This window comes from Pseudomonas sp. PAMC 25886, from assembly GCF_000242655.1.
GTDB lineage: Bacteria > Pseudomonadota > Gammaproteobacteria > Pseudomonadales > Pseudomonadaceae > Aquipseudomonas.
This window is the reverse complement of record NZ_AHHC01000022.1, coordinates 115,344-168,701: the sequence shown is the minus strand read 5'-3', so window position 1 is coordinate 168,701 and position 53,358 is coordinate 115,344. Positions and strand designations below refer to the sequence as shown.

Below are 53,358 nucleotides of genomic sequence, written 5' to 3'. Positions count from 1 at the left end.
CGGCAGCCTGCACGATCGCCTCGCCGAAATGGGCCCGCCAGCTGTAGTCCAGGCCATCGCCGGCCTGGCCGCCGGTACCCTGGAAGGCGAAGTGCAGGACGACAGCCTCGCCACCTACGCCCACAAATTGAACAAGGATGAAGCCCGCATCGACTGGAGCCGCCCAGCCGTGGAGCTGGAGCGCCTGGTGCGTGCCTTCAACCCGTGGCCGATCTGCCACAGCACCCTCAATGGCGAAGCCTTGAAAGTCCTGGCCGCTACCCTGGCCGACGGCAAGGGCGCCCCCGGCGAAATCATCGGCGCCAGCAAGGACGGTCTGCTGGTAGCCTGCGGTGAACAGGCGCTGTGCCTGACCCGTCTGCAATTGCCCGGCGGCAAGGCGCTGAACTTCAGCGATTTGTTCAACAGCCGCCGTGAGAAATTTGCCGTGGGTATCGTCCTCGGCCAAGCGGTGGACGCTCAATGAACCCACGTCTGGCCGCCGCCAAGGCCCTGGCCGCCGTACTCAACGGCAAGGCTTCCCTCAACAGTTCGTTGCCGACCCAACTGGATAAAGTCGAGGACCGTGACCGCGGCTTTACCCAGGACCTGGCCTTCGGCACCGCCCGGTGGCAGCCACGATTGTCGGCGCTGGCGGCCAAGCTGCTGCAAAAACCATTCAAGGCGGCGGACGCCGATGTGGAAGCGTTGTTGCTGGTGGGCCTGTACCAACTGCTCTACACCCGCGTGCCAGCCCACGCCGCCATCGGCGAAACCGTCGGTTGCGCCGACAAGCTGAAAAAGCCCTGGGCCAAGGCCCTGCTTAACGCCGTGCTGCGCCGTGCCCAGCGCGAAAGCGAAGCGCTGCTGGCCGAGCTGGAACATGACCCGGTGGTGCGCACCGCCCACCCGCGCTGGCTGCAAAAATCCCTGAAAGCGTTCTGGCCCCAGCAATGGGAAGCCATTTGCGCCGCCAACAACGCCCACCCGCCAATGATTTTGCGGGTCAATCGCCGCCATCACACCCGCGACGCTTATCTCTCTTTGCTGAGCGAAGCCGGTGTAGCGGCCACGGCCTGTGTCTACAGTCAGGACGGTATCGTTCTTACAGAGCCAGGCGATGTGCGTAACCTGCCAGGCTTCGCCGAAGGCTGGATCAGCGTGCAGGACGAAGCGGCACAACTCGCCGCTGACCTGCTGGACCTGGCCCCGGGCCAACGGGTGCTGGACGCCTGCTGCGCCCCCGGCGGCAAGACCTGCCACATCATGGAAGTGCAGGCGGACCTGGCCGGCGTCGTCGCCGTGGACCTGGAAGCCAAGCGCCTGGTGCGTGTGCGGGAAAACCTCGCCCGCCTGGGCCTGAGCGCCGAGCTGATCGCCGCCGATGGCCGCGACACCGCTGCCTGGTGGGACGGCAAGCCGTTCCAGCGCATCCTGCTGGACGCTCCGTGCTCTGCCACCGGCGTGATCCGCCGCCACCCGGACATCAAGCTGACCCGCCAACCTGACGACATCGCAGCACTTGCCGTGCTGCAAGGTGAGTTGCTGGACGCACTGTGGCCAACCCTGGAAGTCGGCGGCATCCTGCTGTACGCCACCTGCTCGACACTGCCGACCGAAAACACCGAGGTCATTGACGCCTTCCTTGCCCGTACCAGCGGCGCACGGGAACTGGACCTCGACATCCAGGCCGGGATCAAGCAGCCTCATGGCCGCCAGTTGCTGGCCCAGGAAGGCGGCCACGACGGGTTCTATTACGCCAAGCTGATCAAGATTGCCGCCGCTCGCGGCTGAATGGTTTTAAGGGAGTGACCGGATGAAAATCATCATCCTCGGCGCAGGGCAGGTTGGCGGTACGCTGGCCGAGCATTTGGCCAGCGAAGCCAACGACATCACCGTGGTCGACACCGACGCGGAGCGTCTGCGGGATTTGGGCGACCGCCTGGACATCCGTACCGTACAAGGCCGCGCCTCGTTTCCTACGGTGCTACGCCAAGCCGGCGCCGACGATGCCGACATGCTGGTGGCAGTCACCAACAGTGACGAGACCAACATGGTCGCCTGTCAGGTCGCCCATACCCTGTTCCACACCCCGACCAAAATCGCCCGGGTGCGTGAGGCGGCTTACCTGACCCGCGCCGGACTGTTCGACAACGACGCGATCCCGGTCGACGTGCTGATCAGCCCGGAACAGGTGGTGACCCATTACATCAAGCGCCTGATCGAACACCCGGGCGCCTTGCAGGTGATCGACTTCGCCGAAGGCAAGGCGCAGCTGGTGGCAGTCAAGGCCTACTACGGCGGGCCACTTGTGGGCCAGCAACTGCGTCAGTTGCGCGAGCACATGCCCAACGTCGAGACGCGGGTGGCGGCGATCTTCCGTCGCGACCGGCCGATTTTGCCCCAGGGCGATACGGTGATCGAGGCTGACGATGAGGTATTTTTCATCGCCGCCAAAGCGAACATTCGCGCGGTGATGAGCGAAATGCGCCGTCTGGATGAAACCTACAAACGCATCGTCATCGCCGGCGGCGGGCAGATCGGTGAGCGCTTGGCCGAGGCCATCGAAAGCCGCTATCAGGTGAAGATCATCGAGATGAATCCGGCACGCTGCCGGTACTTGTCCGACACCCTCGACAGCACCGTGGTCCTACAAGGCAGCGCCTCGGACCGTGACCTGCTGCTGGAAGAAAACATCGCCGACGCCGACATCTTCCTGGCCCTGACCAACGATGACGAAGCCAACATCATGTCGTCGTTGCTGGCCAAGCGGCTGGGGGCGAAGAAGGTGATGACCATCATCAATAACCCGGCCTATGTCGACCTGATCCAGGGCGGCGATATCGACATCGCCATCAGCCCGCAACTGGCGACCATCGGCACCTTGCTGGCCCACGTGCGGCGCGGCGATATCGTCAGCGTCCACTCGTTACGCCGGGGCGCGGCAGAAGCCATCGAGGCGATCGCCCACGGTGACTCGAAGTCGAGCAAGGTAATAGGCAAGGCGATCCGCGATATCGGCCTGCCGCCGGGCACCACCATTGGTGCAATCATTCGCGATGAAGAAGTGATCATCGCCCACGACGACACGGTAATCGCCACCGGCGACCACGTGATTTTGTTCCTTGTGGATAAAAAACATATCCGCGATGTGGAGAAGCTGTTCCACGTGGGCCTGAGCTTTTTCTGATCAGACGGAGTGACCGACATGCTCGAATCCCTGGAAAAAATGCTCGCCAAGGGTGTGGATAACTCACTGCTGCGGTTTGGCTTGGGCAAGGGTTACCTCGACCTGAAGGACAACGCCAAAGCGGCGGAGCATTTGCAGAAATGTGTCGAGTTCGATCCGAAGTATTCGGCAGCGTGGAAGCTGTTGGGTAAAGCGCAGTTGGGGCAGGGTGATCAGGCTGCGGCTCGGCTGGCATGGGAGCAGGGGATTACAGCGGCCCAGGCCCATGGAGACAAACAGGCCGAAAAAGAAATGACCGTGTTCCTGAAGAAACTCGATCGCGTATAGGCACTGGCTTTTGTAGTGAGCGGGCTTGCCTCCCGCGGGGCAAGCCCGCTCACCACAAAAACATCAGAACAGCTTCAACATCAGTACCACCGCGCCTCACCCGGCGGGCGTTTCTTGAAGCGCTTCATGCTCCACATGTACTGGCTCGGGTAAGCGCCCACATACCGCTCCACCACCTTGCTCATCGCCGCGCATGACGTCGCGGTATCCGTGCTGTACATGTCTTCCGGCGCCGCTTCCAGAATCACTTTGTAGCCCGAGCCATCCGGCAGCCGCAAAGCATGCAGGAACACCCCGACCGCCTTGTGCCCCGCCAACATGTTCGGCACGAACTTGCTGGTCAGCGCCTGGGTAGCAAAGAACGGCACGAATATCCCGGCCGATTCCGCAGGCTCAGGGTCGGCAGGAATGCCCACCTGGCCGCCTTTACGCACTTCCTTGATCACACTGAGGATGCCTTCCTTGGTAGACGCCGCCACGCGGTTGCCCAGTTGCACCCGTTGCTTGCGCAGCAAGTCATCCACCGCCTTGAGCTTGGGCGGACGGTAGAAAATGATCGGTTTGCACTGGCTGCAATAGAAGTGGTTCAACACTTCCCAGTTGCCCAGGTGGCTGGTGATGCCCACTACGCCTTTGCCCGAGGCCAGGGCTTCGTGCAGCACTTCCAGGCCTTCGACTTCGCGTACCAGGTCGATGGAGCGCTGGGCCGGCCAGATCCAGGCGCAGGCACTTTCGGTCAGGGACTTGCCGATGTCCATCAGGCTGCGCCCCACCAGGCGCTCGCGCTCAGCCGGGTCCATGTCCGGGAAGCATTTGGACAGGTTGATCCGCACCGTCTCGCGGGAGCGGTTGGGGGTTTTCCACATGATCCAGCCAATTGCCGAACCGACCGCTTGCACCGCGCGCCAAGGCAGCAGGGCAAACAACCGAAGAGCGCCTACCAGCAAGGCGCCTTTAAACTTTTCCACAGGTCACTCCTGATCGTGTGTGGTGCGCAAAGCGCCCATTCTAACCGGCGTTGGCGAGGTCCGCGTAACGGTCGCAGTCCTGAGTGTGGTCCATGACCATCCCCGAGGCCTGCATGAACGCGTAACAGATGGTCGGCCCGACGAACGTGAAGCCGGCTTTTTTCAAGGCTTTGCTCATGGCTTCAGCCTCCGGCGTAATGGCCGGGACCTGGCTGCGATCCTTGAAATGATTGACCTTGGGCGCGCCGCCCACAAACGACCAGAGCAACCCCACCGGGTCCTCCAGCGCCAGCCAGGCGGCGGCATTGCGCCGGGTGGCATTGAGTTTCAGGCGGTTACGCACGATGCCCGGATCGAGCATCAGCGCTTCGATCTCGGCTTCGCTCAGTTGGGCCAGACGCTGCGCATCAAAACCGAACAAGACCTTTCGATAATGCTCGCGTTTGCGTAAAACGGTGATCCAGGACAGGCCCGCCTGGAACCCTTCGAGCAAAAGCAACTCGAACAGTCCCTGCGCATCGCGCAGCGGCGTTCCCCACTCCTGATCGTGATAAGCCATGTACAGCGGATCTTCAGAACACCAAAAGCAGCGTGGCATAAGGCTCCAGGGGATGGTGGCGCGGCCGAATCGGGTATACTCCCGCTCTTTAAATCGCAGCCCAAGTAACAGGTGAATTTCGTGAGCCAGCCTACGCCAGCCGTGCGTACCTTCCAAGACTTGATCCTCGCCCTCCAGCAATACTGGGCCGAGCAAGGTTGTGTGGTACTTCAGCCCTACGATATGGAAGTAGGCGCCGGCACTTTCCACACCGCTACCTTCCTGCGGGCCATCGGCCCGGAAACCTGGAACGCCGCTTATGTGCAGCCCAGTCGTCGCCCGACTGACGGCCGCTACGGCGAAAACCCGAACCGCCTGCAGCACTACTACCAGTTCCAGGTGGTTCTGAAGCCGAACCCGGATAACTTCCAGGAGCTGTACCTCGGCTCGCTGAAACACGTCGGCCTGGACCCGCTGGTCCACGACATCCGTTTCGTCGAAGACAACTGGGAATCGCCAACCCTCGGCGCCTGGGGCCTGGGCTGGGAAGTCTGGCTCAACGGCATGGAAGTGACGCAGTTCACTTACTTCCAGCAAGCCGGCGGCATCGAGTGCTACCCGGTAACCGGCGAGATCACCTACGGTCTCGAGCGCCTGGCCATGTACCTGCAAGGCGTGGATTCGGTCTACGACCTGGTGTGGGCTGACGGCCCGTTCGGCAAGGTCACCTATGGCGACGTGTTCCACCAGAACGAAGTGGAGCAGTCCACGTACAACTTCGAACACGCCAACGTCGAGAAGCTGTTCGAACTGTTCGACTTCTATGAAAGCGAAGCCAAGCGCCTGATCGAACTGGATCAGCCGCTGCCGTTGCCGAGCTATGAAATGGTGTTGAAGGCATCCCACACCTTCAACCTGCTGGACGCCCGCCGTGCCATTTCGGTGACTGCGCGCCAGCAATACATCCTGCGTGTACGCACCCTGGCGCGTTCCGTCGCCCAAGCCTATCTGCTGGCGCGCGCCAAGCTGGGCTTCCCGATGGCAACCCCGGACCTGCGTGATGAAGTGTTGGCTAAGCTGGAGGCTGCACAATGAGTGCTCAAGATTTCCTGGTTGAACTGGGCACCGAAGAGCTGCCACCCAAGGCACTCAACACCCTGGCCGACGCATTCCTGGCCGGTATCGAAAAAGGCCTGCAAACCGCTGGCCTGAAGTTCGCCGCAAAGAAGGTCTACGCCGCGCCACGTCGCCTGGCGGTGTTGCTCACCGCGCTGGAAACCCAGCAGCCGGACCGCAGCATCAACCTCGACGGCCCGCCACGCCAGGCCGCCTTCGACGCTGAAGGCAACCCGACTCAAGCCGCCCTTGGTTTCGCCAAGAAGTGTGGCGTCGAGCTGAGCGAGATCGACCAGAGCGGCCCGAAACTGCGTTTCAGCCAGGTCATCACCGGCAAGCCGACTGCCAGCCTGTTGCCGACCATCGTCGAAGATTCCCTGAACGACCTGCCTATTCCCAAGCGCATGCGCTGGGGTGCGCGCAAGGAAGAGTTCGTGCGTCCGACCCAATGGCTGGTGATGCTGCTCGGTGACCAGGTCATCGACTGCACCATCCTCGCCCAGAAGGCCGGCCGTGATTCCCGTGGCCACCGCTTCCACCATCCTGAAGCCGTGCGCATCACCTCGCCCGCCAACTACCTCAATGACCTGCGCGCAGCCTACGTGCTGGCAGATGCCAATGAGCGTCGCGAGCTGATCAGCAAGCGCACCGAAGAGCTGGCACGCCTGCAGGAAGGCACCGCCATCGTGCCGCCAAGCCTGCTGGACGAAGTGACTGCCTTGGTTGAGTGGCCAGTGCCGCTGGTGTGCTCGTTCGAAGAGCGTTTCCTCGACGTGCCGCAAGAAGCGCTGATTACCACCATGCAGGACAACCAGAAGTATTTCTGCCTGCTGGACGTGGACGGCAAGTTGCTGCCGCGCTTCATCACCGTGGCCAACATCGAAAGCAAGGACCCGCAGCAGATCATCGCCGGTAACGAGAAAGTCGTTCGCCCGCGCCTGACTGACGCCGAGTTCTTCTTCAAGCAAGACAAGAAGCAGAAGCTCGAAGACTTCAACCTGCGCCTGCAAAACGTGGTGTTCCAGGAAAAACTCGGCAGCGTCTACGACAAGGCTGTCCGGGTTTCCAAGCTGGCGGCCTACATTGCGCCACGCATTGGTGGCGACGCCGCCTGGGCTGCGCGTGCCGGTCTGCTGTCCAAGTGCGACCTGGCCACCGAGATGGTCGGCGAGTTCCCGGAAATGCAAGGCGTTGCCGGTTACTACTACGCCCTCAATGATGGCGAGCCGCAAGACGTTGCCCTGGCGCTGAACGAGCAGTACATGCCGCGCGGTGCTGGCGCCGAGTTGCCGACCACCCTCACCGGTGCCGCCGTGGCCATCGCGGACAAGCTGGATACCCTCGTCGGTATCTTCGGTATCGGCATGTTGCCTACCGGCAGCAAAGACCCGTATGCCCTGCGCCGTGCGGCCCTGGGCGTGCTGCGCATCCTGATCGACAAGAAGCTCGACCTCGACCTGACCCAGGCCGTGGTGTTTGCTGTCGGCCAGTTCGGTGCCAAGGTCAAGCAAGCGGGCCTGGCCGAGCAAGTTCTGGAGTTCGTGTTCGATCGCCTGCGTGCGCGTTACGAAGACGAAGGCGTGGACGTGTCGGTGTACCTGTCGGTGCGTGCCCTGCAACCGGGTTCGGCGCTGGACTTCGACCAACGCGTACAGGCCGTTCAAGCCTTCCGCAAGCTGCCGGAAGCCGATGCACTGGCCGCCGTGAACAAGCGTGTGTCGAACCTGCTGAGCAAGGCCGACAACCTCGGCAATGCCGAAGTCGACCCGGGCCTGTTCGCCGATGCCAAGGAGTTCTCGCTGAACTCGGCCATCGCCAAGGCAGAAAACGCAGTGAAGCCGCTGATCGCCGAACGCAACTACGCCGAAGCACTGGCGCGCCTGGCCACCTTGCGTGAGCCGGTGGATGCGTTCTTCGAAGCGGTGATGATCAATGCCGAAGACGCGGGCGTGCGGAAAAACCGCTACGCCATGCTGGCGCGTCTGCGTGGCCTGTTCATCAATATCGCTGACATTTCCGTACTGGGCTGATCATGTTCAAACTGCTGATTCTCGATCGGGACGGAGTGATCAATTACGACTCCGACGCTTACATCAAATCGGTGGCGGAATGGATTCCGTTACCCGGCTCGATCGAGGCCATCGCGCAGTTGAGCAAAGCGGGCTGGACGGTGGCCATCGCCACCAACCAGTCCGGCATCGCCCGCGGCTACTACGACATCGCCACCCTCGACGCCATGCACGCGCGCCTGCGCACGCTGGTGGCCGAGCAGGGCGGTGAAGTAGGGCTGGTGGTGTATTGCCCCCACGGCCCGGATGAAGGCTGCGATTGCCGCAAGCCCAAACCGGGTATGCTTAAAACTATTGCTGAACATTACAACGTGCCATTGGCTGGGCTATGGTTTGTCGGGGACAGCCTCGGTGACCTGGAAGCCGCCAAAGCCGTCGACTCTCAGCCAGTTTTGGTAAAAACCGGGAAAGGCGAAAAGACCCAGGCTAAAACCCTGCCGGTAGGCACCTTGATTTTTGACGATCTGGCGGCGGTTGCCGCAGAACTTATCAACAACTAGCAGCCCTTCTGACTTCCTGACCAAGGACTGTTCGGGAGCGCGCTTTTAACAGGCGGGCGTTGTCCCGCAACGGTAAATGCCGCCATGTCGATTTTGCAGGCCATCAGAACCTTCTTCTTTTACCTGCTGCTGGGCACCAGTTCTTTTCTCTGGTGCACCCTGAGCTTTTTTATCGCGCCTTTTCTGCCGTTCAAGGCGCGCTATCGTTTCATCAACGTCTTTTGGTGTAACTGCGCGTTGTGGTTGACCAAGGTGTTCCTGAACATTCGCTTCGAGATCAAGGGCGCCGAAAACGTCCCGGACCAGCCTTGCGTGATTCTGTCGAACCACCAGAGCACCTGGGAGACCTTCTTCCTGTCTGCGTACTTCTCGCCCCTGAGCCAGGTGCTCAAGCGCGAGCTGCTGTACGTGCCGTTCTTTGGCTGGGCCATGGCCATGTTGCGACCGATCGCCATCGACCGCGACAACCCCAAGGCTGCGCTCAAGCATGTGGCGAAGAAAGGCGACGAGCTGCTCAAGGATGGCGTCTGGGTGCTGATCTTCCCGGAAGGTACGCGGGTGCCCTACGGCACTGTGGGCAAGTTCTCACGCGGCGGTACGGCCTTGGCGGTGAACGCCGGCCTGCCGGTGCTGCCGATTGCCCACAACGCCGGCAAATTCTGGCCAAAGACGGGCTGGGCCAAGCGTGAAGGCACCATCACCGTGGTCATTGGCGAACCGATGTATGCCGAAGGCGAAGGCCCACGCGCGATTGCAGCGCTGAACGACCGTGCCCAGGCATGGAATGAAGCGCAACAACGGGCCATGGGTTCACTGCCGCCGGAGCCGGTTGTGGTCGACACGCCGGTAATTTGAGTTTCTGTGGATAACCTGTGTACGGTTTGTTGGCGAATTACGCTTTTTAGCTTATAGGCTGCTGATTTACTTACATATTTCCCAAGCTCATAAAACAACGGAAAAGGTGCATAAGTTTTTTCCGCATTAAAAAACCGGTCCTTGAGACCGGTTTTTTATGCACAGGTAAAAAGCTGCGGTTCACTCGCTCCACAACGGCAGTTGAAGGATGAAGGTCGTACCTTTATCCACCACACTTTCGCAGCTAATCCGCCCACCGTGGCGATCCACGACGGCCTTGACCATGGTCAGCCCCAATCCCAATCCCTCACTGCCCTGATCTGACGCGAAGCGCCGATATTGGCCAAAGAGTTCGGGCAGGTCCTGCGGCGCGATGCCTCGACCCTGGTCGCTGATACGGCATTCCAACCGGTCGTCACTGCGGGCCAGGCTCAATCTGACGGTGGTACCCGAGGGGCTGTATTTGACCGCGTTTTCCAACAGGTTGAACAAGGCACGGGTAAGCAGCGATTGATCCGCCCAGACCATCTCGTCGCCGTCTTCATCCAGGTCGTGGACCAACTGTATGCCTTTCAACTGGGCGTGCACCGCCACTTGATCAAAGGCATCCAGCACCAGCATGGCAAACAGGCTGGGTTGGAATTGGTAGCCATCAGATTCGGCTTTCGCCAGTTGCACGAAGGATTCGGTGAGGTTCAAGGCACGACGGACTTGTTGCTCGATCTGGGTAAATATTGGCGCGGCGCTGTCCTGGACATCCAACAAGGCGAGGATCGCCGAATGCGGCGCACGCAGGTCATGGGACAGAAAGCGCAGCAGGGTTTCCCGTTGCTGCTGTGCGTCGCGCTCGATGCTCAGGTCTGTGAGACTCAACAACCAGCCCAGGGCCACGTCACCGTCTGCCGGTAACAGTGGGGCCAGGTCGAGGCGCAGGCTGCGATTCAGGGTGTCACGAAACTCGACGATGTCCAGCGCCGACAGGGCAGGGCGAACGCCATTCTGCAGCGGTGGATAACCCAACGCCGCAAGCTGCTCCAACAGGTTTTCAGCCGCCAGTTCTCTGCCGAACACATCACGGGCGATCCGGTTGGCCAGCAGGATATTGCCCTTGGGGTCGGTAATCAGGGTCGCTACCGGCAAGCACTCCAGGCCATCCGCCATAAAGCGCCGGGTGTCCCGGGTACGGCTGACCGCCTGTTCCAGGGCAAAGATCCGTCCCTGCAATACATCGCCCTGGCTGGCGGGCGCTCTACGGCGCTCCGGGAGCACTTTGGGTTCGTTGTCCAGGCGTGCCAGCTCCCAGCCGAAGTAGGCCAGGATCACGCTCAGGCGCCGCCAGTTCCAGATCAGGTAACTGAGCAGCATGCCGATCAGGCACGCCGCCGGTGACCACCAATGGCCCAGGCGCAGCAGGCCCCATGAACCGAGAAGTGCGGCCCCCATGCAACCGAGGGTCAGCCACAGCGCATAACGCGGGCGAAACAACAGCAAGCCCAATAGCAGCGCGACCATCGCAGTGGCCAGCAGCGTCGCCCTCCATGCGGGCAGGTCAACGATGCTGCGCCCTTGCAGCAAGCCGTTGAGGATATTGGCCTGGATCTCCACACCCGGCGTGGTGCCGACGCTGGCCGACAGCGGCGTAACATAACGGTCGCCCATGCCCGGCGCCGTGGCGCCGATCAGGATCAAGCGGTTGCGCAGCAGCTCCGGCGGCACGTCACCGCGTAATACACTGATATACGGCACGCTGGGAAAACCGGCGTGGCTCGCGATGAAAGGTATTCGAATGGCATTTTCCCGCTGCCAGTGGATGCTGTCCGACGGACCAGGCGCCCCCGGCATTACGGATTGCTGGTCGCTCAATTCAAACGCCAACCAGGCCAGTTGGGGTGCCATATTGCCGGGCGGGCCTTCACGCAAATACAGGCTTCGAACGATACCGTCGCTGTCTGCCTCAACGTTGATATGGCCAACACTCCTGGCGCAATCACGCAGGGGCAGCACGGGCAGTATTTGTGCAACCGGTTGGCCGTAGCGGGGGGTGCCTTCGCGAATCAACGGCAGCAGAACGGTGCCGGCGTTGCACATGGCCTCGGCCAGCCTTAAGTCATTGGCCGGTTCCCGGGCGGGCTCACTGAAGATCACATCGAACAGAATGGCCGCAGGCTTGGCGGCACTTAGCCGATCCAGGAGGTCGGCATGGACGCGCCGGGACCACGGCCATTGGCCGAGTTGTTTCAGGCTCAGGTCATCGATCGTCACCAACAGGATGCGCGGATCCACCGGCAACGGCGCCAAGCGCCGAAGGCTGTCATACAGCAGATTATTGAGGGCCAGGCCCGGGCTCAGTGACAAAAAGGCTGTGATGGGCAGCAGCAACAGGCTGACCCAAAGCCATTCGCGTACCAGGCCATTGAACAGCCGCTGCGCCTGAGTCGGTTGGCGCTTTTCAGCCCTGCGCCACAGCCTCACCAGTGCGCTTCCGAAGCGCTACTGCACACGCGTCGCGGGCGGGTAATAGAAGATGTCATAGACGCCGGTTTCTCCCTCCAGCCCATGTTCATCATAGGCCGACAAACGTACGTGATAGAACGATGCTTTCAGCCCAGTGAAGCGCATTTGTGGCGTGTCGGAGAAGTTTTCCTGCTTGATGTTCAGGAACTCCTTATCGGTCGCGACCTGGGCCCTGTAACGTTGGGCACCGGCCAAGGGACGCAGGAACAGGGTCCATACCGGCGCATCGCCCTTCTGGCCGTCCTGGCCGACCAACCGTGGTGCATCAAGCAGTTCCACGGGTTTGAGTTCGCCCTGCTTCTTGAACGCCAGCCCCTGTCGCGCGCCGACTTTTACTTCGCCAGCAACCGGCCCGGTTATAGCCTTCTTCTTGATGGGCCGTGGGGTCGGCGGAGCGTCATCACGATTGACCGCCACTTGCCCATTGAGCACTTCCACCAGCGATTGTTCGCCATCGTTGCGCACACGGAAATGCGTGCCGCGCACACCCAGGACGCCTACCGGGGTCATGATCTGGAAACGGTCATAGTCGCTGGCACGCTTGATCACGTACGCCTCGACCTGACCTTCTTCAAGGATCACCTGGGGAATGGATTGTTCTTCGACCAGGTGCAATCGGACCTGGGAACTGGATGGCAAGACGATCCGCGAACCGTCCCCCAGCAACAGGCTGACAAACGCGCCCGGTGAGGTTTTCACGCTCTCTTGTTCATCGATGACCATACCTTCTTCCAGGTCGGTGGACACGCCCTTGGCATCCAGCTTCCAGGCTTCGCCGGTCAGGTGCTGCACCACCGCCGGCAGAGGCTGCGCGCGGCACATCTGCTTGTCATCGATATAGGGTGCGCGGGGAGGGGCGGGACGCGCCAAGGCCGGCAGACTCACTACGCCAAGCGTAACGATCAAGCCAGAACCCAACAGGGTAGAAACGGCAAAGCGGAGTCGGCAGGGGAAAAAGGTCATGGCGCTCATCAAGATTCTAGTTCTAATGGGTCATCAGAAAGCACGTTCAGGAAGCGTCTTGCAGCGAGAAGACCTTGAGTACCGTCTACGATACTCGATGAGGTATCGCCGTCGATAGCCGAAATGTCTGGGGAGTGGGATCCATACTGAAGATGACACGTCCCTGTGTCGGAGCAATTCCATCGCTCCAATCCGTGTGTCATCCAGCGAGAGCGAATTTACCTACAACGAAGGTGCATCGGATCGATTCGCAACATTTGTTCAGATTTGGCGGTACTTAAAATACCCAGCGTTGGGTCTGCTGATGTTCGCTGAGTTGCTGCATCGGCGAGCTGGCGAAGCCCATGCCATCACCGGACTCACTCAGGGTTTGACGCTCCTCGAACGGTATAGGGGCCACCGGCTTGGATGCACCGACCGTTTCCGTCCCCAGGGTTGCCGCCATGACCACCAACACCATCCGGCCCCATACATTAACCTTCTCCAGAACACTCACTCGTCTCGAAACAGCATAAAACCAGATTGCCATTGATCCTTTTCCTGAAGGTCTCGAGCCGGTATCTTCCCAGCTTGGGTATTGACGATTTCCAATGGCTTACGGCCATTTGATATCAGCGTACCGAGAGATTCATAGGGCCTGAGAATCTGACCATAATTGTTCAGATTCAAGTCCCCGTTTTTAAACAAGAAAGGACCCTGCCATGCGTGTCGCAATACTGGATGACGAACCTGCTGAACTGCGGCGGGTGGAACAGACACTGCGACAAATCCCCAGCGCTGCGGATCAGCCATGGACCCTGCACTGCTTTGAGCGTGGAGAAGACCTGCTGCGCCAACTGCGCCGGGAAACCTTTGACCTGCTGATCCTCGACTGGCAACTGCCCGACCTCAGCGGCCTGGCATTGCTGCGCTGGACCCGCGAGCACATGGAAGTACCACCTGCCGCCATCATGCTCACCAGCCGCGATGCCGAGAGCGATATCGTCCAGGCGTTGAACAGTGGCGCGGATGATTACGTCAGCAAGCCGTTTCGTCCCAACGAGTTGAAGGCACGGGTCAATGCTGTGCTGCGCCGTCACGGACTGCAAAAGTCCGCGGCCAGCGAAGTGCTGACCTTCAACGACCTGACTTTTGATGATGCTGAACTCACGGTGAGCAGGGCAGGGAAACCCATCAGCCTGACGGAACGCGAATATCGCCTGGCTCGGTGCCTGTTCGAGAACCTGGCCCGGCCGCTGTCTCGGGAATATCTGTATGAGCGGTTCTGGACCCACGAAGAAATGGTGTCGTCACGGCCGCTGGATACGCATATTTATCGGCTGCGAAACAAGCTGGGACTGACGGCGGATCGAGGTTGGCAGTTACTGACAATCTATGGGTATGGGTACCGATTGGAGAGCGTGACAGCAGCATCCGACGAGTGAGATGTTCCACGTGGAGCATTTATAAAACCCCATATTCCACCCAATAAAAAAGGCCAACGCTAAGCGTTGGCCTTTTTGTTTTGAGCTACAACCTGATCAGAAGTCCAGGTTGGACACCGCCAAGGCGTTGCTCTCGATGAAGTCACGACGAGGCTCGACCGCATCACCCATCAGGGTATTGAAGATCTGGTCCGCGCCAATGGCGTCTTCGATGGTCACACGCAGCATGCGACGCTGAGCTGGGTCCATGGTGGTTTCCCACAGCTGATCCGGGTTCATTTCGCCCAGACCTTTGTATCGCTGAATGGTGTGACGCTTGGTGCTTTCTGCCATCAACCAGTCCAGGGCTTCCTTGAACTCTTTGACGGCTTTCTTACGTTCGCCACGCTGAATGTAGGCACCGTCGTCCAGCAGGGTGCTCAGTTGCGCGCCGAGGGTCACAACCGTCTTGTAGTCGTTGCTGCCGAAGAAGTCGCGGTTGAAGGTGACGTAGTTCGACAGGCCGTGGGAGATCAGTTCGACCTCTGGCAGCCAGACGTTACGTTCACGGTCTTCACGCAGGCTGGCTTTGTAGACCAACCCGGATTTTTCGACAGTACGCAGACGGACTTCGTACTGGGCTAACCAAGCCTGCATATGGGCATGATCACCCAACTGTTCCAGGCTGACGGATGGCAGGTAGATGAAGTGCTCGGTCAGCTCCTGAGGGTACAGGCGCGACAAACGCTTGAGGGTCTTCATCACCATGCGGAAGTCGTTTACCAGGCGCTCCAAGGCTTCACCGGAGATGCCCGGGGCTTCGTCGTTCAAGTGCAGGCTTGCATCTTCCAGGGCCGACTGCGTCATGTACTCTTCCATGGCGTCGTCGTCTTTGATGTATTGCTCTTGCTTGCCCTTTTTCACTTTGTACAGCGGCGGCTGGGCGATGTAGATGTAGCCACGCTCGATCAGCTCCGGCAACTGACGGAAGAAGAACGTCAACAGCAGGGTACGGATGTGCGAACCGTCGACGTCAGCATCGGTCATGATGATGATGTTGTGGTAGCGCAGCTTGTCGATGTTGTACTCATCGCGGCCGATGCCACAGCCCAGGGCGGTGATCAAGGTGCCGACTTCCTGCGAGGAAATCATCTTGTCGAAACGGGCCTTCTCGACGTTGAGGATCTTACCCTTCAACGGCAGGATGGCCTGGGTGCGACGGTTACGACCCTGCTTGGCGGAACCGCCAGCAGAGTCACCTTCCACCAGGTACAGCTCGGAGAGGGCAGGGTCTTTCTCCTGGCAGTCAGCCAGTTTGCCCGGCAAGCCAGCGATATCCAGCGCGCCTTTACGACGGGTCATCTCACGGGCTTTACGCGCCGCTTCACGAGCCCGCGCCGCGTCGATCATCTTGCCGACGACCAGCTTGGCTTCGTTCGGGTTTTCCAACAGGAAGTCGGAGAAGTACTTGCCCATTTCCTGTTCAACTGCGGTCTTCACTTCGGAAGACACCAGCTTGTCTTTGGTCTGGGAACTGAACTTCGGATCCGGAACCTTGACCGAAATAATGGCGGTCAGGCCTTCACGTGCATCGTCACCGGTGGTGGCGACTTTGTGCTTCTTCGCCAGGCCTTCCGCTTCGATGTAGGTGTTCAGGTTACGCGTCAGTGCAGAACGGAAGCCCACCAGGTGAGTACCGCCATCGCGCTGAGGAATGTTGTTGGTGAAGCACAACAGGTTCTCGTTGAAGCTGTCGTTCCACTGCAAGGCGATTTCCACGCCGATGCCATCTTCACGCTGGATGTTGAAGTGGAACACCTGGTTGACCGCAGTCTTGTTGGTGTTCAGGTATTCAACGAACGCACGCAGGCCACCTTCGTACTTGAACAGCTCTTCCTTGCCGCTGCGCTCGTCCTTGAGGACGATACCCACACCGGAGTTGAGGAAAGACAGCTCACGAATCCGCTTGGCCAGAATGTCCCAGCTGAAGTGGATGTTCTTGAAGGTTTCAGCCGAAGGCTTGAAGTGAATCTGAGTACCGGTGCTTTCGCTGTCACCGACGATTTTCATCGGCTCCTGTGGAACACCGTGGACGTACGTCTGTTCCCAGATTTTGCCGCTACGGCGTACCGTCAGGATCAGTTCTTCGGAGAGGGCGTTTACTACCGAAACACCTACACCGTGCAAACCGCCGGATACTTTATAAGAGTTGTCGTCGAACTTACCGCCGGCGTGGAGCACGGTCATGATGACCTCTGCCGCCGAAACGCCTTCTTCTTTATGCACATCGACCGGAATGCCGCGACCGTTGTCGCGTACGGTGATGGATTCGTCCGGGTGGATGATGATGCTGATGTCGTCGCAGTGACCGGCCAAAGCTTCGTCGATCGAGTTATCGACCACCTCGAACACCATGTGGTGCAGACCGCTGCCATCATCGGTATCACCGATGTACATACCGGGACGTTTGCGTACGGCATCCAAACCTTTAAGCACTTTAATGCTGGTCGAGTCGTACGTATTCGTATTTTCTTCGCTCATGCCTTCACTCCCGATGGTCGTGGGTCTGGGTGATACGGCCTTGTTCCACGTGGAACAAAGCGACTGGCGTTTCCGTCTGCCAGCCTTCCCTCAATAATTCGTGGTCTACACAGGTGATAAACACCTGGCAGCGTAAGTCTTCCAACAAGCGGCATAGCGCGCGGCGGTGCTGCTCGTCCAGTTCGGACGGCAAGTCATCCACCAGATAAATACATTGCCCACGCCGGGCCTGGCTAACCAGATGCCCCTGGGCGATACGCAGGGCGCAGACCACCAACTTCTGCTGACCGCGGGACAAGATGTCCGCGGCATTATGTGCGCCCAATCTAAGGCGCAAATCAGCCCGTTGTGGTCCGGCCTGGGTGTGACCAATTTGCTGATCCCGTTGCAAGGACGTCGCGAGCACTGCACTCAGTTCCCGGTCTTTGTCCCAACCACGGTAGTAGCTCAACGTCAGCCCCTCGAGTTCAAGCAACTCGCTCAAGGTCTGCTCAAAGACTGGTTTCAAGGCTTTGATATAGGCGCGGCGGTATTCATCTATTTCAGCGCTGGCCAGGCACAGTTCCCGGTCCCAAGCAGCTTGCGAAGCGGCGTCAAGTGTACCATGCCGCAGCCATGAGTTCCGCTGCCGCAGGGCCTTCTGCAGGCGCTGCCAAGTGGCCATGAAACGCGGTTCCACGTGGAACACTCCCCAATCGAGGAACTGCCTGCGGATTTTTGGTGCGCCTTCCAGCAGCCGGAAGCTGTCTGGGTTGATCAGTTGCAGTGGCAGGATTTCCGCCAGTTGGGCAGCACTGCGAGCATTTTGCCCGTCGATGCGAATTTGAAACTCTCCCTGCCGGTCTCGAGATATCCCCAGGCTGCTATGACCACCTTCCGCCAATTCGACTTGGCCAAATACCGTGCACGCCAGTTGTTCGTACTGAATCACCGGTAACAGGCGAGCACTGCGAAAGGAACGGGCGAGCCCCAGCAAGTGAATGGCTTCCAGCACGCTGGTTTTGCCACTGCCGTTGGCGCCGTGGAGGATGTTGATGCGGGGGGAGGGGGAGAAGGTCACCGGGTGCAAATTGCGCACCGCGGTGACCGAGACGCGACTGAGGGACATCTAGCTTCTGCTGAACATGGTTACAGGCGCATCGGCATGACAACGTAAGCCGAGTCATCGTTGTCGGATTCTTGTACCAGGGCGCTGCTGTTGGAGTCGGACAGGATCAGACGAACCTGTTCGGTGGTCATCACGCCCAGCACGTCCAGCAAGTAGCTGACGTTGAAGCCGATTTCCAGGTTGCCGCCGTTGTAGTCGACGCCCACTTCTTCTTCCGCTTCTTCCTGCTCCGGGTTGTTCGCCTGGATTTTCAGTTGGCCGTTGGCCAATTGCAGACGAATACCGCGGTATTTCTCGTTGGAAAGAATGGCGGTACGGCTGAACGCTTCGCGCAGAGCCTGACGATCACCGATCACCAGCTTGTCGCCGCCTTTAGGCAGTACGCGCTCGTAATCCGGGAATTTGCCGTCAACCAGCTTGGACGTGAAAGTGAACTCGCCAGTGGTCGCGCGGATGTGATGCTGGCCCAATACGATACTGACATTGCCGTCCGGCTCGGTCAGCAGACGCGCCAGTTCCAGAATACCTTTACGCGGCACGATGACCTGGTGGCGATCCGGTTGTCCGATATCGGCCTTCATCGAGCACATGGCCAGACGGTGACCGTCGGTGGCTACAGCACGGATGATGCCTTCGGAGACTTCCAGCAGCATGCCGTTCAAGTAGTAACGCACGTCCTGCTGGGCCATGGCGAAGCTGGTGCGCTCGATCAAGCGGCGCAGCCGGCTTTGTTCCAGGCTGCAGGTGAGCGAGCCAGGACCTTCTTCCACGGTCGGGAAGTCGTTGGCGGGCAAGGTCGACAGGGTGAAACGGCTGCGACCAGCCTTGACCACCAGCTTCTGCTCATCAACCTTGATATCGATCAGCGCGTCGTTGGGCAGGCTTTTGCAGATGTCCATCAGCTTGCGCGCCGGCACGGTGATCTCGCCGGGCTCGGCGGGTTCTTCCAGCTGGACACGACCGACCAGCTCGACTTCAAGGTCGGTACCGGTCAAGGACAGTTGCTGGCCTTCTACAACCAGCAATACGTTGGAAAGCACCGGCAAGGTCTGTCGGCGCTCGACGACGCCTGCGACCAGTTGCAGGGGTTTCAACAGGGCTTCGCGTTGAATGGTGAAATGCATGGTCTAGTCCCTTGCCTTAATAAGCTGCGCTGGTGTTCATCAAGTAGTCAGTGTACGCAGCAGGTTCTTGTAGTCCTCGCGAATATCCGCGTCGGATTCCTTAAGTTCGTTGATCTTGCGGCACGCGTGCAAGACCGTGGTGTGGTCGCGACCGCCAAACACATCACCAATTTCCGGCAGGCTATGGTTGGTCAGCTCTTTGGAGAGCGCCATCGCGACCTGACGAGGCCGTGCTACCGAACGCGAACGGCGCTTGGACAGCAGGTCGGAAATCTTGATCTTGTAGTACTCGGCCACGGTGCGCTGGATGTTATCCACACTCACCAGCTTGTCTTGCAACGCCAGCAGGTCTTTCAGGGATTCGCGAATCAGCTCGATGGTGATGTCGCGGCCCATGAAGTGCGAGTGAGCGATGACCCGCTTGAGCGCGCCTTCCAGCTCACGCACGTTGGAACGAATGCGCTGTGCGATAAAGAATGCCGCGTCGTGAGGCAAATCGACTTTAGCCTGGTCAGCCTTTTTCATCAGGATCGCGACGCGGGTTTCCAGTTCCGGCGGCTCGACCGCTACGGTCAGGCCCCAGCCGAAGCGCGACTTCAGACGCTCTTCCAGGCCTTCGATTTCCTTCGGGTAACGGTCACTGGTCAAGATGACCTGTTGGCCACCTTCGAGCAACGCGTTGAACGTGTGGAAAAACTCTTCCTGGGAACGTTCCTTGCGGGCGAAGAATTGAATGTCATCGATCAGCAAGGCATCAACAGAACGGTAGAACCGTTTGAACTCGTTGATCGCGTTGAGCTGCAGTGCCTTGACCATGTCGGCCACGAAGCGCTCCGAATGCAGGTACACGACCTTGGCATTCGGGTTCTTCTTTAATAGGTGGTTACCCACAGCGTGCATCAAGTGAGTTTTACCCAAGCCAACGCCGCCATAAAGGAAGAGCGGGTTGTAACCGTGCTTGGGGTTGTCGGCGACCTGCCAGGCAGCCGCGCGGGCCAGCTGGTTGGATTTACCTTCGACAAAGTTCTCAAAGGTGAACGTACGGTTCAGGTAACTGGTGTGCTTGAGCGCGCCCTCTACCTGGACGGTGCGCTGTTCAGCACGAACCGGGGCCTGTTGGGAGCTGGCGCCGGCCATTGGGTCAAAGCTGTCGCGGGACGGCTCTTCATTTATAGGCGCGTTTTTCTGCGACGAGGATTTCGAAGGCGTCTGGGCAACCGGTGCTGGCGAGTTATTAACAGGTGCCGCCGCGGCCTGAGCCTGCGAAGCACTCGCTGCCAACGGCGCATTCGGCGCAGCACGGGGTGCCGAGCTGCGTTTGCTGCCTATTAATAAGGAGAGCACCGGAGCAAGCCCGTTGCCATGTTCGTCGAGCAATTCGAGAACGCGGCTCAGGTATTTCTCGTTGACCCAGTCGAGAACAAAACGATTGGGTGCGTAGACACGCAACTCGTCGCCTTCGGCTTCGACCTGTAGCGGACGGATCCAGGTGTTGAATTGCTGGGCAGGCAGCTCATCGCGCAAAAGCTCCACGCACTGCTGCCAAAGTTCCACTGACACGGATATCCCCTAAGTTGAAAGCCGGTGAGGCAAAAACAGCCGCCATTGTAGCGGCCAGCCGTCCACTTATCCACATGTAGGTTGCTCACAGGGCGCCAAGAATCAATGCCTTAACTGTAAAAAAGGCGACAAATGGTCTGTGCATAAGCTCTGTGGATAAGCGACCCTAAGCCCGTTGTACAAGTGGGGTCGAAAGTCTGTGGGTAACTGACCTGTGGATAAGTAGCCATTCCACACACAGCTTATCCGATAGCGCAGCACAGGCAGAGCACCGTTTCTCCCCCGTGTTGTCATTCTCTGTACACCACGTGGAATATGGCCTCAAGGCAGTTATCCACAGAAGATCGCCTCACTAGCTTTTATAAGCTTTACAGAAAAGCTTTAAATAACTTCCTTCTTTATTTTTATATCTATGGCATTGCTCGTGAAAGCCGAATCGCCCGGATTCGTTCCAAATGCCTCCAGAGATCTAATTAAAGGAAAAGCTGGTTGGAAATTGACCTAGAGGCTTGCTTTCTCTAGAATCGCCGGTCTCTTAAAACGGGGGCCATTCCGGCCCGTTGTGGACGAACCAGGTAACACGCCATGAAACGTACTTTCCAACCAAGCACCATCAAACGCGCCCGTACTCACGGCTTCCGTGCTCGCATGGCCACCAAGAACGGCCGTGCTGTCCTGTCGCGTCGCCGCGCCAAAGGTCGTGCGCGTCTGGCAGTTTGATAATCCGGTACTGGTGGTGAGTCAGGACTTCAGTCGGGAAAAGCGTCTGCTAACCCCCCGGCATTTCAAGGCAGTCTTTGACTCCCCCACCGGCAAGGTTCCGGGGAAAAATCTCCTGCTCCTTGCGCGTAACAACGATCTGGATCACCCCCGTCTCGGGTTGGTGATCGGCAAGAAGAGCGTAAAGCTCTCCGTTGAGCGCAATCGCCTCAAGCGTCTGATGCGCGAATCGTTTCGCCTCCACCAGGAGACTCTGGTTGGTTGGGATATTGTTATCGTCGCGCGCAAAGGCTTGGGGGACGTAGAAAACCCCGAATTGATTCAGCATTTCGGCAAGCTCTGGAAACGTTTGGCTCGTACCAACAAGCCAGCACCAGCTGTCAGCACCGAAACTGTAGGGGTAGACAGTACTGATGCGTAAACTGGCGCTCGTTCCGATCCAGTTTTACCGCTATGCCATTAGTCCCCTGATGGCAAATCACTGTCGTTTCTACCCCAGTTGTTCCTGCTACGCGTTGGAAGCCATAGAAAATCATGGCCTTCTGCGCGGTGGCTGGCTGACCTTTCGTCGTTTAGGTCGCTGTCATCCGTGGAATCCCGGTGGTTATGACCCGGTTCCACCTATCCCTACCTCCCGTTCTTCTTCGATGGCCGAGTAATCATGGATATTAAACGCACGATCCTGATCGTCGCCCTGGCAATCGTGTCCTACTCTATGGTTCTTAAGTGGAACCAGGATTATGGCCAAGCTGCCCTGCCGACTCAGAATGTTGCTACCAATCAGTCGGCGCCGGCTATTCCGGATACGCCACTGGGTAACAATGCTGCCGCCAGTGCCGATGTACCCAGCGCGAATGCCGATACCAGCACCCCGGTAGAAACCCCGGTCGTCACCAATAAAGACCTCATCCATGTAAAAACGGATGTACTGGACCTGGCTATCGATCCACAAGGTGGTGATATCGCCCAGCTGAAGCTGCCGCTGTATCCACGTCGCCAAGACCATCCGGATGTTCCGTTCCAGCTGTTCGATAACGGCGGCGAACGTGTATATCTGGCGCAAAGTGGCCTGACCGGTACTGACGGTCCGGATGCTCGTGCTACCGGTCGTCCGGTTTATTCGACCGAACAGAAGACTTATCAACTGGCTGATGGCCAGAATCAGTTGAACGTCGACCTGAAATTCAGTCACGACGGCGTCAACTACATCAAGCGTTTCAGCTTCACCCGCGGTTTGTACGATCTGAAAGTCACCTACCTGATCGACAACGAAAGCGCGAAGCCGTGGACTGGCAACCTGTTTGCCCAGCTCAAGCGTGACAACAGCGCCGATCCTTCTTCCAGCACCGCCACCGGCACCGCGACTTACCTGGGCGCCGCCCTGTGGACAAGTAACGAGCCGTACAAAAAAGTGTCGATGAAAGATATCGACAAGGGCGCGCTGAAAGAGACCGTTCAAGGTGGCTGGGTTGCCTGGTTGCAACACTACTTCGTGACCGCATGGATCCCGAACAAAGGTGATGCCAACCTCGTTCAAACCCGCAAAGACAGCCAGGGCAACTACATCATTGGCTTCACTGGCCCGACGTTGACCGTCGCTCCGGGTGCCAAGGCTGAAGCCAGCGCTACGTTGTATGCCGGTCCGAAGAGCCAGGCCGTCCTCAAGGAGTTATCCCCAGGTCTGGAACTGACTGTGGATTACGGCATTTTGTGGTTCATTGCCCAGCCAATCTTCTGGCTGCTGCAACATATCCACAGCATTGTGGGTAACTGGGGCTTCTCGATCATCCTGCTGACCATGCTGATCAAGGGGATCTTCTTCCCACTGTCGGCCGCCAGCTACAAGTCGATGGCGCGCATGCGTGCCGTGGCCCCGAAACTGGCCGCGCTGAAAGAACAACATGGCGATGACCGGCAGAAAATGTCGCAGGCCATGATGGAGCTGTACAAGAAAGAGAAGATCAACCCGCTGGGTGGATGCTTGCCGATTCTGGTGCAGATGCCGGTGTTCCTGTCGCTGTACTGGGTGCTCCTGGAAAGCGTGGAAATGCGCCAGGCACCGTTCATGCTGTGGATAACTGACCTGTCGATCAAAGACCCGTTCTTTATCCTGCCGATCATCATGGGCGCGACCATGTTCATCCAGCAGCGTCTGAACCCGACGCCTCCGGACCCGATGCAGGCCAAGGTCATGAAAATGATGCCAATCATCTTCACCTTCTTCTTCCTGTGGTTCCCGGCTGGTCTGGTGCTGTACTGGGTGGTCAACAACTGCCTGTCGATCTCCCAACAGTGGTACATCACACGTAAAATCGAAGCGGCTACCAAAAAAGCCGAGGCGTAATTTACTCTGTGGATAACACCACTCAAGACGCCCCCTAGTGGGGCGTTTTGCTTTCCGTCACTTTTATCCGGGTACCCGCCATGAGCGCTCCTCGTGAAACCATCGCCGCTGTCGCCACCGCTCAAGGTCGTGGTGGTGTCGGTATCGTTCGTATTTCCGGGCCGCTCGCCGGCGTGGCAGCCCAGGCCGTCATTGGGCGGGAGTTGAAGCCTCGGTATGCGCATTACGGGCCTTTTCTGGGGGCCGATGAAGAAGTGCTCGATGAGGGTATTGCCCTTTATTTCCCGGGTCCGAACTCATTTACCGGCGAGGACGTCCTGGAACTCCAGGGTCACGGTGGCCCGATCGTTCTGGATATGCTGCTGCAGCGTTGCCTGCAATTGGGTTGCCGCCTGGCACGCCCGGGCGAATTCAGTGAACGTGCGTTTCTCAACGACAAACTCGACCTGGCCCAGGCCGAGGCGATTGCCGACCTGATCGAAGCCAGTTCTGCACAAGCGGCGCGCAATGCCTTGCGTTCGCTGCAGGGCGCTTTTTCCCTGCGTGTGCATAACCTCACCGAGCAGTTGATCAGCTTGCGCATCTACGTTGAGGCCGCGATCGATTTCCCGGAGGAAGAAATCGACTTCCTCGCCGATGGCCATGTTCTGGCGATGCTGGACAGAGTTCGTGACGAGTTATCCACAGTACTGCGTGAGGCTGGGCAAGGTGCCTTGCTGCGTGACGGTATGACCGTGGTGATTGCCGGCCGTCCAAACGCAGGCAAGTCGAGCCTTCTCAACGCCCTGGCCGGGCGAGAAGCAGCCATCGTCACCGAGATCGCCGGGACTACGCGGGATATCTTGCGCGAACATATCCACATTGATGGCATGCCACTGCACGTGGTGGACACCGCCGGGCTGCGTGACACCGATGACCAGGTGGAAAAGATCGGTGTGGAACGCGCTTTGAAGGCGATCACAGAGGCCGATCGTGTGCTGCTGGTAGTGGATGCCACCGCGCCAGAAGCTGCTGATCCGTTCGCACTGTGGCCGGAATTCCTCGAACAACGGCCAGACCCGGCCAAGGTTACGCTGATTCGAAACAAGGCCGACCTGACGGGCGAGGCGATCGCCCTGGAAGTCAGTGACGATGGCCACGTCACCATCAGCCTCAGCGCCAAGTCTGCGGGAGAGGGGCTGGAACTGCTGCGCGATCATCTGAAAGCGTGCATGGGCTACGAGCAGACCTCGGAAAGCAGCTTCAGCGCTCGTCGCAGGCACCTGGAGGCGCTACGGCATGCCAGCGCCGCCCTCGAGCATGGCCGCGCGCAGCTGACGCTGGCAGGAGCCGGTGAGCTGCTGGCTGAAGATTTACGTCAAGCGCAGCAGCTGTTGGGTGAGATCACCGGCGCATTCAGCTCCGATGATTTGTTGGGGCGGATTTTTTCAAGCTTCTGTATCGGGAAATAGCCGGGTTATCCACAGCTGACACGTCACCAGTTGTACGAAACTGTTCCGAGTAGCGTCCGGCTTTCACCCCAATAGCAGCGGCCCGCATCGTTGCAGCCGGACACATACTCCTTGTCGAACAGGTTCTTCGCGTTCACGTCCACCGACCAGTGCTTGTCAATCTGGTAACCGATGGCGGCATCCACCAAGGTTACGCTTCCAGCATCCAGCTTCCCGTAAAGGGAAGGCGCGGTGTAAGCGAAAGTGCTGTCGAAGTAGCGGATGCCGCCGCCCACGGACAAGCCCTTAAGTTGGCCATCAAGAAAGCGGTACTTGCCCCAGACCGAAGCCTGATTACGTGGGACACCGGTCATTTGGTGACCTTCCACGAGCGACGTTGCCGAATCCTTGGTAATTCGAGCATCGGTGTAGGTGTAGGCCGCAGTCACGTTCAAATTAGGTGTGAGGTTGCTGTTGACCTCAACTTCCACGCCCTTGGCCCGACTTTCGCCAACTTGGCGGTAGGTATTGGTAGTGGCGTCGAGGTACGTGTCGTCCTGCTTGCGCAGGTCATATACCGACAAAGTCATCGCGGTGTCCCAGCCGATCGGCTCGTACTTGAGGCCTACTTCGTATTGACTGCTGGTGATCGGGTCCAGCGGTGTGCCGGCATTAGAGATCTGCTGTACAGGGACGAACGCAGTCGAGTAGCTGACATACGGCGTCAGGCCGTTGTCGAACTGGTACATGATCCCGCCCTGATAGGTGAATTTGCGGTCTTCAGAGCTGATATTGCCGGCCTTGGCCACCTTGTCGCGAAAATCACTGTCGACCCAGTCCTGGCGCCCGCCGAGCAAGAATAACCAGTGGTCATACTTGCTCTGGACCTGTGCATAGACGCCTTTCATCTGCTGTTCGAGCAACGTGTTTTGCACCGCGAGAGGCGTCAATGGGTCCTTCAGGTACACCGGGTTATACACATTGATCGTGCCTGCAAATCCGGCATTCCAATCCTGGCTGAACGAGGTACGGTCATAGCTGGCACCAAACAGCAGGGTATTTTCCAGGCCACCTACCTGGAATTTGCCTTCCAACTGGTTATCCAGCGAGTAGACCATCGATTTGTTGTAGCGGTCGTAGGCATTCATGTTCAGCTGGGTACCGAACCCCGCATTATTCAGGTTGCCTGGCCAGGTTTCATGGCGGGCGATTCGCGACTGCATGTAGCGCGAGTTCTGCCGAAACTGCCAGTCATCGTTGAAGCTGTGGCTGAACTCGTAGCCGGTGCTCCAGGTTTCCCGTTCGAAGGTGTTCCAGTCCGGGTCACCGAGCATGGTGTGCTTGGAGAGCTTCCCGTTGGGGTTGGTCAGTAACGTGCCGGCGGCAGGTAGGCCAAGTTCAAGATTAGTGTGGTCTTTCTGGTAGTTGCCCAGCAGGGTCAGGGTGTTGTAGTCGTCGAAATTGAGGGTCAGGGATGGTGCGATATACAGGCGGTCATCGGGAACGTGATCGGTCTGGGTGTCGGACTTCCTGCCGAGCATCACCACGCGTCCAAGAATATTGTCGTTGTCGTTCAACGGACCGGAGATATCCACACCCACCTGGCGGCGATTATTCGAACCGTAGGTCAGCTGAACTTCGCCTTGTGGCGTAGCTGTCGGGTGTTTACTCACCAGGTTGACCAGACCACCGGGTGCATTTTCGCCGTAGAGCAGGGAAGAAGGGCCACGGAATATTTCTACCCGTTCCAGCCCATAAGGTTCGCTGGTGGTGTCATACCGGTTGCCTTGTACTCGCAAGCCATCGCGCAGCAGGCCGTAGCCATAATCCGTGGCGTTGAAGCCGCGAATGAAGAACAGGTCACCGGCCAGGCCGTCGCCCGCAGCAAAGGGAGGGGCAAAGATTCCCGGCACATAGCCCAGCACTTCGGTGAGCGTCTGGGATTTTTGATCCTTGATGCGCTGGCCGGTCACCACTGACACCGAGCGCGGAGTTTCCGACAACGGTGTGCTGGTCTTGGTACCGATTCGGCTGTTTTGCGCCTTGTAACCTACGTCCCCGGCAATCTCCTGATTGAAACCGGCCTGTTGATAAGCGCTGACAGTAGTCGGGGCCAACATGAGTTGTTCCCCGCTCGTGGCCGGCTGCAGCGCATAGCTGCCGGGGCCTTGAGCCGCCGCCTGCAATCCCGAGTTCTGCAGCAATAACGCAAACCCTTGTTCCACCGAGTAGTCACCCTCCAGCCCAGGACTTTGCAAGCGCGCCGTCTGCTGTGGCGAGAATGACAAAATCACATTGGCCTTCGCCGCGAACTGGCTCAAGGCATTGTCGAGTGGCCCGGGGGCGATCACGTAATGTTGCACCGAGCTGGCAGCAATCGCCTGGGTGCATGACAAGGTGCTGGCAGTCGCTGCCGTGGTCAGCAGCAAGCCATACGTGATGCCGTGATAGGAGAGACGCTGGCGAAATTTTGTAGGAAGGCGCATGTGTGAGTAAGCCCTGAAGGTAGCATCGTGATTACCTGTAGGGCCGCGCCAGGTAAAAAAAAGATAACCCCTGCTGAGAGTATTTTTTCGGTATTAACCTGTAAGCGTAACGGCGACCCAGTAGCGGGTGAAATACTTCACCTGGATCGGCAACGTGACCTGCAGGTTGGCCAGTACGGCGTCGGTGGAATCGAGGCGGAAGGTGCCGGACACCCGCAGCCGGGCTGATGCGGCGTCGCACTGCATGACGCCCGGCCGATAGCGCGCGAGTTCGTCGATGACATCCCCCAGTCGCGCGTCCAGAACGATCAGTTGCCCGTCAACCCATGCGGCTTGGTTCCTGCGATAGATATGGCTGGGGCCTACGTCTAGCGTGCCGAAATCGGCAGTCTCACCGGGGCCGAGCAGTCGGCCATGACCCGGTTGGTCGACGGGTTGCACGCTGACCCGGTCATCCAACACGCCAACCCGGGTTGACCCCTGCAATTGGCGAACAGTGAACCGCGTGCCTAAAGCTTGAATACGGCCTTCACGGGTTTCGACATAAAACGGTGTTTGCCGCCCCGACTTGCCGGTGTGGATAAGTACTTCCCCCTCACGCAAACGAACCAGTCGCTGCTGCCCATCGAAAAGTACGTCGATAGCGGTATGGGTATTGAGGTCAATTTGAGTACCGTCGGCCAGCTCGATTCGCCGTCGTTCGCCGACCTTGGTTCGATAGTCAGCCCAAAGGTTGCCCAGGGACGTGTGTTGTTGAACGTTCCACCCCAAGTACCCGGCGGCGCCGAGCATCAACATCAGCTTGAGCACTTGGCGCCGCTGTTGACTGGTCGAGAGCGCGCGACGGGTGAAATCCTTGGGTAGCGCACCGAGGCCACGTTGCAACTGTTCCATCTGGTTCCAGGCCACCTGATGGGAAGGATCGCCGTTGAGCCATTGCTGCCAGGCACTGTGTTCCGCAGGTGTCGGTGGTTGCGATTGAAATTGCACGTACCAACTGGCGGCGGCTTCGAACGTCTTGCGATCCGGGGCGGCCATTACGCGCCCGCCATGATCAGGGCGCATTCTGTCAGGGCGCGGACCATATGTTTCTTGACGGTGGTCAGCGAGACCCGCAGCTGATCGGCGATCTGTTGATAAGTCAGGCCTTCGACCTGGGATAGCATGAAAATTCGCCGAGCCCGCTCACCCAGCCCATGCAAGGCTTTATCCACAGCCACGAGGGTTTCAATGATGATCGCCTTGTCTTCTTCACTGATTGCGGTCGCTTCTGGCCGGTCTGCGAGGGTTTGCAGATAGGCTTGTTCAATGGCGCGGCGGCGATAGCGGTCAATCACCAGTCCCCTGGCGACAGTGGCCAGATAATCCCGGGGCTCAAGGATCTGCGCCGCATTGCGGCCACCCAGGATCCGCACGAACGTATCGTGTGCCACATCGGCTGCATCGCAGGCGTTATGCAACTTTCCCTTGAGCCAGCTGTGCAACCACGAATGGTGCTGCTCATAGATGTGCTGGACTGCGATGGTATGCGGGGGGAGGGCCATGAGAGGTGACGAGGCAGGTTAATGATAATAACTATTATTAACTGCCGTGACGCTTTCTCACAATAGGCCTGCCATCAACCCGTTTCACAAATGCAAACGAAGCGTTTCCTGCCTATCCGAAGATTCTTGGAGGCCGCCGTGTGCCTGAAACTTATCGTAATCCGTATTTTCTGTGGATTAAGCCCTGTGAATAACCGCCCCTGTGCCCAGTTGATAACAGGGCCTAAAACCTGAGTAAAAACCCCTCTGTGGATAACCACCTGTTTAATCCACAGGCTTAGACCACTTATCCAAGGACCTCCTTGGCACCTAACCACAGACTTTTGAATCTCTGTACATTACGTAAATAAAGGCCTGTAGGGATCTATCCACAGAAACAGGCCTCAGTAGAAATAAACATAAAAACAAAGATTTAATAAATTTCTCTCTTTTAATTTCTATTGTCCGTGATTCATCCACAGCTGGTTAAATTTTGTGCAAAGGGTTCTTTAGGAAGGGCGAAGTCCCTATACTTGCCGACTCGTTCGAAAACCTGATCTCGAACGCTCATTCCTAATTACCTACAGAAGCAGGCACGAGGTGCGTGGTGGATTTCCCTTCCCGTTTTGAAGTGATCGTCATCGGCGGCGGTCATGCCGGTACCGAGGCAGCACTGGCGTCAGCACGCATGGGGGCAAAAACCCTGTTGCTGACGCATAACGTGGAAACCCTCGGCGCCATGAGCTGCAACCCCGCAATTGGCGGGATTGGCAAAAGCCACCTGGTCAAGGAAATCGATGCCCTGGGCGGCGCGATGGCCATGGCTACCGACAAAGGTGGTATTCAATTTCGCGTATTGAACAGCCGCAAAGGCCCGGCCGTACGAGCCACTCGTGCTCAAGCCGACCGGATCCTGTACAAGGCCGCTGTCCGCGAAACCCTGGAAAACCAGCCGAACCTGTGGATATTTCAGCAGGCAGCCGATGACCTGATCGTTGAGCAGGACCAGGTACGCGGTGTTGTCACGCAAATGGGCCTGCGTTTCTTCGCAGAATCCGTGGTGTTGACCACCGGTACGTTCCTCGGCGGACTTATCCACATCGGTATGCAGAACTATTCCGGTGGTCGCGCCGGTGATCCGCCGTCAATCGCCCTGGCTCAGCGCCTTCGCGAACTGCCGCTGCGTGTCGGTCGTTTGAAAACCGGTACGCCGCCGCGTATCGATGGCCGTTCGGTGGATTTTTCGGTAATGACCGAGCAAGCCGGCGATACACCGATCCCGGTCATGTCGTTCATGGGCTCCAAGGAACAGCATCCGAAGCAGGTCAGTTGCTGGATTACCCACACCAATGCCCGTACCCACGAAATCATTGCCGCGAACCTCGACCGTTCGCCGATGTATTCCGGGGTGATCGAAGGTATTGGCCCACGCTACTGCCCGTCGATCGAAGACAAGATCCACCGCTTTGCCGACAAGGAAAGCCACCAGGTGTTTATCGAGCCGGAAGGTTTGACCACCCACGAGCTGTACCCGAACGGGATTTCCACTTCCCTGCCGTTCGACGTGCAAATCCAGATCGTGCAGTCGATTCGCGGTATGGAAAACGCTCATATCGTTCGACCTGGCTACGCCATCGAGTACGACTACTTCGACCCACGTGACTTGAAATACAGCCTGGAAACCAAGGTGATCGGCGGTTTGTTCTTTGCTGGCCAAATCAACGGCACCACCGGTTACGAAGAAGCCGGCGCCCAGGGGTTGCTGGCCGGAGCCAACGCCGCACTGCGCGCACAGGGCAAAGACAGCTGGTGCCCGCGTCGCGATGAGGCGTACATCGGTGTGTTGGTCGACGACCTGATCACCCTCGGAACCCAGGAACCGTACCGGATGTTTACGTCCCGGGCCGAATATCGCCTGATCCTTCGGGAAGACAACGCCGACCTGCGCCTGACCGAGAAAGGTCGCGAGCTGGGCTTGGTCGACGACGTGCGCTGGGCTGCCTTCTGCAAAAAACGCGAAAGCATCGAACTGGAAGAGCAACGCCTGAAAAGTACCTGGGTTCGTCCGGGCACCGAGCAAGGCGATGCGATTGCCGAAAAATTCGGCACGCCGCTGACCCACGAGTACAACTTGCTGAACCTGCTGTCGCGTCCGGAAATCGACTACGCTGGTCTGATCTCGGTTACCGGCGGTGGTGCAGAAGATCCACAGGTCGCCGAGCAGGTCGAAATCAAGACCAAATACGCCGGTTACATTGACCGTCAGCAGGATGAGATCGCTCGTCTGCGGGCCAGCGAAGACACCAGGCTGCCTGTGGATATCGATTACACAAATATTTCCGGTCTGTCGAAAGAGATTCAAAGCAAGCTGGGGATAACTCGACCTGAGACCCTCGGCCAGGCGTCCCGTATCCCGGGTGTCACGCCGGCAGCCATTTCGCTGTTGATGATTCATTTGAAAAAACGCGGCGCGGGCCGTCAGTTGGAGCAAAGCGCTTGAGTTCGTTGGTCACCTCGCAACACGCCGAAGAGTTATCCACAGGTGCTCGCCAGCTTGGCGTCAACCTGACCGAAGCCCAGCACGAGTTGCTGCTGGGTTATCTGGCCCTGTTGATCAAATGGAACAAGGCTTACAACCTCACTGCGGTGCGTGATCCGGACGAAATGGTTTCTCGCCATCTGCTCGACAGCCTCAGCGTGATGCCGTTTATCGAAAACGGCCGTTGGCTCGACGTTGGCAGCGGGGGCGGCATGCCCGGCATCCCGTTGGCGATCCTGTTTCCCGAGTCGCAGGTGACGTGCCTGGACAGCAACGGCAAGAAAACCCGCTTCCTGACCCAGGTCAAACTCGAACTCAAGCTGGATAACCTGCAAGTTATCCACAGTCGCGTCGAAGCCTTCACGCCTGAACAGCCTTTCAACGGAATTGTTTCCCGGGCCTTCAGCAGCATGGAGAACTTCAGCAACTGGACCCGCCACCTTGGCGACCGCGATACCCGTTGGCTGGCAATGAAGGGCGTTCATCCAAGCGACGAGCTGTTAGCATTGCCGGCAGACTTCCACCTCGATAGCGAACACGCCTTGGCCGTACCCGGTTGCCAAGGCCAACGCCATCTGCTGATACTGCGCCGCACGGCATGATTGGGAACACAAGCAAGAATGGCTAAGGTATTCGCGATAGCGAACCAGAAAGGTGGCGTGGGCAAAACCACCACCTGCATCAACCTCGCAGCATCCCTGGTCGCTACCAAGCGTCGGGTGCTGTTGATCGATCTCGATCCACAGGGCAACGCCACCATGGGTAGCGGTGTGGATAAACACGGCCTGGAAAACTCGGTCTATGACTTGCTGATTGGCGAGTGCGACCTGGCCCAGGCCATGCATTTTTCCGAGCACGGCGGTTATCAACTGCTGCCGGCCAACCGCGATTTGACCGCGGCGGAAGTGGTGCTGCTGGAAATGCAGATGAAAGAAAGCCGTCTGCGCAGCGCGTTGGCGCCGATCCGCGAGAATTACGACTACATTTTGATCGACTGCCCGCCGTCGCTGTCGATGCTGACGTTGAACGCATTGGTCGCCGCCGACGGGGTGATTATCCCCATGCAGTGCGAGTACTTCGCACTGGAAGGTCTGAGTGACCTTGTGGATAACATCAAGCGTATCGCCGAGTTGCTCAACCCGAACCTGCAAATCGAAGGCCTGCTGCGGACCATGTATGACCCGCGCCTGAGCCTGATGAACGATGTGTCGGCACAGCTCAAGGAACACTTCGGCGATCAGCTCTACGACACCGTGATTCCACGCAACATCCGCCTGGCCGAAGCGCCAAGCTATGGCATGCCCGCGCTGGCGTACGACAAGTCATCCCGCGGTGCCATTGCCTATCTGGCTCTGGCCGGCGAGATGGTTCGTCGTCAACGCCGCAATTCACGCACCGCTGCAGCCCAGCCAACTTAAGGAATCCCCATGGCCGTCAAGAAACGAGGTCTCGGACGTGGACTGGATGCACTGCTGAGTGGTCCGACTGTCACTTCGCTCGAAGAACAAGCGGTGCAGGCTGACGAGCGTGAGCTGCAGCACCTGCCGCTGGACCTGATCCAGCGCGGCAAATACCAGCCGCGCCGGGACATGGACCCCCAGGCGCTGGAAGAGTTGGCGAATTCGATCAAGGCCCAGGGTGTGATGCAGCCGATCGTGGTGCGCCCGATTGGTGCGGGCCGCTTTGAAATCATCGCCGGCGAACGCCGCTGGCGCGCGAGCCAACAGGCTGGCAAGGAAACCATCCCGGCGATAGTGCGCGATGTGCCGGATGAAACCGCCATCGCCATGGCGCTGATCGAGAACATCCAGCGCGAAGACCTCAATCCGATCGAGGAAGCGATCGCGCTGCAGCGTTTGCAGCAGGAATTCAAACTGACCCAGCAGGAAGTCGCGGATGCGGTGGGCAAGTCACGGGTTACCGTGTCCAACCTGCTGCGGCTGATCGCGCTGCCGGAAGTCATCAAAACCATGCTTTCCCATGGCGACCTGGAAATGGGTCATGCCCGTGCTTTGCTCGGTTTGCCGGAAAATCAACAGGTTGAGGGGGCGCGACACGTTGTCGCACGAGGCCTCACCGTTCGTCAGACCGAGGCCCTGGTTCGCCAGTGGCTCAGTGGCAAACCTGCACCGGTCGAAACCGCCAAACCTGATCCGGATATTGCACGACTGGAGCAGCGCCTGGCCGAACGCCTAGGCTCTGCGGTGCAAATTCGCCACGGCAAGAAAGGCAAAGGGCAATTGGTCATCGGATATAACTCATTGGATGAGCTTCAGGGCGTCCTTGCCCACATCCGCTGAAACAATTGCTTCTGTAGCGCGCAGTCGGAAATCACTACCCGGCAGTTGAATAGGGGCAGAACCGCCCCTATACTCTGCGCGCATTTTGTCGGCACAAATTATGCCAAGTTATTGATTTCCGGCAGCCGACCATTGAGGAGCAAGAGTGATGGAAACCCGCACGCCAAACACGTTGCCGTTCCATCGCTTGGCCGTTTTCCCGGTTTTATTGGCTCAATTTGTCATTTTACTGATCGCCTCTTTGGCGCTCTGGTATTGGTATGGAGTCGTAGCCGGATACTCAGGACTCTGCGGAGGCCTGATAGCCTTGCTGCCCAATATGTATTTTGCTCACAGGGCCTTTCGGTTTTCCGGCGCCCGAGCAGCCCAGGCTATCGTCCGGTCTTTTTATGCCGGCGAGGCGGGGAAACTGATTTTGACGGCAGTGCTGTTTGCACTGACCTTTGCAGGTGTGAAGCCATTGGCGCCGCTGGCTGTATTCGGCGTCTTCGTGTTGACCCAACTGGTCAGCTGGTTCGCTCCCCTGCTAATGAAAACAAGACTTTCGAAACCTTAGGGCGTTTGAGGCAACCATGGCAGAAACAACCGCTTCGGGCTATATCCAGCACCACTTGCAGAACCTGACCTTCGGTCAGCTTCCCAACGGCGGCTGGGGCTTTGCCCACTCCGCAGCAGAAGCCAAAGAAATGGGCTTCTGGGCATTCCACCTGGATACTCTGGGCTGGTCTGTCGCATTGGGTCTGATCTTCGTCCTGATTTTCCGCATGGCGGCAAAGAAGGCGACTTCCGGTCAGCCAGGTGCTTTGCAGAACTTCGTTGAAGTATTGGTCGAATTCGTCGATGGCAGCGTGCGGGACAGCTTCCATGGTCGTAGCGCGGTGATTGCACCGTTGGCACTGACCATCTTCGTCTGGGTGTTCCTGATGAACGCCGTCGACCTGATCCCGGTCGACTGGATTCCTCAGCTGGCCATCCTGATCTCCGGCGATCAGCACATTCCATTCCGTGCAGTTTCGACCACGGACCCTAACGCCACCCTGGGCATGGCCCTGTCGGTGTTTGCGTTGATCATTTTCTACAGCATCAAGATCAAGGGCATCGGCGGCTTCATCGGCGAACTGACCCTGCACCCGTTTGGCAGCAAGAACATCTTCGTTCAAGCCCTGCTGATCCCGGTGAACTTCCTGCTGGAATTCGTAACCCTGGTTGCCAAGCCGATTTCCCTGGCCTTGCGACTGTTCGGCAACATGTATGCCGGCGAGCTGGTGTTCATTCTGATCGCTGTGATGTTCGGCAGTGGTCTGCTCTGGCTTAGCGGCCTGGGCATTGTTCTGCAGTGGGCGTGGGCTGTGTTCCACATCCTGATCATCACCCTGCAGGCGTTTATCTTCATGATGCTGACCATCGTCTACCTGTCGATGGCGCACGAAGAGAACCATTAAGACCAGTCTCGACTAGTCTGATGTCCCTCCCGGTCAAACGGGAGGGTAGCCCTGAAGGGCTATGAAACGATTTGTTTTACCGCTTTAAAATCTAAAAAACCTAAACCATACGACGTAAAAGTCGGGAGGAAAGATGGAAACTGTAGTTGGTCTAACCGCTATCGCTGTTGCACTGTTGATCGGCCTGGGCGCCCTGGGTACTGCCATTGGTTTCGGCCTGCTGGGCGGCAAGTTCCTGGAAGGCGCCGCGCGTCAGCCAGAAATGGTTCCAATGCTGCAAGTTAAAATGTTCATCGTCGCCGGCCTGCTCGACGCCGTGACCATGATCGGTGTTGGTATCGCTCTGTTCTTCACCTTCGCGAACCCCTTCGTTGGTCAACTCGCCGGTTAATCACTCGTTTTTTCGAGTGATTGGTGTGTTGTGCAACGAACGAGCGAGGTATTGGCGTGAACATTAATGCAACCATTATTGGTCAGTCCTTAGCGTTCTTGATTTTTGTAGTTTTCTGCATGAAGTTCGTATGGCCTCCGGTCATCGCGGCTTTGCACGAACGTCAGAAGAAGATCGCAGACGGACTGGACGCTGCCGCACGAGCAGCTCGCGACCTGGAGTTGGCCCAAGATAAAGCGGGTCAGCAACTGCGCGAAGCGAAAGCTCAGGCAGCTGAAATCATTGAGCAAGCCAAGAAACGCGGTAACCAGATCGTTGAAGAGGCTGTTGAAAAAGCCCGTATCGACGCTGACCGTGTGAAGGTTCAGGCTCAAGCCGAGATCGAGCAGGAACTGAACGGTGTCAAAGATGCGCTGCGTGCCCAACTGGGTGCTCTGGCCGTCGGCGGTGCTGAGAAGATCCTGGGTGCCACAATCGATCAAAACGCGCACGCGGAGCTGGTAAACAAACTGGCTGCTGAAATTTAAGCGAGGGCGATCATGGCAGAATTGACCACGTTGGCCCGACCTTACGCTAAGGCAGCCTTCGAGCACGCCCAGGCCCACCAGCAGCTGGCCTCTTGGTCAGCCATGCTCGGCCTGGCTGCAGCAGTGTCGCAAGACGACACCATGCAGCGCGTGCTCAAGGCCCCGCGACTGACGAGCGCAGACAAGGCCGCCACGTTTATTGACGTGTGCGGCGACAAGTTTGATGTAAAAGTGCAGAACTTCATCCACGTCGTTGCCGAAAACGACCGTCTCCCGCTTCTGCCGGAGATCGCCGCTCTGTTTGACCTGTACAAGGCCGAACAAGAGAAATCGGTAGATGTTGAAGTGACCAGTGCTTTTGCATTGAACCAAGAACAGCAAGACAAACTCGCCAAGGTTCTCAGTGCACGACTCGACCGGGAAGTGCGCCTGCAAGTTGCGGAGGATGCCACCCTGATTGGTGGTGTCATCATTCGCGCCGGCGACCTGGTTATCGATGGCTCGATTCGCGGCAAACTCGCGAATCTTGCCGAAGCATTGAAATCTTGAGTTTGAAGGGGCAGCAGAGCAATGCAGCAACTCAATCCTTCCGAAATAAGTGAAATTATCAAGGGCCGCATCGACAAGCTCGATGTGACCTCCCAAGCCCGTAACGAAGGCACTGTCGTCAGCGTATCTGACGGCATCGTGCGGATTCACGGTCTGGCCGACGTAATGTACGGCGAGATGATCGAGTTTCCGGGCGGCGTCTACGGTATGGCCCTCAACCTGGAGCAAGACTCTGTAGGTGCCGTTGTATTGGGCTCCTACCAGACTCTGGCTGAAGGCATGAGCGCCAAGTGCACAGGCCGCATCCTGGAAGTTCCGGTGGGTAAGGAACTGCTGGGTCGCGTTGTCGACGCACTGGGTAACCCAGTTGACGGCAAAGGTCCGCTGAACAACACCGAGACCGATGCGGTCGAGAAAGTTGCTCCAGGCGTGATCTGGCGTAAGTCGGTAGACCAGCCTGTACAGACTGGCTACAAGGCTGTCGATGCCATGATTCCTGTCGGCCGTGGCCAGCGTGAGCTGATCATCGGTGACCGTCAGATCGGTAAAACCGCTCTGGCGATCGACGCGATCATCAACCAGAAAGACAGCGGGATTTTCTGCGTCTACGTAGCCATCGGTCAGAAACAATCGACCATCGCCAACGTGGTTCGCAAGCTGGAAGAAAACGGCGCCCTGGCTAACACCATCGTCGTGGCCGCCAGTGCTTCCGAATCCGCTGCACTTCAGTTCCTGGCACCGTACTCCGGTTGCACCATGGGCGAATACTTCCGCGACCGCGGTGAAGACGCGCTGATCGTTTATGACGATCTGTCCAAGCAAGCAGTGGCTTACCGCCAGATTTCCCTGCTGCTGCGCCGTCCACCAGGCCGTGAAGCTTACCCAGGCGACGTGTTCTATCTCCACTCCCGTCTGCTGGAGCGCGCATCCCGCGTTTCGGAAGAATACGTAGAGAAGTTCACCAACGGCGCAGTGACCGGCAAAACCGGTTCCCTGACCGCATTGCCGATCATCGAAACCCAGGCTGGCGACGTTTCCGCGTTCGTTCCGACCAACGTGATTTCCATCACCGACGGTCAGATCTTCCTGGAATCGGCCATGTTCAACTCCGGGATCCGTCCTGCAGTGAACGCCGGTGTTTCGGTATCCCGTGTGGGTGGTGCCGCTCAGACCAAGATCATCAAGAAGCTCTCCGGTGGTATCCGTACCGCTCTGGCTCAGTACCGTGAACTGGCGGCATTCGCCCAGTTCGCTTCTGACCTGGACGAAGCGACCCGTAAGCAACTTGAGCATGGTCAGCGCGTTACCGAGCTGATGAAGCAGAAGCAATACGCACCAATGTCGATCGCTGACATGGCGCTGTCGCTGTATGCCGCTGAGCGTGGGTTCCTGACCGACGTTGAAATCACCAAGGTCGGCAGCTTCGAACAAGCGCTGATTGCTTACTTCAACCGCGATCACGCCGAATTGATGGCGAAGATCAACGTGAAGGGTGACTTCAATGACGACATCGACGCTGGCATCAAAGCCGGTATCGAGAAGTTCAAGGCCACCCAAACCTGGTAAGCCGCAGCGGGGGCCGCGAGGCTCCCGCTTGCTAACCTGATAGGTGTTACATGGCAGGCGCAAAAGAGATTCGCAGTAAGATTGCGAGCATCAAAAGCACGCAAAAGATCACCAGCGCCATGGAAAAAGTGGCGGTCAGCAAAATGCGCAAGGCACAAATGCGCATGGCTGCTAGCCGTCCCTACGCGGAGCGTATCCGCCAGGTTATTGGTCATCTGGCCAACGCCAACCCGGAATATCGCCACCCGTTCATGATCGATCGCGAAGTAAAGCGCGTTGGTTATGTCGTGGTGAGCAGTGACCGTGGTTTGTGCGGTGGTTTGAATACCAACCTGTTCAAGGCCCTGGTCAAGGACATGGCGGTAAACCGCGAAAAAGGCGTCGAGATCGATCTGTGTGTGGTCGGTAGCAAGGGTGCGGCCTTTTTCCGCAACTTCGGCGGTAACGTCGTTGCAGCTATCAGCCACCTGGGTGAAGAACCGTCGATCAATGATTTGATCGGCAGCGTCAAAGTGATGCTGGATGCATACCTGGAAGGCCGGATTGACCGCCTGTCCGTGGTATCCAACAAGTTCATCAACACCATGACGCAACAGCCTACCGTGGAGCAGTTGATTCCATTGGTGGCCGCCCCGGAACAAGAACTCAAGCACCACTGGGACTACCTCTACGAACCAGACGCCAAAGAGCTGCTTGACGGCTTGATGGTGCGCTACGTGGAGTCGCAGGTGTACCAGGCGGTGGTCGAGAACAACGCGGCTGAACAAGCTGCGCGGATGATCGCGATGAAGAACGCTACCGACAACGCCGGTGATTTGATCAGCGATTTGCAGCTGATCTACAACAAGGCGCGTCAGGCTGCGATCACCCAAGAGATCTCGGAAATCGTCGGCGGCGCTGCCGCGGTTTAACGGTTCAAATATTCAGAGGATCCAGCTATGAGTAGCGGACGTATCGTTCAAATCATCGGCGCCGTTATCGACGTGGAATTCCCACGCGACAGCGTACCGAGCATCTACAACGCTTTGAAAGTCAAAAGCGATGCAGGCACCACCCTGGAAGTTCAGCAGCAGCTGGGCGACGGCGTGGTTCGTACCATTGCAATGGGTTCCACCGAAGGCTTGAAGCGCGGTCTGGAAGTCACTGACTCTGGCGCAGCCATCTCCGTACCCGTCGGTAAAGCGACCCTGGGCCGGATCATGGACGTCCTCGGTAACCCGATCGACGAAGCCGGTCCAATCGACACCGAAGAGCGCTGGGGCATTCACCGTCCTGCGCCTTCCTTCGCGGAACAAGCGGGCGGCAACGACCTGCTGGAAACCGGCATCAAGGTTATCGACCTGGTTTGCCCGTTCGCCAAGGGCGGTAAAGTCGGTCTGTTCGGTGGTGCCGGTGTAGGCAAAACCGTAAACATGATGGAACTGATCCGTAACATCGCCATCGAGCACAGCGGTTATTCCGTGTTCGCCGGTGTGGGTGAGCGTACTCGTGAGGGTAACGACTTCTACCACGAGATGAAGGATTCCAACGTTCTGGACAAAGTGGCACTGGTTTACGGTCAGATGAACGAGCCGCCGGGTAACCGTCTGCGCGTAGCACTGACCGGCCTGACCATGGCCGAGAAGTTCCGTGACGAAGGTAACGACGTTCTGCTGTTCGTCGACAACATCTATCGTTACACCCTGGCCGGTACTGAAGTATCCGCACTGCTGGGCCGTATGCCTTCCGCAGTAGGTTACCAGCCGACCCTGGCCGAAGAGATGGGTACTCTGCAAGAGCGTATCACTTCGACCAAAAACGGTTCGATCACCTCGATCCAAGCGGTATACGTACCTGCGGATGACTTGACTGACCCGTCGCCAGCGACCACGTTCGCCCACTTGGACGCCACCGTCGTACTGTCCCGTGACATCGCCTCCCTGGGTATCTACCCAGCGGTCGATCCACTGGACTCGACTTCGCGCCAGCTGGACCCGAACGTCATCGGCCAGGAACACTACGACACCGCTCGCGGCGTCCAGTACGTTCTGCAGCGTTACAAAGAACTGAAGGACATCATTGCGATCCTGGGTATGGACGAGCTGTCGGAAACCGACAAGCAGTTGGTATCCCGCGCTCGTAAGATCCAGCGCTTCTTGTCGCAGCCGTTCTTCGTGGCTGAAGTCTTCACCGGTGCCTCGGGTAAATACGTTTCCCTGAAAGACACCATTGCTGGCTTCAAAGGCATCCTCAACGGTGACTACGACCACCTGCCAGAACAAGCGTTCTACATGGTCGGCGGCATCGAAGAAGCGATCGAGAAAGCCAAGAAACTGTAATTCCGGCGCCCGGTAACGGGCGCTAATCAGGTTGAGGCAAGCAGATGGCTATGACATTCCATTGCGATATCGTCAGCGCGGAAGGGGAAATCTTCTCCGGTCAGATCGAGAGTGTGATTGCACACGGCGAACTGGGCGACCTGGGTATTAACTTTGGCCACGCGCCATTGATTACATCCTTGAAGCCTGGTCCGATCACTCTGACCAAGCTGGGCGGGGAAAGGGAGGTGTTTTACATCTCCGGTGGTTTCCTCGAGGTTCAGCCGAACATGGTCAAGGTACTTGCCGACACCGTGCAACGTGCTGCCGACCTGGATGAAGCCTCCGCTCAGGAAGCCGTCAAGGCTGCCGAGAAGGCCCTGAACGAAAAAGGCGCAGATTTCGACTACGGTTCTGCTGCTGCACGTCTGGCCGAGGCCGCAGCTCAGCTGCGCACCGTCCAGCAGATCCGCAAGAAGTTTGGCGGCTAAGCCGTCAAGCCTCATGCGTGATTGATTAAAAAGGGTAGCCTCGGCTACCCTTTTTCTTTTTTTGCAAAACACTTCTTTGGTCTGAAGTCTGACCGCCCAGGATTGGTAGCCATTCATGTCTCTCGAAATCGTAATTCTTGCCGCAGGCCAGGGCACCCGCATGCGTTCGGCCCTGCCCAAGGTGCTGCACCCGGTTGCCGGCAACTCCATGCTTGGCCATGTTATCCACAGCGCCCGGCAGCTTGATCCACAGCGCATTCATGTGGTGATCGGCCACGGTGCCGATGTGGTGCGTGAGCGGCTGGCAGCGGACGACTTGAATTTCGTATTGCAGGACAAGCAATTGGGTACCGGCCACGCCACCGCGCAAGCCGTGCCGTTCATCCAGGCCGATACTGTGCTGATCCTCTACGGTGACGTGCCGCTGATCGAAGTGGAAACCTTGCAGCGCCTGCTCAAACACGTCGTGCCTGGCCAGATGGGCCTGCTCACTGTTGAGCTGGACGACCCGACCGGCTACGGCCGCATCGTGCGCAACGCTGACGGCAAGGTCGCCGCCATCGTCGAGCATAAAGACGCCAGCGAAGCCCAGCGTGCCATCACCGAAGGCAACACCGGGATCCTCGCGGTGCCGGCCGATCGCCTGGCCGACTGGATGAGCCGCCTGTCCAACAACAACGCCCAGGGCGAGTACTACCTGACCGACGTCATCGAGATGGCCGTCAGCGATGGCCTGGTGGTCGCCACCGAGCAGCCCCACGACCCGATGGAAGTGCAGGGCGCCAACGACCGCAAGCAACTGGCCGAGCTGGAGCGCCACTATCAATTGCGTGAAGGCCGCCGCCTGATGGCGTTGGGCGTGACGCTACGTGATCCGGCACGTTTCGACGTGCGGGGTGATGTCACGGTGGGCCGCGACGTGCTGATCGATATCAACGTGATTCTCGAAGGCCGTGTGGTCATTGAAGATGGCGTGGTCATCGGCCCGAACTGCGTGATCAAGGACAGCACCCTGCGCCAAGGCGTGGTGATCAAGGCCAACAGCCATATCGACGGCGCCGTGATGGGCGAGGGCAGTGACGCGGGTCCATTCGCGCGTCTGCGTCCGGGCAGCGTGCTGGGGGCCAGGGCCCATGTGGGTAACTTTGTAGAACTGAAAAACGCCCGGATGGGCGACGACGCCAAGGCCGGGCACCTGGCCTACCTCGGTGATGCGGTGATTGGGGCGCGCACCAATATCGGCGCCGGCGCTATTACCTGTAACTACGATGGCGCCAACAAGTACCAGACGACCATTGGCGAAGACGTGTTTATCGGCTCCAACAACTCGTTGATTGCACCCGTCACCATTGGTGATGGTTCAAACACTGCGGCAGGCTCAACCATCAACCAGGATGTGGATAAGTCCCAACTGGCGGTGGCCCGCGCCCGCCAGCGCAACATCGACGGCTGGAAGCGCCCGGTCAAGATCAAAAAGACCTGAGTTATCCACAACCTCAATAAACCTGTTGGTGCCATCCATGCGGCCCCAACAGGTTTTTTTACGTCCCCCGCTTGACGATCCTCAGCCAATAGGTTTTGATTGCCTTCGTTATCTTTCGAAACGAAACTTATCTTCACCATGTCGAAACGAAATACACCCCAACGTCGCCACAACATCCTTGCCATGCTCACCGAGCAAGGTGAAGTCAGCGTGGACGAACTGGCGAAGCGTTTCGAAACCTCGGAAGTGACTATCCGCAAGGACTTGGCGGCCCTCGAAAGTAACGGCCTGTTGCTGCGTCGCTACGGCGGCGCTATCACCATGCCCCAGGAACTGGTCGGCGACCCGGCCCAGCCCATTTCGGTCTACAAGCGCGCCATCGCCCGTGCTGCCGTCCGGCGTTTGCGTGAACACGCACGCATCATCATCGACAGCGGCAGCACCACCGCCGCCATGATCCCCGAACTGGGCCATCAGCCCGGCCTGGTGGTGATGACCAACTCCCTGCACGTGGCCAGCGCGTTGAGTGAACTGGAACACGAGCCGGTACTGTTGATGACTGGCGGCACCTGGGACCCGCATTCGGACTCGTTCCAGGGCCAGGTCGCCGAGCAGGTGCTGCGTTCCTACGATTTCGACCAGCTGTTCATTGGCGCCGATGGCATCGACCTGGAGCGCGGTACCACCACCTTCAACGAATTGCTGGGGCTGAGCCGCGTCATGGCCGAGGTCGCCCGCGAAGTGGTGGTGATGGTCGAGTCCGACAAGATTGGCCGCAAGATCCCCAACCTGGAACTGCCCTGGAGCAGCGTCCATACCCTTATTACCGATGATCGCCTGCCGTTTGAGGCCCGCGACCAGATTCAAGCCCGCGGCATCACGCTGATTTGCGCGGCAGTCATCTAGGAGAGAAACCATGTGTGGAATTGTTGGCGCAGTCGCTGAACGAAACGTCACCGCCATTTTGCTCGAAGGCCTCAAACGCCTGGAATACCGTGGCTACGACAGCGCCGGTGTGGCGCTCTTTACCAACGCCGGCAAGCTTGAGCGCATGCGTCGCCCGGGCAAGGTCAGCGAACTCGAACAAGCGTTGGCCGGTGAGCCGCTGGTAGGCCGCCTGGGTATCGCCCACACCCGTTGGGCCACCCACGGCGCACCGTGCGAGCGCAACGCTCACCCACACTTCTCCGGTGACCTGGCTGTTGTCCACAACGGCATTATCGAAAACCACGAAGTGCTGCGTGAGCAACTGAAAGGCCAGGGTTATGTCTTCACCTCGGACACCGACACAGAAGTCATCGCCCACCTGCTGAACCACAAGCTCAAGGACCTCGGCGACCTGACCAACGCCCTCAAGGCCACCGTCAAGGAACTGCATGGCGCCTATGGCCTGGCCGTGATCAGCGCGAGCCAACCTGACCGCCTGGTCGCCGCCCGCAGTGGCAGCCCATTGGTGATCGGCCTGGGCCTGGGCGAGAACTTCCTGGCCTCCGACCAACTGGCCCTGCGCCAGGTCACCGACCGCTTCATGTACCTGGAGGAAGGCGACATCGCCGAGATCCGCCGCGAAAGCGTGTCGATCTGGGACGTCAACGGCCAGTCCGTTGAACGTGAAGCCGTGCAGTACCGCGACGGTGCCGAAGCCGCCGACAAGGGCGAATTCCGCCACTTCATGCTCAAGGAAATCCACGAGCAACCGTCTGTCGTGCAACGTACCCTGGAAGGTCGCCTGAGCCAGAACCAGGTGTTGGTACAAGCCTTCGGCCCGCAAGCCGCCGAGCTGTTCGCCAAAGTGCGCAACGTGCAAATCGTCGCCTGCGGCACCAGCTACCACGCGGGCATGGTCGCCCGTTACTGGCTCGAAGAACTGGCCGGCATCCCGTGCCAGGTCGAAGTCGCCAGCGAATTCCGCTACCGCAAGGTGGTGGTGCAGCCCGACACCCTGTTCGTGACCATCTCCCAGTCCGGCGAAACCGCCGACACCCTGGCCGCCCTGCGCAATGCCAAGGAACTGGGTTTCCTCGGCAGCCTGGCAATCTGCAACGTCGGCATCAGTTCCCTGGTGCGCGAGTCCGACCTGACTCTGCTGACTCAGGCCGGCCGCGAAATCGGCGTGGCATCCACTAAAGCCTTCACCACCCAGTTGGTGGGCCTGTTGCTGCTGACCCTGTCCCTGGGCCAGGTGCGCGGCACGCTGGAAGACGGCGTCGAAGCCAAGCTGGTGGAAGAACTGCGCCGCCTGCCGGCCCGCCTGGGCGAAGCGCTGGCCATGGACAGCACCGTGGAAAAAGTCGCCGAGCTGTTCGCCGACAAACACCACACCCTGTTCCTCGGCCGTGGCGCGCAATACCCGGTGGCGATGGAAGGTTCGCTCAAACTCAAGGAAATCTCCTACATTCACGCCGAAGCCTACCCGGCCGGTGAGCTCAAGCACGGCCCGTTGGCCCTGGTGGATGACGACATGCCAGTGGTGACCGTCGCGCCGAACAACGAACTGCTGGAGAAGCTCAAGTCCAACCTTCAGGAAGTGCGCGCCCGTGGCGGTCAACTGATCGTGTTCGCGGATGAGAAGGCCGGCATGACCAATGGCGAAGGCACCCACGTCATCAACATGCCGCACATCCACGACACCCTGTCGCCGATCCTCTACACCATCCCGTTGCAACTGCTGTCGTACTACGTCGCCGTGCTCAAGGGCACTGACGTTGACCAGCCGCGCAACCTGGCGAAGTCGGTGACGGTGGAGTAAGCCTCACCCGTACCAGCAAAACCCCCGTTCTTCGGGGGTTTTGCTTTTTCAGGCTACCGGGCATCGGCTCTTGCCGTTTCTGTGGACTAATTCCGCGAGTATTCCCCCGCTTTACCCCTAGAATGCCCCCTGTGGATAACTAGCCAGGGAATGCCGCCACCATGAACATAGAACTGCTGATCGCCGGTATCGTCGTGCTGATTATTGTCGTCGGCCTGGTCGGTTGGCTGGTGGGGGTCTACAACGGCCTGGTGATGCGGCGCAACGATGTGGATAAAGCCTTCGCCAACATCGACGTGCTGCTCAAGCAACGGGCTGACCAGATTCCCGACCTGATGCGCGTGGTGCAAACCGCGATGAACCATGAGAACGCATTGTTCACCCGCCTCAGCGACGCCCGTACCGCGTACCTCAATGCCAGCAGCCTCACCGATAAGGTCGACGCCTCCAACCAGCTCAATACGGCGCTCAAGTCGGTGATTGCGGTGGCCGAAAATTATCCGACGCTGATCTCCGGCCCCAACATGGTCGAGTTGCAGCAGGCGATCTCGGCGGTGGAAGAGCGCATCGCCGACCGCCGCGAGTTCTTCAACGAGTCGGTCAACCTCTACAACATCGCCATCGCGATTTTCCCCGACCTGTTCTTCGCAAAAATGCTCGGCTACCAGCGCATCCCGTTGCTGGCCATCAGCGCTGAAGAAACCCGCTATGAGGGTGTGAAGCTTGAGGTACCGGGGGCATGAAAACCACTCAGGCGGGCGTTGTCGCGAAAAAGCCGGCGTGGAAAACCCTGGTGGCACTGGTCTTTCTCGCCGGCTTCATCGGCCTGATGGTTTACGCGCCGACGATCCTGGTGGCGCTGTTTTTTCCCGTCTGCATCCTGATCGGCCTGCTGGCCAGCTTTGGCCCCAACTTCTATCGCACCGAACAGCGCCTGGCCACCAGCCAGATACGCTCTTTGGCCATGGGCCTGGTGGAAGTGAACGGCAAGGTGATCGTCGACACGCCGCTGATCTCTCCGGTCAACGGCAAACCCTGCGCCGGCTACGTGTGGATCATTGAGGAAGGCACCAAAGACAAGGACGGCGATTGGAGCTGGAGCCAGGTGTCGGCCGAGGCCCGCTGCAATGACTTCCGCCTGCAGGACGCCACCGGTGAAGTGACAGTGATTGCCGAAGGCATCGACCTGTTCGGCAAGAAGCGCCCTGACGACCATGAATGGATCAGCAGCTCCCGCCGCCAGGGCGAACTGCTCCTCACCCAGGACATGCAGGTGATGCTGATTGGCGACGCCGGCGAGCGTGAGGGCAAGACGGTGATTGCCCAAGGCAGGCAGCGTGACGCGGTGTTCGGCCTGGCCGAGACCAAGGAGGTGGAAAACCGCCGGGTGCTGGCGCCGCTGTGGCGCGCCGGTGGTTTCTACGCGGTAGTGGTGGGGTTGATCGGTGTCGGCATCATGGCCATGACCCCGGAACATTTTGCCCAACTGCATTTGCCGGGCCCCGCCACCTACCAGCAGATGGCAGCGCTGAACCCGGCCTATCGTTTTCTGGCCTGGTTGTACCGTGACAACGGCTTCGTGATTCCTTTCATGGCCGCATTTGGCTTCTTGCTGTCGATGTTTGTGGTGTTGCTTGCACTGCGGCTCTTGCTGCCCAAGGGCATGCGCCTGGCGGTAGGCCGTGTGCTGGGCGCCTGGATGGGTTTGGGCATGGTGATTGGCGGCGTGGTGACCTTGTTGCTGGTGGTGGCCCAGGTGGACACCATGAAGGTGTTCCTGGTGTGGATGATGATTCTGCTGGGCACCCTGGTGTTCTCGATCTTTGAGCAACGCAAGCTCGGGGTGGCGTACAAGCATTTTACAAAAGACGCAGGCACCGCCCGTTTCGGCGACGAAGACGCCTGATCATGGCACGAACTCCACCTTCAAGCCCCGGCTGGCGCTGCGCCCCTGATCATCTGTGACCCGCAGCCGGTACTCCCCCGATTTACCCGGCCGCCAGTTCAGCGTGGTTTGTGGCGGGCCCTGGCCGATCAGGGTCTGGTTGGCAAACCAATACAGCGTCAGCGCATCACTGGCCGCGTTGGCGTTCAGCGGAATACTTTCCTGGGGCTGTGACAGGCGCAGGTGGTAGCTGACCTGGGTCAGCGGCGAACGGATCTGCGGCGCTTCGCTCTGGTCGCCGATTCGATTGGGTTGGCAGCTTTTCTGCACATTCGGTGGCGTGCGCCGTGGCAGTCCGGCGGCGCGGAACAGCCGCTGCACATCGCTGGGCCAGAATTCGAAGACTTCTTCACGGGTGTACTGCGGGTCGAACGGCGGGCACGCGGCTTTGCCGGTGCGGGTGTCGATCAGCACCGGGCGGTGCAGGTTGGACACGCGAATCGGTGATACGCCGGGGATGTACCAGGTCTTGCGGGTGCGCGGGCACCAGCGGTTGGGCAACTCGCCGGAAGCGGCGCAGACATCGATGCGGATCAGCCCGGCGGGTGGCTTGTCGGGTTTGATCACCACGTTGGGCAAGGCCAGGGGCAGGGCGTCGGCGATGCGGAAAAATAGCGGTGCGGCGGTTTTCGCGCCGATGAATTCCGGATTCGGACGGCCGTCAAAGTTACCTACCCACACAACCAGCACGTACGGGCCTACGAGGCCGGCGCTCCACGCATCGTGGAAACCCCAGGAGGTGCCGGTCTTCCAGGCCGTGCGCCAGTGGCGTCCCGGCAACCCGTCCGGGCGCGGGTTGCGCCGCAGCATGTCGCGCACCATAAACGCGGCCTGCGGGGTGAGTAGCGGGGCGCCGGTGGTTTGCGGCTGCTCCTGCAAGTAGCGCAGGGGACGCAAATGCCCGTCACCCGCCAACATCACATACAGCCGCGCCAGTTCCTCGGGCGTCATCTCGCCGCCGCCCAGGGCCAGCGCCAAGCCGTAATGGCTTTCGCCGCGCAGGCCCTTGATGCCGGCGCGTTGCAGCAATCCATAGAGTGACGGCGACCGGGTCTGACTGGCCAGCCACACCGCCGGGATATTGCGGCTGCGGATCAACGCATCGCGGGCTGTCACCGGGCCGACAAAACTGCCGTCGAAATTTTCCGGCTGGAAGTAGCCGAAGTTACTCGGCATGTCCTTGAGGATGCTCATGGGGTGGATCACCCCTTGGTCCAGCGCCAGCCCATACAGGAATGGCTTGAGGGTAGAGCCCGGCGAGCGTCGCGACAGCACGCCGTTGACCTGGCCGTGGATGCCTGTGGATAAGTAATCTGCCGAGCCCACCAGGGCTTTTACACTTTGGTCGCGGCTGTCGACCAGGATCGCCGTGGCGTTTTCCACACCGCTGCTGCGGCGCTCGGCGATAAAGCCGGTGATCAGGCGCTCCAGCAATTGTTGCAGCGGCAAGTTCAGGGTGCTGTTCAGCTCATTGCCGGTTTGCGACACCAGCAGTTGTTCGCTCAGGTGCGGCGCGAGAAACGGGATCTGCTGGCGGTTGCGGGCTTCCAGGGGCAGGTCCAGCAAACTGTCGTTACGCGGGTCCTGTGGATAAGTTTCCCGCCAGTCCGCCATCAGCCGCTGCCGGGCGGTTTGCAGCGAGGGACCGAAGCGCGCGCGGCGACCGGGCTGTTGGGGAATCACGGCCAGCGCCAGCGCTTCAGACAACGACAATTGCGCCGCCGACTTGCCAAAGTAAATCCGGCTGGCCGCCTCGGCGCCTTCGATATTGCCGCCCATGGGCGCAAGGTTGAGGTAGGCCTCCAGAATGTCGTGCTTGCTATAACGCGCCTCCAGCCACAACGCCAGGGCCATCTGCTCCAGCTTGCCGGGTACCTGGCGAGTGTTGAGATCCCACAGGCGCCTGGCCAACTGCATGCTTAAGGTCGAGCCGCCCTGACGCTGGCCACCGCTGTAGGTGGCCATGGCCGCCCGCAGCAAGGCCGGGGGATTGATCCCCGGGTGCCAGTAGAAATTGCGGTCCTCCTTGAGCAGCAGCGCTTCAACAAGTGACGGAGAAATCCGCTCCAGGGGTAGCCACAGGCGATATTGCCCGTCAGCCGCCAGGGTCATGCGCAGCAGCGAACCGTCGTCGGCCAGCACCACCCGTGAGGAGGTGGCGGCCTGTTCCAGCGGTGCATGGGGCCACAATCGCAGCCCCGCCAGGATCAACGCCGCTGCTAGCAGCGGCGTCAAGCGTTTAAGGCTTGGTAATTTCAAGCTGGCCTACTTTGCCGCGTCCTTGCAGGGTGGTTTCGTACATGCCCTCGGCGTAGGCCGGTGGCGTATTGAAGGTACCGGCGTTGGTGGCGCGCACGCGGTACACGAAGGTGCCTACATCCCGCAGGGCGGTGCCGTACAACACCACTCGGTCATCACGCACGTCGACGTAGTCCGGCTGCCAGTTGCTCAGGTCGGTCTCGCCGATCGGCGCTTGCCAGGCGTCGGCTTCCTCGGTGTCTTCGCTGGTTTCAACGTACTCCGAATCGTCACCTTCGCTTTCCTCGCTGCTGGCCGCTTCCGGCTCCGGCGGCAAGTTATACACAGGCTCGACGCCGCCCGGCAGCAGGTCGACCACGGCCACTTGCTGCACCTGATCACGGTCGGTGGCCCGCAAGCGCAGGCGCACCAGGAACTCATCACCGACCGCGACCTTGCTGACCGGGTTGCCTTTGAGGTCGAGGTATTCGTGGATGACTTCCAGGCCGTTGTTGATCGGCTTGAGGTTGGCGCCCTTGTCGTAGCCGGCTTCGCTCAGCATGTAGAACGCCGCCGGGCCATCGGATTTTTCCATCTGCAGTTTTTGCGTATCGGCAGGCACCGCTGCACGTGGCGGCTGGCCGGCCATCTGCAACAACTGTTGCTGCTTGTCGCTGAGCCACGCGGTGGCCTTGAGGGTCATGTCGCTTTGGGCGCGCTGGCCATAGTTGTCCAGGGCCCGCAGCAATAGTGCCGCCGACAGCGAGTTGTAGCGTTGCTCGTTGAGGCGCTTGCCGAGTTTATCCAGCAGGCTGGCCGGCACATCGTCGAGCAACTCGGGGAAGTGCCGGGCGAGCAAGTGCAGGTGCTCGGCGTCGTGCACCAGCGGGTCGTAATACAGGCCGTCGCTGTCCCATTTATCCGACAGGGAAAGCCATGGCACCTTGCGGAACAACGCATCGGCCTGACGATCCTGCTTGAGCAGCTTGTAGCTGGCGGCCAGGTACGCAGCGCCAATGTCGTTCTGCCAGGTGTCTTTGAAGTAGCTTTCGTAGCGCTCGCGGATATCGCTCAAGGCGCCGCTCACCAGAATCCCCTGACGGCTCAACAGGTAACTGGCGTAGGCGCGGTTGCGCAATTCCGACAGGCCTTCGCTTGGGCCGTTGGCCAGGTCGGTGAGGTACGCGTTGGAACGTTGCAGCAAGTCTTCCGGCACCGGCAACCCGCGTTCCCGGGCTTCGATCAGGAAGTCAGTGGCGTACAGGCTGGCGTACGGCGCCACGTCCGGGTTGGCCGCCCACAAACCGAAGCCACCGGCCTGGTTCTGCCGCTGACGCAGCATGCGCACCGCGCCGCTGAAGGCCTGCTCGGCCTCCGGTGCATTACCGCCCCAGATCAACGCCGGCATCGCCTTGGACACCAATTGCTCGGTGCACGCGTAGCCGTAGTCATCCAGGTAATGCTTGAGGCCATTGGCCCAGACCAGCGGAGAAGCGGCGACGCCCAATTGCACATCGCGCAACTGGCCGAACAACTCGCGGGTCGGCTTCACTTCTTTGCTGGCGCTGTCGAAACGGCCCAGGCTCAGGGCCACCCGATGCTCGCTCAATGGTCGGATCGACGTGGTTTCCGCCACCTGGATCCGCTTGCCATCCGGCAGCACCGCGACGAAGCGCAAGTCTGCCGAGCCGAGGGTTTCACCGACCTTGATCTTGAACTCGGCGACGCCTTCCTTGCGCGGTTGCAGCGCCAGGGTGCTGGCCTTGTCGCCCTGCACCTGCAAGCCATCGCTGGTCTGCACTTCAAACTTCACGTCGGCTGCGGCTTCCAGGTTGCTGAACACCCCGGCGCTGACGCTGAACACATCCCCCGGTGCGACAAAGGCCGGCACGTTCGGGGTGATCACCAGCGGCCCGCGCACTTCGGTGTTGGCCTCGCTGACGCCTACGCTGTCGCTGTCCACGGCCACCGCAAACAGGTGCAGCTTGCCGTTGAAGCTGTCCGGAACCTGGTAATGCAATACGGTTTCACCGGCCGGCAAGTCCACCAGGCCAGACCACCAGGCCACTGGCGGCTGATGTTTACGCTTGAACGGGTTGAGGTGGTTGGCCAGGGCGCCTTCGGTATCGCCACCGGGCGCTGCCCCACTGAGCAGGCGGCTGAATTCCGGCAGGATCAGGTCAAGGATCTGACTGGTACCCACCTCCAGCGCACGCTTCTGGAAGAAGAAGCCCAGCGGGTCCGGCGTCTGGTAGCGCGCCACTTGCAGGATGCCTTCGTCCACCGCGTAGACCACTGCGCGGCCAGGGCGGTCGGCGTTGACCTTGATGTCCAGGGTCTGCCCCGGCTCGATCTTCGCCGGGCCTTCGACTTTCAGCGCCATGCGCCGCGCGTCCAGGTTGATGCTGAACGGCACCACGCCGTAGGACAGCGGGCTCATGTAGACCTCGGACGAGCCGATGTCCCGCACGAACTGCACGTTGACGTAGGCATTGCCCTCAAGCCCCGCAGGAACGCGGATGTGTTGCACGCTGTTGGTGCTGTCGGCCTTGAACCACTGCTGGGTGTAGACCTTGTCCCGCTCGATGGTGATCAACCCGGCACCGGTATACGGCGCGCGAATGCTGATGGCGATTTCATCACCGGTGGCGTAGCTGCGTTTATCCAGGCGCAGTTGCAGTTCGGCGTTGCGTTCCAGGGAGCGTGAGGTGTTGCCCTTGCCAGCGACGCTGTAGTCGATCTGGTTCAGCAGGTTGCCGTTGGCATCCTTGAGTTGCAGGGTGAAATCCCCCGGGGCGCCGGTGTTCAGGGTTTGCTTGGCGCCGTCCTTGGTCATCACCAGCGGCGAGGCCGGCTGGCTGATGTTCTTGATCCGCGACTCGTATTTGTAGGTGCCGTTGGACTGCTTCACCAGCACCGAGACGTAACGGTGTTCGACCACTTCACTGGTCAGGCCGTCGACTGCGACCGGCGTGAGGTCTGGCGCGACGGCCAGCCATTGCACCTCACGCGGGGCGTCCTTGGCGACGAACGACAGCGAATCCTTGCTCTTCACACCCACCAGGTACGGCGCCGCCGAGACCAGCAACGCGCTTTGTGCGGCGACGTTGCGACCGCCTTCGGCTTCGTACACCTGGGTCATCACTTGCAGGCGGTAGGTGCTGTTGGCAAAGCGTTGCAGGTTCAGGTCGAGAACGGCCTGGCCATTGTCGTCGACGGTGGTTTCGGCCAGGTCTTCGGAACTGGATTCTTCCAGCGAGTCATTCAGGCGGAAGCGGTAACCCGGGTAGCGATCAAAGGCCGCGAGCGTCGGGCTCAGGGACATTTTTGCCGTGACGCGACGGCCCGCCGCCGGCGCGCCGAACAAGTGCATCGCGGTGACTTTGGCCACCACCTGGTCCGGCGGGATCCAGCCCTGCACCGGCGTGTCGTGCAGGCTCAGGCTGACCTTCATGCGGTCCGGTTCAAAGTCGCGGACCTTGAAGCTGACGCTGCCCAGGTCAGTGCGTCGCTGCTTCTCGCCGATCAGTTGCAGGGTCGCGGTGTAGTCGCCGGAAGGCGCCACTTCGCTGCTCGGGAAATC

46 protein-coding genes (1 of these 46 cut by a window edge) are annotated in these 53,358 nt (G+C 59.2%); 32 read left to right on the top strand and 14 right to left on the bottom strand.

The genetic code is table 11. The annotated features are described in order from the left end of the window. The 4 genes from MUM_RS0107110 to MUM_RS0107095 form a co-directional block, all read left to right on the top strand. Positions 1-466: methionyl-tRNA formyltransferase (locus MUM_RS0107110; RefSeq protein WP_010168516.1), on the top strand; the 466-nt coding region annotated here is incomplete at its 5' end. After that, entirely contained in the window at positions 463-1,773 is a 1,311-nt protein-coding gene (rsmB, locus tag MUM_RS0107105) for a 16S rRNA (cytosine(967)-C(5))-methyltransferase RsmB (protein ID WP_010168513.1), read from the top strand. The genes MUM_RS0107110 and rsmB, both read left to right, overlap by 4 nt. A 22-nt stretch (positions 1,774-1,795) precedes the next feature. Beyond that, positions 1,796-3,169, top strand: coding sequence for a Trk system potassium transporter TrkA (gene trkA / locus MUM_RS0107100; protein ID WP_003213611.1), 1,374 nt, complete (start codon positions 1,796-1,798; stop codon positions 3,167-3,169). An 18-nt stretch (positions 3,170-3,187) separates the two neighbouring features. Beyond that, entirely contained in the window at positions 3,188-3,496 is a 309-nt protein-coding gene (locus MUM_RS0107095) for a tetratricopeptide repeat protein (protein WP_010168510.1), read from the top strand. A gap of 80 nt (positions 3,497-3,576) precedes the next feature. Here MUM_RS0107095 and MUM_RS0107090 read toward each other — a convergent pair whose 3' ends face one another. Together MUM_RS0107090 and MUM_RS0107085 are read right to left on the bottom strand one after the other, a co-directional pair. Next, complete coding sequence (locus MUM_RS0107090; RefSeq protein WP_003213605.1) at positions 3,577-4,464, bottom strand: lysophospholipid acyltransferase; 888 nt, start codon at positions 4,462-4,464, stop codon at positions 3,577-3,579. A gap of 40 nt (positions 4,465-4,504) precedes the next feature. Next, complete coding sequence (locus MUM_RS0107085) at positions 4,505-5,062, bottom strand: DNA-3-methyladenine glycosylase I (RefSeq protein ID WP_010168509.1); 558 nt, start codon at positions 5,060-5,062, stop codon at positions 4,505-4,507. Between the two features lie 81 nt (positions 5,063-5,143). Here MUM_RS0107085 and glyQ point away from each other — a divergent pair, with 81 nt between their 5' ends. The 4 genes from glyQ to MUM_RS0107065 all read left to right on the top strand — a co-directional run bounded on the left by glyQ (position 5,144) and on the right by MUM_RS0107065 (position 9,542). Next, positions 5,144-6,097 carry a glycine--tRNA ligase subunit alpha gene (gene glyQ, locus MUM_RS0107080; RefSeq protein WP_003213601.1) on the top strand — a complete coding sequence of 318 codons (954 nt, stop codon included), beginning with the start codon at positions 5,144-5,146 and terminating at the stop codon, positions 6,095-6,097. Next, positions 6,094-8,148 (top strand): glycine--tRNA ligase subunit beta, encoded by a 2,055-nt coding sequence (gene glyS / locus MUM_RS0107075; protein ID WP_010168508.1) that lies wholly within the window; start codon positions 6,094-6,096, stop codon positions 8,146-8,148. Before glyQ ends, glyS begins: the two co-directional genes overlap by 4 nt. After that, complete coding sequence (gene gmhB, locus MUM_RS0107070; protein WP_177324990.1) at positions 8,148-8,687, top strand: D-glycero-beta-D-manno-heptose 1,7-bisphosphate 7-phosphatase; 540 nt, start codon at positions 8,148-8,150, stop codon at positions 8,685-8,687. Before glyS ends, gmhB begins: the two co-directional genes overlap by 1 nt. An 84-nt stretch (positions 8,688-8,771) precedes the next feature. Continuing rightward, positions 8,772-9,542 (top strand): lysophospholipid acyltransferase family protein, encoded by a 771-nt coding sequence (locus MUM_RS0107065; RefSeq protein ID WP_010168506.1) that lies wholly within the window; start codon positions 8,772-8,774, stop codon positions 9,540-9,542. Between the two features lie 180 nt (positions 9,543-9,722). Here the strand turns inward: MUM_RS0107065 and MUM_RS0107060 are convergent, their stop codons facing one another. From MUM_RS0107060 to MUM_RS0107050, 3 genes are all read right to left on the bottom strand, one after another. Then, positions 9,723-12,014 carry a CHASE2 domain-containing protein gene (locus tag MUM_RS0107060; RefSeq protein WP_010168505.1) on the bottom strand — a complete coding sequence of 764 codons (2,292 nt, stop codon included), beginning with the start codon at positions 12,012-12,014 and terminating at the stop codon, positions 9,723-9,725. Between the two features lie 18 nt (positions 12,015-12,032). Further along, the gene (locus MUM_RS0107055; RefSeq protein ID WP_029615792.1) at positions 12,033-13,028 is read right to left on the bottom strand and encodes a FecR family protein; all 996 of its coding nucleotides are present in this window, start codon (positions 13,026-13,028) and stop codon (positions 12,033-12,035) included. A 268-nt stretch (positions 13,029-13,296) separates the two neighbouring features. Then, positions 13,297-13,548, bottom strand: a complete 252-nt coding sequence (locus tag MUM_RS0107050) for a hypothetical protein (RefSeq protein ID WP_029615791.1) — start codon at positions 13,546-13,548, stop codon at positions 13,297-13,299. 172 nt (positions 13,549-13,720) lie between these two features. Between MUM_RS0107050 and MUM_RS0107045 the strand changes: the two genes are divergently transcribed. Continuing rightward, positions 13,721-14,443, top strand: a complete 723-nt coding sequence (locus MUM_RS0107045) for a response regulator transcription factor (RefSeq protein WP_010168499.1) — start codon at positions 13,721-13,723, stop codon at positions 14,441-14,443. Between the two features lie 96 nt (positions 14,444-14,539). Here MUM_RS0107045 and gyrB read toward each other — a convergent pair whose 3' ends face one another. From gyrB to dnaA, 4 genes are read right to left on the bottom strand one after another with little or no spacing between them, the layout of a single operon-like run. Next, positions 14,540-16,963 carry a DNA topoisomerase (ATP-hydrolyzing) subunit B gene (gene gyrB / locus MUM_RS0107040; RefSeq protein WP_003213587.1) on the bottom strand — a complete coding sequence of 808 codons (2,424 nt, stop codon included), beginning with the start codon at positions 16,961-16,963 and terminating at the stop codon, positions 14,540-14,542. Positions 16,964-16,967: 4 nt separating this feature from the next. Continuing rightward, positions 16,968-18,071: a DNA replication/repair protein RecF gene (recF, locus tag MUM_RS0107035; protein WP_003213585.1), complete on the bottom strand. Its 1,104-nt coding sequence runs from the start codon at positions 18,069-18,071 to the stop codon at positions 16,968-16,970. A gap of 20 nt (positions 18,072-18,091) precedes the next feature. After that, on the bottom strand, positions 18,092-19,195 hold the full coding sequence (gene dnaN / locus MUM_RS0107030; RefSeq protein ID WP_003213582.1) for a DNA polymerase III subunit beta: 1,104 nt from the start codon (positions 19,193-19,195) through the stop codon (positions 18,092-18,094). Positions 19,196-19,234: 39 nt separating this feature from the next. Next, complete coding sequence (gene dnaA, locus MUM_RS0107025) at positions 19,235-20,755, bottom strand: chromosomal replication initiator protein DnaA (protein WP_032868695.1); 1,521 nt, start codon at positions 20,753-20,755, stop codon at positions 19,235-19,237. 585 nt (positions 20,756-21,340) lie between these two features. Here dnaA and rpmH point away from each other — a divergent pair. From rpmH to mnmE, 5 genes are all read left to right on the top strand, one after another. Then, the gene (gene rpmH / locus MUM_RS1000000133085; RefSeq protein WP_003213577.1) at positions 21,341-21,475 is read left to right on the top strand and encodes a 50S ribosomal protein L34; all 135 of its coding nucleotides are present in this window, start codon (positions 21,341-21,343) and stop codon (positions 21,473-21,475) included. A gap of 16 nt (positions 21,476-21,491) precedes the next feature. Next, complete coding sequence (rnpA, locus tag MUM_RS1000000133080) at positions 21,492-21,896, top strand: ribonuclease P protein component (RefSeq protein WP_010168490.1); 405 nt, start codon at positions 21,492-21,494, stop codon at positions 21,894-21,896. Next, the gene (gene yidD, locus MUM_RS1000000133075; protein WP_003213574.1) at positions 21,889-22,134 is read left to right on the top strand and encodes a membrane protein insertion efficiency factor YidD; all 246 of its coding nucleotides are present in this window, start codon (positions 21,889-21,891) and stop codon (positions 22,132-22,134) included. The genes rnpA and yidD overlap by 8 nt, the downstream gene beginning before the upstream one ends. A 2-nt stretch (positions 22,135-22,136) precedes the next feature. Further along, entirely contained in the window at positions 22,137-23,819 is a 1,683-nt protein-coding gene (gene yidC / locus MUM_RS0107015; protein WP_010168487.1) for a membrane protein insertase YidC, read from the top strand. An 80-nt stretch (positions 23,820-23,899) separates the two neighbouring features. After that, positions 23,900-25,270, top strand: a complete 1,371-nt coding sequence (gene mnmE / locus MUM_RS0107010; protein ID WP_010168485.1) for a tRNA uridine-5-carboxymethylaminomethyl(34) synthesis GTPase MnmE — start codon at positions 23,900-23,902, stop codon at positions 25,268-25,270. A 23-nt stretch (positions 25,271-25,293) separates the two neighbouring features. On the opposite strand, the gene MUM_RS0107005 is transcribed toward mnmE, so the two are convergent. From MUM_RS0107005 to MUM_RS0106995, 3 genes are all read right to left on the bottom strand, one after another. Continuing rightward, positions 25,294-27,735, bottom strand: coding sequence for a TonB-dependent siderophore receptor (locus tag MUM_RS0107005; RefSeq protein WP_010168483.1), 2,442 nt, complete (start codon positions 27,733-27,735; stop codon positions 25,294-25,296). A gap of 93 nt (positions 27,736-27,828) precedes the next feature. Continuing rightward, positions 27,829-28,773, bottom strand: coding sequence for a FecR domain-containing protein (locus tag MUM_RS0107000; RefSeq protein WP_010168481.1), 945 nt, complete (start codon positions 28,771-28,773; stop codon positions 27,829-27,831). Then, on the bottom strand, positions 28,773-29,279 hold the full coding sequence (locus MUM_RS0106995; RefSeq protein WP_010168479.1) for a sigma-70 family RNA polymerase sigma factor: 507 nt from the start codon (positions 29,277-29,279) through the stop codon (positions 28,773-28,775). Before MUM_RS0106995 ends, MUM_RS0107000 begins: the two co-directional genes overlap by 1 nt. 586 nt (positions 29,280-29,865) lie before the next feature. Here MUM_RS0106995 and mnmG point away from each other — a divergent pair. The 18 genes from mnmG (at position 29,866) to MUM_RS0106905 (ending at position 47,498) form a co-directional block, all read left to right on the top strand. Continuing rightward, positions 29,866-31,758 (top strand): tRNA uridine-5-carboxymethylaminomethyl(34) synthesis enzyme MnmG, encoded by a 1,893-nt coding sequence (mnmG, locus tag MUM_RS0106990; RefSeq protein ID WP_010168477.1) that lies wholly within the window; start codon positions 29,866-29,868, stop codon positions 31,756-31,758. Continuing rightward, positions 31,755-32,399, top strand: coding sequence for a 16S rRNA (guanine(527)-N(7))-methyltransferase RsmG (gene rsmG, locus MUM_RS0106985; RefSeq protein WP_003213561.1), 645 nt, complete (start codon positions 31,755-31,757; stop codon positions 32,397-32,399). The genes mnmG and rsmG overlap by 4 nt, the downstream gene beginning before the upstream one ends. Positions 32,400-32,417: 18 nt before the next feature. After that, positions 32,418-33,215, top strand: coding sequence for a ParA family protein (locus MUM_RS0106980; protein WP_003213559.1), 798 nt, complete (start codon positions 32,418-32,420; stop codon positions 33,213-33,215). Between the two features lie 9 nt (positions 33,216-33,224). After that, entirely contained in the window at positions 33,225-34,097 is an 873-nt protein-coding gene (locus MUM_RS0106975; RefSeq protein WP_010168474.1) for a ParB/RepB/Spo0J family partition protein, read from the top strand. 148 nt (positions 34,098-34,245) lie between these two features. Next, positions 34,246-34,653, top strand: coding sequence for a F0F1 ATP synthase subunit I (locus MUM_RS0106970; protein WP_010168472.1), 408 nt, complete (start codon positions 34,246-34,248; stop codon positions 34,651-34,653). 16 nt (positions 34,654-34,669) lie between these two features. Further along, positions 34,670-35,539, top strand: a complete 870-nt coding sequence (gene atpB, locus MUM_RS0106965; RefSeq protein WP_010168470.1) for a F0F1 ATP synthase subunit A — start codon at positions 34,670-34,672, stop codon at positions 35,537-35,539. 133 nt (positions 35,540-35,672) lie between these two features. Beyond that, positions 35,673-35,930, top strand: coding sequence for a F0F1 ATP synthase subunit C (gene atpE / locus MUM_RS0106960; protein ID WP_002555987.1), 258 nt, complete (start codon positions 35,673-35,675; stop codon positions 35,928-35,930). Between the two features lie 56 nt (positions 35,931-35,986). Continuing rightward, positions 35,987-36,457: a F0F1 ATP synthase subunit B gene (locus MUM_RS0106955; RefSeq protein WP_008439543.1), complete on the top strand. Its 471-nt coding sequence runs from the start codon at positions 35,987-35,989 to the stop codon at positions 36,455-36,457. Between the two features lie 12 nt (positions 36,458-36,469). Then, positions 36,470-37,006: a F0F1 ATP synthase subunit delta gene (locus MUM_RS0106950; RefSeq protein ID WP_003213551.1), complete on the top strand. Its 537-nt coding sequence runs from the start codon at positions 36,470-36,472 to the stop codon at positions 37,004-37,006. A gap of 21 nt (positions 37,007-37,027) precedes the next feature. Further along, on the top strand, positions 37,028-38,572 hold the full coding sequence (gene atpA / locus MUM_RS0106945; RefSeq protein WP_003213549.1) for a F0F1 ATP synthase subunit alpha: 1,545 nt from the start codon (positions 37,028-37,030) through the stop codon (positions 38,570-38,572). Positions 38,573-38,622: 50 nt separating this feature from the next. After that, positions 38,623-39,483 (top strand): F0F1 ATP synthase subunit gamma, encoded by an 861-nt coding sequence (atpG, locus tag MUM_RS0106940; protein ID WP_003213547.1) that lies wholly within the window; start codon positions 38,623-38,625, stop codon positions 39,481-39,483. 27 nt (positions 39,484-39,510) lie between these two features. Further along, a complete protein-coding gene (gene atpD, locus MUM_RS0106935) occupies positions 39,511-40,890 on the top strand; it encodes a F0F1 ATP synthase subunit beta (RefSeq protein WP_003213545.1) in 1,380 nt (459 codons plus the stop codon). Between the two features lie 44 nt (positions 40,891-40,934). Beyond that, positions 40,935-41,360, top strand: coding sequence for a F0F1 ATP synthase subunit epsilon (locus MUM_RS0106930; RefSeq protein ID WP_008439541.1), 426 nt, complete (start codon positions 40,935-40,937; stop codon positions 41,358-41,360). A gap of 115 nt (positions 41,361-41,475) precedes the next feature. Then, on the top strand, positions 41,476-42,843 hold the full coding sequence (gene glmU, locus MUM_RS0106925) for a bifunctional UDP-N-acetylglucosamine diphosphorylase/glucosamine-1-phosphate N-acetyltransferase GlmU (protein WP_010168450.1): 1,368 nt from the start codon (positions 41,476-41,478) through the stop codon (positions 42,841-42,843). A gap of 138 nt (positions 42,844-42,981) precedes the next feature. After that, positions 42,982-43,749: a DeoR/GlpR family DNA-binding transcription regulator gene (locus MUM_RS0106920; RefSeq protein ID WP_010168447.1), complete on the top strand. Its 768-nt coding sequence runs from the start codon at positions 42,982-42,984 to the stop codon at positions 43,747-43,749. Between the two features lie 10 nt (positions 43,750-43,759). Continuing rightward, positions 43,760-45,592: a glutamine--fructose-6-phosphate transaminase (isomerizing) gene (gene glmS, locus MUM_RS0106915; RefSeq protein WP_010168445.1), complete on the top strand. Its 1,833-nt coding sequence runs from the start codon at positions 43,760-43,762 to the stop codon at positions 45,590-45,592. 161 nt (positions 45,593-45,753) lie between these two features. Next, positions 45,754-46,335, top strand: a complete 582-nt coding sequence (locus tag MUM_RS0106910) for a LemA family protein (RefSeq protein WP_010168443.1) — start codon at positions 45,754-45,756, stop codon at positions 46,333-46,335. Further along, the gene (locus tag MUM_RS0106905; protein WP_010168441.1) at positions 46,332-47,498 is read left to right on the top strand and encodes a hypothetical protein; all 1,167 of its coding nucleotides are present in this window, start codon (positions 46,332-46,334) and stop codon (positions 47,496-47,498) included. The genes MUM_RS0106910 and MUM_RS0106905 overlap by 4 nt, the downstream gene beginning before the upstream one ends. Here MUM_RS0106905 and pbpC read toward each other — a convergent pair whose 3' ends face one another. Together pbpC and MUM_RS0106895 are read right to left on the bottom strand one after the other, a co-directional pair. Further along, a complete protein-coding gene (pbpC, locus tag MUM_RS0106900) occupies positions 47,499-49,796 on the bottom strand; it encodes a penicillin-binding protein 1C (RefSeq protein WP_029615790.1) in 2,298 nt (765 codons plus the stop codon). Next, positions 49,777-53,358: the 3' portion of an alpha-2-macroglobulin gene (locus tag MUM_RS0106895; protein WP_010168437.1), read on the bottom strand. 2,262 nt of this gene lie beyond the right edge of the window; only the last 3,582 of its 5,844 coding nucleotides appear in the window; the start codon falls outside the window, past its right edge; the stop codon is at positions 49,777-49,779. Before MUM_RS0106895 ends, pbpC begins: the two co-directional genes overlap by 20 nt.

Excerpts from the sequence above, each read along its gene's own strand:
- MUM_RS0106950 (WP_003213551.1), top strand. The coding sequence starts at position 36,470 with ATGGCAGAATTGACCACGTTGGCCCGACCTTACGCTAAGGCAGCCTTC.
- glmS (WP_010168445.1), top strand. The coding sequence starts at position 43,760 with ATGTGTGGAATTGTTGGCGCAGTCGCTGAACGAAACGTCACCGCCATT.
- rsmB (WP_010168513.1), top strand. The coding sequence starts at position 463 with ATGAACCCACGTCTGGCCGCCGCCAAGGCCCTGGCCGCCGTACTCAAC.
- trkA (WP_003213611.1), top strand. The coding sequence starts at position 1,796 with ATGAAAATCATCATCCTCGGCGCAGGGCAGGTTGGCGGTACGCTGGCC.
- MUM_RS0106980 (WP_003213559.1), top strand. The coding sequence starts at position 32,418 with ATGGCTAAGGTATTCGCGATAGCGAACCAGAAAGGTGGCGTGGGCAAA.
- MUM_RS0107005 (WP_010168483.1), bottom strand. The coding sequence starts at position 27,735 with ATGCGCCTTCCTACAAAATTTCGCCAGCGTCTCTCCTATCACGGCATC.
- gyrB (WP_003213587.1), bottom strand. The coding sequence starts at position 16,963 with ATGAGCGAAGAAAATACGAATACGTACGACTCGACCAGCATTAAAGTG.
- MUM_RS0106905 (WP_010168441.1), top strand. The coding sequence starts at position 46,332 with ATGAAAACCACTCAGGCGGGCGTTGTCGCGAAAAAGCCGGCGTGGAAA.
- glyS (WP_010168508.1), top strand. The coding sequence starts at position 6,094 with ATGAGTGCTCAAGATTTCCTGGTTGAACTGGGCACCGAAGAGCTGCCA.
- MUM_RS0106930 (WP_008439541.1), top strand. The coding sequence starts at position 40,935 with ATGGCTATGACATTCCATTGCGATATCGTCAGCGCGGAAGGGGAAATC.
- MUM_RS0107095 (WP_010168510.1), top strand. The coding sequence starts at position 3,188 with ATGCTCGAATCCCTGGAAAAAATGCTCGCCAAGGGTGTGGATAACTCA.
- yidC (WP_010168487.1), top strand. The coding sequence starts at position 22,137 with ATGGATATTAAACGCACGATCCTGATCGTCGCCCTGGCAATCGTGTCC.
- atpG (WP_003213547.1), top strand. The coding sequence starts at position 38,623 with ATGGCAGGCGCAAAAGAGATTCGCAGTAAGATTGCGAGCATCAAAAGC.
- dnaN (WP_003213582.1), bottom strand. The coding sequence starts at position 19,195 with ATGCATTTCACCATTCAACGCGAAGCCCTGTTGAAACCCCTGCAACTG.
- atpD (WP_003213545.1), top strand. The coding sequence starts at position 39,511 with ATGAGTAGCGGACGTATCGTTCAAATCATCGGCGCCGTTATCGACGTG.
- MUM_RS0106910 (WP_010168443.1), top strand. The coding sequence starts at position 45,754 with ATGAACATAGAACTGCTGATCGCCGGTATCGTCGTGCTGATTATTGTC.
- MUM_RS0107055 (WP_029615792.1), bottom strand. The coding sequence starts at position 13,028 with ATGAGCGCCATGACCTTTTTCCCCTGCCGACTCCGCTTTGCCGTTTCT.
- MUM_RS0106995 (WP_010168479.1), bottom strand. The coding sequence starts at position 29,279 with ATGGCCCTCCCCCCGCATACCATCGCAGTCCAGCACATCTATGAGCAG.
- MUM_RS0107085 (WP_010168509.1), bottom strand. The coding sequence starts at position 5,062 with ATGCCACGCTGCTTTTGGTGTTCTGAAGATCCGCTGTACATGGCTTAT.
- MUM_RS0106920 (WP_010168447.1), top strand. The coding sequence starts at position 42,982 with ATGTCGAAACGAAATACACCCCAACGTCGCCACAACATCCTTGCCATG.
- atpA (WP_003213549.1), top strand. The coding sequence starts at position 37,028 with ATGCAGCAACTCAATCCTTCCGAAATAAGTGAAATTATCAAGGGCCGC.
- MUM_RS0106975 (WP_010168474.1), top strand. The coding sequence starts at position 33,225 with ATGGCCGTCAAGAAACGAGGTCTCGGACGTGGACTGGATGCACTGCTG.
- MUM_RS0107065 (WP_010168506.1), top strand. The coding sequence starts at position 8,772 with ATGTCGATTTTGCAGGCCATCAGAACCTTCTTCTTTTACCTGCTGCTG.
- yidD (WP_003213574.1), top strand. The coding sequence starts at position 21,889 with ATGCGTAAACTGGCGCTCGTTCCGATCCAGTTTTACCGCTATGCCATT.
- recF (WP_003213585.1), bottom strand. The coding sequence starts at position 18,071 with ATGTCCCTCAGTCGCGTCTCGGTCACCGCGGTGCGCAATTTGCACCCG.
- MUM_RS0106970 (WP_010168472.1), top strand. The coding sequence starts at position 34,246 with ATGGAAACCCGCACGCCAAACACGTTGCCGTTCCATCGCTTGGCCGTT.
- MUM_RS0107000 (WP_010168481.1), bottom strand. The coding sequence starts at position 28,773 with ATGGCCGCCCCGGATCGCAAGACGTTCGAAGCCGCCGCCAGTTGGTAC.
- rpmH (WP_003213577.1), top strand. The coding sequence starts at position 21,341 with ATGAAACGTACTTTCCAACCAAGCACCATCAAACGCGCCCGTACTCAC.
- atpB (WP_010168470.1), top strand. The coding sequence starts at position 34,670 with ATGGCAGAAACAACCGCTTCGGGCTATATCCAGCACCACTTGCAGAAC.
- atpE (WP_002555987.1), top strand. The coding sequence starts at position 35,673 with ATGGAAACTGTAGTTGGTCTAACCGCTATCGCTGTTGCACTGTTGATC.
- glmU (WP_010168450.1), top strand. The coding sequence starts at position 41,476 with ATGTCTCTCGAAATCGTAATTCTTGCCGCAGGCCAGGGCACCCGCATG.
- MUM_RS0107045 (WP_010168499.1), top strand. The coding sequence starts at position 13,721 with ATGCGTGTCGCAATACTGGATGACGAACCTGCTGAACTGCGGCGGGTG.
- mnmE (WP_010168485.1), top strand. The coding sequence starts at position 23,900 with ATGAGCGCTCCTCGTGAAACCATCGCCGCTGTCGCCACCGCTCAAGGT.
- MUM_RS0107050 (WP_029615791.1), bottom strand. The coding sequence starts at position 13,548 with ATGGCAATCTGGTTTTATGCTGTTTCGAGACGAGTGAGTGTTCTGGAG.